57 protein-coding genes and 2 tRNA genes (2 of these 59 cut by a window edge) are annotated in these 56743 nt (G+C 73.3%); 52 read left to right on the forward strand and 7 right to left on the reverse strand.

The window, feature by feature from the left end:
* Positions 1-889 carry the 3' portion of a choice-of-anchor I family protein gene (locus CFT82_RS08585; protein WP_234994364.1) on the forward strand. It extends 911 nt beyond the left edge of the window, so 889 of the gene's 1800 nt are visible here — the last part of the coding sequence; its start codon lies off the left edge, out of view; it ends in the stop codon at positions 887-889.
* Positions 890-965: 76 nt separating this feature from the next.
* On the opposite strand, the gene CFT82_RS08590 is transcribed toward CFT82_RS08585, so the two are convergent.
* Positions 966-1625, reverse strand: a complete 660-nt coding sequence (locus CFT82_RS08590; protein WP_088818650.1) for an isochorismatase family protein — start codon at positions 1623-1625, stop codon at positions 966-968.
* Positions 1615-2961 (reverse strand): nicotinate phosphoribosyltransferase, encoded by a 1347-nt coding sequence (locus CFT82_RS08595; protein WP_088818857.1) that lies wholly within the window; start codon positions 2959-2961, stop codon positions 1615-1617. The genes CFT82_RS08590 and CFT82_RS08595 overlap by 11 nt, the downstream gene beginning before the upstream one ends.
* 53 nt (positions 2962-3014) lie before the next feature.
* Here CFT82_RS08595 and clpS point away from each other — a divergent pair, with 53 nt between their 5' ends.
* The 8 genes from clpS (at position 3015) to CFT82_RS08635 (ending at position 8847) form a co-directional block, all read left to right on the forward strand.
* Entirely contained in the window at positions 3015-3332 is a 318-nt protein-coding gene (gene clpS, locus CFT82_RS08600; RefSeq protein WP_088818651.1) for an ATP-dependent Clp protease adapter ClpS, read from the forward strand.
* Positions 3332-4042, forward strand: a complete 711-nt coding sequence (locus CFT82_RS08605; protein WP_088818652.1) for a DUF2017 family protein — start codon at positions 3332-3334, stop codon at positions 4040-4042. Before clpS ends, CFT82_RS08605 begins: the two co-directional genes overlap by 1 nt.
* Positions 4043-4085: 43 nt before the next feature.
* Positions 4086-5675, forward strand: coding sequence for a glutamate--tRNA ligase (gene gltX, locus CFT82_RS08610; RefSeq protein WP_088818653.1), 1590 nt, complete (start codon positions 4086-4088; stop codon positions 5673-5675).
* Positions 5676-5800: 125 nt separating this feature from the next.
* Positions 5801-5875: transfer RNA gene (locus CFT82_RS08615), tRNA-Gln, on the forward strand.
* 115 nt (positions 5876-5990) lie between these two features.
* Positions 5991-6063, forward strand: a tRNA-Glu gene (locus tag CFT82_RS08620).
* A 172-nt stretch (positions 6064-6235) separates the two neighbouring features.
* On the forward strand, positions 6236-6556 hold the full coding sequence (locus CFT82_RS08625; protein WP_088818654.1) for an HU family DNA-binding protein: 321 nt from the start codon (positions 6236-6238) through the stop codon (positions 6554-6556).
* A 106-nt stretch (positions 6557-6662) separates the two neighbouring features.
* Entirely contained in the window at positions 6663-7664 is a 1002-nt protein-coding gene (locus CFT82_RS08630) for an NAD(P)H-dependent glycerol-3-phosphate dehydrogenase (RefSeq protein WP_088818655.1), read from the forward strand.
* Between the two features lie 52 nt (positions 7665-7716).
* On the forward strand, positions 7717-8847 hold the full coding sequence (locus CFT82_RS08635; RefSeq protein WP_088818656.1) for a D-alanine--D-alanine ligase family protein: 1131 nt from the start codon (positions 7717-7719) through the stop codon (positions 8845-8847).
* A gap of 3 nt (positions 8848-8850) precedes the next feature.
* Here CFT82_RS08635 and CFT82_RS08640 read toward each other — a convergent pair whose 3' ends face one another.
* Positions 8851-9333 carry a DUF3515 family protein gene (locus CFT82_RS08640; protein ID WP_234994365.1) on the reverse strand — a complete coding sequence of 161 codons (483 nt, stop codon included), beginning with the start codon at positions 9331-9333 and terminating at the stop codon, positions 8851-8853.
* A gap of 22 nt (positions 9334-9355) precedes the next feature.
* On the opposite strand from CFT82_RS08640, the gene thiL reads away from it, so the two are divergent.
* On the forward strand, positions 9356-10336 hold the full coding sequence (thiL, locus tag CFT82_RS08645) for a thiamine-phosphate kinase (protein ID WP_088818658.1): 981 nt from the start codon (positions 9356-9358) through the stop codon (positions 10334-10336).
* A gap of 135 nt (positions 10337-10471) precedes the next feature.
* On the opposite strand, the gene rpmB is transcribed toward thiL, so the two are convergent.
* Positions 10472-10666: a 50S ribosomal protein L28 gene (gene rpmB, locus CFT82_RS08650; protein WP_088818659.1), complete on the reverse strand. Its 195-nt coding sequence runs from the start codon at positions 10664-10666 to the stop codon at positions 10472-10474.
* Between the two features lie 211 nt (positions 10667-10877).
* On the opposite strand from rpmB, the gene CFT82_RS08655 reads away from it, so the two are divergent.
* The 12 genes from CFT82_RS08655 (at position 10878) to ftsY (ending at position 25717) form a co-directional block, all read left to right on the forward strand.
* Complete coding sequence (locus tag CFT82_RS08655; protein WP_088818660.1) at positions 10878-12587, forward strand: DAK2 domain-containing protein; 1710 nt, start codon at positions 10878-10880, stop codon at positions 12585-12587.
* On the forward strand, positions 12584-14833 hold the full coding sequence (locus tag CFT82_RS08660; RefSeq protein ID WP_200815104.1) for an ATP-dependent DNA helicase RecG: 2250 nt from the start codon (positions 12584-12586) through the stop codon (positions 14831-14833). The genes CFT82_RS08655 and CFT82_RS08660 overlap by 4 nt, the downstream gene beginning before the upstream one ends.
* Positions 14830-15414, forward strand: coding sequence for a 16S rRNA (guanine(966)-N(2))-methyltransferase RsmD (rsmD, locus tag CFT82_RS08665; protein WP_200815118.1), 585 nt, complete (start codon positions 14830-14832; stop codon positions 15412-15414). Before CFT82_RS08660 ends, rsmD begins: the two co-directional genes overlap by 4 nt.
* An 8-nt stretch (positions 15415-15422) precedes the next feature.
* Complete coding sequence (gene coaD, locus CFT82_RS08670) at positions 15423-15923, forward strand: pantetheine-phosphate adenylyltransferase (protein WP_088818662.1); 501 nt, start codon at positions 15423-15425, stop codon at positions 15921-15923.
* Between the two features lie 48 nt (positions 15924-15971).
* Entirely contained in the window at positions 15972-16523 is a 552-nt protein-coding gene (locus CFT82_RS08675; protein WP_088818859.1) for a YceD family protein, read from the forward strand.
* Positions 16520-17242, forward strand: a complete 723-nt coding sequence (gene rnc / locus CFT82_RS08680; protein ID WP_268807423.1) for a ribonuclease III — start codon at positions 16520-16522, stop codon at positions 17240-17242. Before CFT82_RS08675 ends, rnc begins: the two co-directional genes overlap by 4 nt.
* Position 17243: 1 nt before the next feature.
* Positions 17244-18137, forward strand: coding sequence for a bifunctional DNA-formamidopyrimidine glycosylase/DNA-(apurinic or apyrimidinic site) lyase (mutM, locus tag CFT82_RS08685; RefSeq protein WP_088818663.1), 894 nt, complete (start codon positions 17244-17246; stop codon positions 18135-18137).
* A gap of 201 nt (positions 18138-18338) precedes the next feature.
* Positions 18339-18650, forward strand: coding sequence for an acylphosphatase (locus CFT82_RS08690; protein WP_234994366.1), 312 nt, complete (start codon positions 18339-18341; stop codon positions 18648-18650).
* A 76-nt stretch (positions 18651-18726) separates the two neighbouring features.
* Positions 18727-22350, forward strand: coding sequence for a chromosome segregation protein SMC (gene smc, locus CFT82_RS08695; RefSeq protein WP_088818664.1), 3624 nt, complete (start codon positions 18727-18729; stop codon positions 22348-22350).
* Between the two features lie 135 nt (positions 22351-22485).
* Entirely contained in the window at positions 22486-22809 is a 324-nt protein-coding gene (locus tag CFT82_RS08700) for a hypothetical protein (RefSeq protein WP_143469582.1), read from the forward strand.
* Between the two features lie 181 nt (positions 22810-22990).
* Positions 22991-24265 (forward strand): MFS transporter, encoded by a 1275-nt coding sequence (locus CFT82_RS08705; RefSeq protein ID WP_088818666.1) that lies wholly within the window; start codon positions 22991-22993, stop codon positions 24263-24265.
* 33 nt (positions 24266-24298) lie between these two features.
* Entirely contained in the window at positions 24299-25717 is a 1419-nt protein-coding gene (ftsY, locus tag CFT82_RS08710; protein WP_088818667.1) for a signal recognition particle-docking protein FtsY, read from the forward strand.
* 244 nt (positions 25718-25961) lie between these two features.
* Here the strand turns inward: ftsY and CFT82_RS08715 are convergent, their stop codons facing one another.
* The gene (locus tag CFT82_RS08715) at positions 25962-26687 is read right to left on the reverse strand and encodes a purine-nucleoside phosphorylase (protein ID WP_088818668.1); all 726 of its coding nucleotides are present in this window, start codon (positions 26685-26687) and stop codon (positions 25962-25964) included.
* 33 nt (positions 26688-26720) lie between these two features.
* On the opposite strand from CFT82_RS08715, the gene ffh reads away from it, so the two are divergent.
* From ffh to CFT82_RS08815, 20 genes are all read left to right on the forward strand, one after another.
* Positions 26721-28541 (forward strand): signal recognition particle protein, encoded by a 1821-nt coding sequence (ffh, locus tag CFT82_RS08720; RefSeq protein WP_088818669.1) that lies wholly within the window; start codon positions 26721-26723, stop codon positions 28539-28541.
* A 108-nt stretch (positions 28542-28649) separates the two neighbouring features.
* On the forward strand, positions 28650-29906 hold the full coding sequence (locus CFT82_RS08725; protein WP_088818670.1) for an aspartate aminotransferase family protein: 1257 nt from the start codon (positions 28650-28652) through the stop codon (positions 29904-29906).
* Entirely contained in the window at positions 29903-31081 is a 1179-nt protein-coding gene (gene doeA, locus CFT82_RS08730) for an ectoine hydrolase (RefSeq protein ID WP_234994367.1), read from the forward strand. The genes CFT82_RS08725 and doeA overlap by 4 nt, the downstream gene beginning before the upstream one ends.
* On the forward strand, positions 31078-32454 hold the full coding sequence (locus CFT82_RS08735; RefSeq protein WP_088818672.1) for an NAD-dependent succinate-semialdehyde dehydrogenase: 1377 nt from the start codon (positions 31078-31080) through the stop codon (positions 32452-32454). Before doeA ends, CFT82_RS08735 begins: the two co-directional genes overlap by 4 nt.
* Positions 32455-32483: 29 nt before the next feature.
* Positions 32484-33581: an amidohydrolase family protein gene (locus CFT82_RS08740; RefSeq protein WP_088818673.1), complete on the forward strand. Its 1098-nt coding sequence runs from the start codon at positions 32484-32486 to the stop codon at positions 33579-33581.
* Positions 33574-34224 (forward strand): GNAT family N-acetyltransferase, encoded by a 651-nt coding sequence (locus CFT82_RS08745; protein WP_200815105.1) that lies wholly within the window; start codon positions 33574-33576, stop codon positions 34222-34224. Before CFT82_RS08740 ends, CFT82_RS08745 begins: the two co-directional genes overlap by 8 nt.
* A gap of 203 nt (positions 34225-34427) precedes the next feature.
* Positions 34428-34931, forward strand: a complete 504-nt coding sequence (gene rpsP / locus CFT82_RS08750) for a 30S ribosomal protein S16 (protein WP_088818674.1) — start codon at positions 34428-34430, stop codon at positions 34929-34931.
* Positions 34932-34936: 5 nt separating this feature from the next.
* The gene (locus CFT82_RS08755) at positions 34937-35176 is read left to right on the forward strand and encodes an RNA-binding protein (RefSeq protein WP_088818675.1); all 240 of its coding nucleotides are present in this window, start codon (positions 34937-34939) and stop codon (positions 35174-35176) included.
* Between the two features lie 85 nt (positions 35177-35261).
* Positions 35262-35813 (forward strand): ribosome maturation factor RimM, encoded by a 552-nt coding sequence (gene rimM / locus CFT82_RS08760; protein WP_234994368.1) that lies wholly within the window; start codon positions 35262-35264, stop codon positions 35811-35813.
* Positions 35813-36562, forward strand: coding sequence for a tRNA (guanosine(37)-N1)-methyltransferase TrmD (trmD, locus tag CFT82_RS08765; protein ID WP_088818676.1), 750 nt, complete (start codon positions 35813-35815; stop codon positions 36560-36562). Before rimM ends, trmD begins: the two co-directional genes overlap by 1 nt.
* Positions 36563-36594: 32 nt before the next feature.
* Positions 36595-38076: an alanine/glycine:cation symporter family protein gene (locus tag CFT82_RS08770; RefSeq protein WP_088818677.1), complete on the forward strand. Its 1482-nt coding sequence runs from the start codon at positions 36595-36597 to the stop codon at positions 38074-38076.
* Between the two features lie 163 nt (positions 38077-38239).
* A complete protein-coding gene (rplS, locus tag CFT82_RS08775; RefSeq protein WP_088818678.1) occupies positions 38240-38602 on the forward strand; it encodes a 50S ribosomal protein L19 in 363 nt (120 codons plus the stop codon).
* A gap of 41 nt (positions 38603-38643) precedes the next feature.
* A complete protein-coding gene (lepB, locus tag CFT82_RS08780) occupies positions 38644-39282 on the forward strand; it encodes a signal peptidase I (RefSeq protein WP_088818679.1) in 639 nt (212 codons plus the stop codon).
* 17 nt (positions 39283-39299) lie between these two features.
* Positions 39300-40061, forward strand: a complete 762-nt coding sequence (gene lepB, locus CFT82_RS08785; RefSeq protein ID WP_234994369.1) for a signal peptidase I — start codon at positions 39300-39302, stop codon at positions 40059-40061.
* Entirely contained in the window at positions 40058-40744 is a 687-nt protein-coding gene (locus tag CFT82_RS08790; RefSeq protein WP_088818681.1) for a ribonuclease HII, read from the forward strand. The genes lepB (CFT82_RS08785) and CFT82_RS08790 overlap by 4 nt, the downstream gene beginning before the upstream one ends.
* Entirely contained in the window at positions 40741-41046 is a 306-nt protein-coding gene (locus tag CFT82_RS08795) for a DUF2469 domain-containing protein (protein ID WP_088818682.1), read from the forward strand. The genes CFT82_RS08790 and CFT82_RS08795 overlap by 4 nt, the downstream gene beginning before the upstream one ends.
* A gap of 112 nt (positions 41047-41158) precedes the next feature.
* Complete coding sequence (locus CFT82_RS08800; RefSeq protein WP_088818683.1) at positions 41159-41521, forward strand: YraN family protein; 363 nt, start codon at positions 41159-41161, stop codon at positions 41519-41521.
* Positions 41518-43044: a YifB family Mg chelatase-like AAA ATPase gene (locus tag CFT82_RS08805; protein ID WP_088818684.1), complete on the forward strand. Its 1527-nt coding sequence runs from the start codon at positions 41518-41520 to the stop codon at positions 43042-43044. The genes CFT82_RS08800 and CFT82_RS08805 overlap by 4 nt, the downstream gene beginning before the upstream one ends.
* Positions 43041-44132: a DNA-processing protein DprA gene (gene dprA / locus CFT82_RS08810; RefSeq protein WP_088818685.1), complete on the forward strand. Its 1092-nt coding sequence runs from the start codon at positions 43041-43043 to the stop codon at positions 44130-44132. The genes CFT82_RS08805 and dprA overlap by 4 nt, the downstream gene beginning before the upstream one ends.
* Before the next feature lie 38 nt (positions 44133-44170).
* Positions 44171-45109, forward strand: a complete 939-nt coding sequence (locus CFT82_RS08815; protein WP_088818686.1) for a tyrosine recombinase XerC — start codon at positions 44171-44173, stop codon at positions 45107-45109.
* Between the two features lie 30 nt (positions 45110-45139).
* Here the strand turns inward: CFT82_RS08815 and CFT82_RS08820 are convergent, their stop codons facing one another.
* The gene (locus CFT82_RS08820; RefSeq protein WP_088818687.1) at positions 45140-45835 is read right to left on the reverse strand and encodes a M23 family metallopeptidase; all 696 of its coding nucleotides are present in this window, start codon (positions 45833-45835) and stop codon (positions 45140-45142) included.
* A 335-nt stretch (positions 45836-46170) separates the two neighbouring features.
* Here CFT82_RS08820 and rpsB point away from each other — a divergent pair, with 335 nt between their 5' ends.
* From rpsB to rlmN, 6 genes are all read left to right on the forward strand, one after another.
* The gene (rpsB, locus tag CFT82_RS08825) at positions 46171-47100 is read left to right on the forward strand and encodes a 30S ribosomal protein S2 (RefSeq protein ID WP_088818688.1); all 930 of its coding nucleotides are present in this window, start codon (positions 46171-46173) and stop codon (positions 47098-47100) included.
* A gap of 46 nt (positions 47101-47146) precedes the next feature.
* The gene (gene tsf / locus CFT82_RS08830) at positions 47147-47995 is read left to right on the forward strand and encodes a translation elongation factor Ts (protein ID WP_088818689.1); all 849 of its coding nucleotides are present in this window, start codon (positions 47147-47149) and stop codon (positions 47993-47995) included.
* 166 nt (positions 47996-48161) lie between these two features.
* On the forward strand, positions 48162-48914 hold the full coding sequence (gene pyrH, locus CFT82_RS08835; RefSeq protein WP_088818690.1) for a UMP kinase: 753 nt from the start codon (positions 48162-48164) through the stop codon (positions 48912-48914).
* 52 nt (positions 48915-48966) lie between these two features.
* A complete protein-coding gene (gene frr / locus CFT82_RS08840; RefSeq protein WP_088818691.1) occupies positions 48967-49527 on the forward strand; it encodes a ribosome recycling factor in 561 nt (186 codons plus the stop codon).
* 26 nt (positions 49528-49553) lie between these two features.
* On the forward strand, positions 49554-50426 hold the full coding sequence (locus CFT82_RS08845; protein WP_200815106.1) for a phosphatidate cytidylyltransferase: 873 nt from the start codon (positions 49554-49556) through the stop codon (positions 50424-50426).
* Positions 50427-50469: 43 nt separating this feature from the next.
* Positions 50470-51729, forward strand: a complete 1260-nt coding sequence (rlmN, locus tag CFT82_RS08850) for a 23S rRNA (adenine(2503)-C(2))-methyltransferase RlmN (protein ID WP_088818693.1) — start codon at positions 50470-50472, stop codon at positions 51727-51729.
* Between the two features lies 1 nt (position 51730).
* On the opposite strand, the gene CFT82_RS08855 is transcribed toward rlmN, so the two are convergent.
* Positions 51731-52906, reverse strand: a complete 1176-nt coding sequence (locus CFT82_RS08855) for an LOG family protein (protein WP_234994370.1) — start codon at positions 52904-52906, stop codon at positions 51731-51733.
* Between the two features lie 100 nt (positions 52907-53006).
* Here CFT82_RS08855 and CFT82_RS08860 point away from each other — a divergent pair, with 100 nt between their 5' ends.
* From CFT82_RS08860 to CFT82_RS08875, 4 genes are all read left to right on the forward strand, one after another.
* Positions 53007-54506 carry an NAD-dependent succinate-semialdehyde dehydrogenase gene (locus CFT82_RS08860; protein ID WP_088818694.1) on the forward strand — a complete coding sequence of 500 codons (1500 nt, stop codon included), beginning with the start codon at positions 53007-53009 and terminating at the stop codon, positions 54504-54506.
* A 133-nt stretch (positions 54507-54639) separates the two neighbouring features.
* On the forward strand, positions 54640-55491 hold the full coding sequence (locus CFT82_RS08865) for a GH25 family lysozyme (RefSeq protein WP_200815107.1): 852 nt from the start codon (positions 54640-54642) through the stop codon (positions 55489-55491).
* Positions 55492-55496: 5 nt separating this feature from the next.
* Positions 55497-56684, forward strand: coding sequence for a 1-deoxy-D-xylulose-5-phosphate reductoisomerase (dxr, locus tag CFT82_RS08870; RefSeq protein WP_088818695.1), 1188 nt, complete (start codon positions 55497-55499; stop codon positions 56682-56684).
* Positions 56684-56743 carry the 5' end (the start) of a M50 family metallopeptidase gene (locus CFT82_RS08875; protein WP_088818696.1) on the forward strand. 1263 nt of this gene lie beyond the right edge of the window, so the window shows 60 of its 1323 coding nt (coding positions 1-60); its start codon is at positions 56684-56686; its stop codon lies beyond the right edge, outside the window. The genes dxr and CFT82_RS08875 overlap by 1 nt, the downstream gene beginning before the upstream one ends.

Genomic DNA, 56743 nt, shown 5'->3' on the forward strand with positions numbered 1-56743 from the left:
CGGCAACTGGCCGGTCCTGGGCCTGCTGCAGCCCGACGCCATCGAGGCCTTCGAGGCCGGTGGGCAGACCTACTACGCCATCGCCAACGAGGGGGACGCCCGCGAGTGGGGCGAGTACTCCGAGGAGACGAAGGTCGAGGACGTGGAGCTCGACCCGGAGCACTTCGAGGGTGACCTCGAGACCCTCCAGTCCGAGGAGCAGATCGGTGAGCTGAAGATCACCACCGAGATGGGCTCCGTCCCGACCGAGAACGGCTACACCGAGCTCCACGCCTTCGGTGGTCGCTCCTTCTCGATCCTCGACGCCGACGGCCAGCAGGTCTTCGAGTCCGGCGGCCAGCTGGCGCGCATCGTCGAGCAGCTCATCGCCTCCGGCGAGCTGCCGGAGCACGCGTGGAACGCGAACAACGACGAGACCCCGTCGATGGACAAGCGCAGCGACGACAAGGGCATCGAGCCCGAGGCGGTCACCATCGGCGAGATCGACGGTCGGACCTACATGTTCCTGGGCCTGGAGCGGATCTCCGGGATCATGGTCTTCGACGTGACCGAGCCCGCCTCGCCCCAGTTCGTCACCTGGGCGGACAACCGTGGCTGGGAGGTCGAGTTGGACGGTGAGGCCGCCGAGGGGATGGGTGACATGGGCCCCGAGGGCCTGGAGTTCGTCCCCGCCGAGGACAGCCCGACCGGTGCCCCGCTGCTCGTGGTGGGCAACGAGGTCTCGGGCACGACCACCGTGTGGAGCATCACCGGTGAGGGCGAGGAGAACCCGATCATCGACACCGGCCGTCGGGCCGAGTCCCCGGCACCGGTGCTGGGCCTGGGCCTGCTGACCGCGGGGGGTGCGCTCCTGGCTGCGCGCCGCGTGCGGGGTGCCCACCGGGCCTGATGGCCTGACCGAGAGGAGGGGCCCCACGGTGTGGGGCCCCTCCTCTCCGTCCGGGGCGGTCGGGCCGGCGGGCGGATCAGCCGGCCGGGATGACCGGGCTGCCGGAGAGGGTCGCCCCGGCGGCCCGCATCTGCTCGACGGCGGTGGCCGCGGACTCCGCACCCACGGCGCTGGTGAGGCCCAGGAGGACCTCGGTGTCGAAGCCGGCGGCCACGGCGTCCAGCGCGGTGGCCCGGACGCAGTGGTCGGTGGCGATCCCGCAGATGCGGACCCGGCTGACACCGTGCTCCCGCAGCCAGTCGGCCAACCCGGCGCCGCCGGTGCCGACGGTGCGCTGGCCCTCCTGCGCCAGGTGTCCCTCGAAGCCGCTGTAGGCCGCCTCGAAGCGGCCCTTGTGGAAGATCGCGTCCAGGCGGGGGAGGTGGGGCTCCAGCGCCGGGTGGAAGGCTGCCCCGGGTGTGTCGGCCGCGCAGTGCACCGGCCAGCTGTCGTGGAAGTCCGGGTCCGGGGACCAGTGGTCCCCGGGGTCCTCGTGCCAGTCCCGCGTGGCCACGACGAGGTCGTGCTCCTCCGCGTGGCGGTCCAGGTGCTCGGCGATCGCCGAGGCCACGCGGTCGCCGCCGGCGGTGGCCAGCGAGCCGCCGGGGCAGAAGTCGTTCTGCACGTCCACGACGAGCAGGGCCGTCCGGGAGCCCACCGTGCCGGTCCCGGGGAGCCGGGCGTGCTCAGCGGTCATCGGTGTCCTCCGTTCCGAGGGCCTGGCGGGGAGCCGGGAGCTCGTCGATGAAGCGGGTGGGGATGCACGGCTCGCCCTCGGAGAGCCGGCCAGCCGACCGGGGGAGCTCCGCACGGGCCCGGCGGTGGTGCTCGCGGGCTGCCTCGACCGCCTCGGGGCCGGTCGGGACGACGACCTCACCGCCGCGCACGAGCGGGACGAGGAGCGGGCGGTCGTCCCCGTCGGACTCCGGGGCCTCCCCGATGCCGACGAGCTCGGCGCTGGCCACCCCGTTGTCGAGGCGCCGTACCGCCTCCTTGCGTCCCCCCACGGAGACCTTGTTCCGGCTGGCCTTGGCGACGTCGACCATGACGCCCTCGTCGTCCTCGCGGGAGACGAGCTTGTAGACCATGCCGGCGGTGGGGTGGCCGGAACCGGTGACCACCCGGGTGCCGACTCCGTAGGAGTCGACCGGACCGGCGGCCAACGAGGCGATGGCGTACTCGTCGAGATCGCTGGTCACCACGATGCGCGTCCCGGTGGCCCCGAGCTCGTCGAGCTGGGCCCGCACCGCGTGGGCCTGTCCGAGCAGGTCGCCGGAGTCGATGCGGACGGCCCCCAGCCCGGTGCCGGCCACCTCGACGGCGTTGCGGACCCCCTGCTCCACGTCGTAGGTGTCCACGAGCAGCGCCGTCCCGGCCCCGAGGGAGTCCACCTGGGCGCGGAAGGCCGCCCGCTCGTCGTCGTGGAGGAGGGTGAAGGAGTGGGCGGCGGTCCCGGCCGTGGGCACCCCCCAGCGGCGCCCGGCCTCGAGATTGGAGGTAGAGGCGAAGCCGGCGACGTAGGCGGCCCGGGCGGCGGCGACCGCCGAGCCCTCGGCGGTGCGGCGGGATCCCATCTCGATGCACGGACGGTCCCCGGCGACCTGCACCATGCGGGCCGCGGCGGAGGCGACGGCGGAGTCGTGGTTGAGCATGGACAGGGCGAGCGTCTCGAGGAGGACCCCCTCGGCGAAGGTGGACTCCACGACCATGATCGGGGAGCCGGGCAGGTAGATCTCGCCCTCGGCGTACCCGTGCACGTCTCCGGAGAAGCGGTAGTCGGCCAGCCACTCGAGGGTCGGCTCGTCGACGACCTCCCGGGCGGCCAGGTCGGCGAGCTCGGCCTCCCCGAAGCGGAAGTCGGCGAGGGCCTCCAGGAAGCGGCCGGTGCCGGCCACGACGCCGTAGCGTCGTCCGCCGGGGAGCCTGCGGGCGAAGAGCTCGAAGACGCTGCGCCGGTGGGCGGCCCCGCTGCGCAGCGCGGCCTGCACCATCGTCAGCTCGTAGTGGTCGGTGAGGAGTGCGGTGCTGTTCACACCGGCCACCCTAGGCCTCGTCGGAGCCGTGCACGCTGTCGTACGGTGGAGGAGTGGCAGATCCGTTCGACCCCGCCCGCCCCTCGGACCCGCAGGGCCCCGAGGGCTCCCTCGCCGTCGCCGACCGCTTGGCCCACGACCGCCCCTGGTACACGCTCGTGTGGGACGACCCGGTGAATCTCATGAGCTACGTGACCTTCGTGCTCATGGACCACTTCGGCTACCCGCGCCGGACCGCGGAGGCGATGATGATGGACATCCACACCAGGGGCCGGGCCGTGGTCTCGACCGGCACCCGTGAGGCCATGGAGGTGGACACCCAGGCGATGCAGGAGTACGGCCTGTGGGCGACCTTCGGGCAGGACACCTGATGGCACGGGCCTTCCGCTGGGAGGGGGACGCCGCCGTGGCCCACCTGGACGACCTCGAGATCGAGGCCCTGCGGGAGGGGGCCTCCGCGGTGATCACCGTGCTCGGGGGGATCCCCGGGGTGGATCTCGCGGCGAGTGTCCCGTCGGTCGGGGCGGTCCCGGACGGGCCGCCCCCGCAGGAGTGGTCGGAGCAGGAGGACATCGACGCCCGCTTCGCCGAGCTCACTGCCGGCCTGGGCCCCACGGAGCCGCTGCACGACGAGGGCGAGCGCTCCCCCTGGGGTGGGAGCCGGGACTCCGCCCTGGCCCGCCTGCTGCCGCCGGCCCACCGGGAGGACGTAGAGCTCGCCGAGTCCTTCGCGGCCGTCGCCCACGACTCGGTCCGGCGGGCCAAGATCGCGAATCTCAACACCCTCGTGGCCGCCTGCGAGCAGGCGGAGGAGACGGGCGTCATGGTGCTCGACGCCGCACCCGCACGACGGGTCATGGCTGCGCTGACGGACATCCGGCTGGTGCTGGCCGACCGGCTCGGCATCGTCGAGGAGGGGGACTCCGAGCGGGTGGAGACCGAGACTCGCTGGTTCATCGACCGGGTGGAGCGCGGCGACCGGCTCGACGACGACGAGCAGGTGCGGCTCAACCTGGGCATCCACCACGGGTTCATGGGCTGGCTGCAGGAGACGCTCGTGGAGGCCGTGCTCCTGCGCTGATCCCTGCGGGGCGCGGGGCGGCCTGTCCTAGGCTGGGGGCACCATGACTGACTCCTCGCAGACGCCCACTGCCCCGCCCGCCCACGCCTCGGAGACCCGGGAGGTCACCGGTCCCGACGTGCGGGTGCGTTTCTGTCCCTCGCCGACCGGTACCCCGCACGTCGGCCTGGCGCGCACCGCCCTGTTCAACTGGGCCTACGCCCGGCACCACGGCGGCTCCTTCGTCTTCCGGCTGGAGGACACCGACGCCAGCCGGGACTCCGAGGAGTCCGCGGCCGGCATCTACGACATGCTGGAGTGGCTCGGCCTGACCCCGGACGAGGGCGTCCACGAGGGTGGTCCCCACGCGCCCTACCGGCAGAGCGAGCGTCACGACCTGCACGCCGAGGTCGCCCGCAAGCTGGTGGAGGCCGGGTACGCCTACGAGTCCTTCTCCACGCCCGAGGAGGTCGAGGAGCGCCACCGCGCCGCCGGACGTGACCCGAAGCTGGGCTACGACAACTTCGACCGGGAGCTCACCGACGAGCAGAAGGAGGCCTTCCGCGCCGAGGGGCGTCAGCCCGTGCTGCGTCTGCGGATGCCGGACGAGGACATCACCTTCACCGACATGGTGCGTGGCGAGGTGACCTTCCCCGCCGGCCAGATCCCGGACTACGTGATCGTCCGCGGCAACGGGATCCCCCTGTACACGTTGGTGAACCCGGTGGACGACGCGGCGATGGGGATCACGCACGTGATCCGTGGGGAGGACCTGCTGAGCTCCACCCCTCGCCAGGTCGCGCTGTACCGGGCCCTCATCGCGATCGGGGAGGCCGAGCAGGTGCCGACCTTCGGTCACCTGCCGCTGGTGCTCGGCAACGGGACGAAGAAGCTCTCGAAGCGCGATCCCGAGGCGGACCTCTTCCTCCACCGGAAGCGCGGCTTCGTGCGTGAGGGCATGATCAACTACCTGGCGCTCCTCGGCTGGTCGATCGGTCCGGACGAGGACATCTTCACGCCCGAGGAGCTCGTGGAGGCCTTCGACGTCCACGACGTGAACCCCAATCCCGCCCGGTGGGACCAGAAGAAGGCCGAGTCCATCAACGGCGACCACCTGCGCCGCCTCGATCTGGGGGACTTCACCGCCTGCCTGCTGCCCCTGCTGCAGGACGCCGAGGTGCTGCCGGAGCGCCCCTCCATGGGGGAGCTGGCCCGGCTCAAGGCCGTGGCCGAGCTCGTGCAGACCCGGGTCCCGGTCCTCGCCGAGGCGGTCGAGCTGGTGCGTCCCTTCTTCGTCGAGGACAGTGCCCTGGTGCGGGACGAGAATGCTGTCGCGGGCCTCAAGGAGGACGCCCCGCAGGTGCTCGCGACTGCGACGGAGGCGCTGGAGGCCATCCCGGACACCCCGCCGGTGGTGCTCGGCGACCCGAACGACGAGGCCGGCCCGCGCTGGGCGGCTGCCGACATCGAGGCGGCCCTCCGGGAGTCCCTCGTGGAGGGCATGGGGATCAAGCCGAAGTTCGCCTTCGCGCCGCTCCGGGTGGCCCTCAGCGGGGCCAAGGTCTCGCCGCCGCTCTTCGAGTCCATGGAGATTCTCGGGAAGAGCTCGACGCTGGCTCGGCTGCGCTCCCTGGGAGGGCAGATCACCGGCTGAGACCGTTGGGTTTGGCGTCCACCTGGAATCCGTGTAAGGTGTCGCCTCGGTTCGCTCGACAGGGCGGGCTCCGCGAAATCGGCGTGATCGTCACCGACGATGACCCAGCATCGCGGGAAAACCCTTGGGGTATGGTGTAATTGGCAGCACGACTGATTCTGGTTCAGTTAGTCTAGGTTCGAGTCCTGGTACCCCAGCCATGCGAGACCGACCCACCGTGTGGGTCCCGTGATCTCACTCCGGTGAGTCGCTGGTCGAGCAGAGGAGAGGTCCTCCACGGCATGTGGTAGAGTTCTCCAGTCGCGAAAGCGATACGGCCCCGTTGTGTAGCGGCCTAGCACGCCGCCCTCTCAAGGCGGTAGCGCGGGTTCAAATCCCGTCGGGGCTACATCGAGAAGACCCCGGTCCATCTGGACCGGGGTCTTCTGCTGTGTCCGGGATCGTAGGGGCCCGCGTATTTTCAGCAGTGTGGATTTGCTTGGTTTTCTGCGGGTTTCGCCCTATTTTGTGCGCAGCGGAACACTTCTCGAGGTTCCCGTCCCAACTCCCGGAGGGGAATCATGAACAAGGCAGATCTCGCATCGCTCCTGGAGCCGGTCGTCGGAGACGGTGCGGCGGCCTCGGCGGCGATCGACGTCCTCGTCGACGCGATGATCCGTGAGGTGGCAGCCGGCGGTTCGGTCACCCTCACCGGCTTCGGGACCTTCGAGCGGGTGGAGCGGGCTCCCCGCACTGGTCGCAACCCCCGTACCGGCGAGGTCGTGCGCATCGAGGGCACGGCCGGTCCGCGCTTCCGTCCCAGCCCGGCCTTCCGCGGCTACGTGGCCGACCCGACGACCCTGCCGGCGGACGGCCTCGTCGGGGGACGCGCGCGGGCCTGAGCGGACTGCGGCACTGAGGTCGGGCGGAGGCCCGGGGCCCCGTAGGCTGGCCCCGGCCCTCCGCCCGATCTCCGTCCGTCCAGTCCCCGAGCCCTCAGGAGTACCGATGACCCGCGCCGCCGTGCTGGGAGCCGGAAGCTGGGGGACCGCCTTCGCGCAGGTCCTCGCCGACGCCGGCACAGAGGTGACCGTGTGGGGACGTCGCCCGGAGGTCGTGCGCAGCATCGAGGAGGACCACGCCAACCCGGGCTACCTCCCGGACCACCAGCTGCCCGAGTCCGTCCGGGCCACCACGGACGTGGCGGCGGCCTGCGAGGGGGCGGACCTGGTGGTCCTGGGCATCCACTCGCAGACCCTGCGGGACTCGCTCACCGGCTGGGGGGCCGTCCTGGGGTCGGAGGCGACCGTCGTCTCGCTCATGAAGGGCATCGAGCTGGGGACCGGGCAGCGGATGAGCCAGGTGATCGCCGAGACCGCCGGGATCGACCCCGCCCGGGTCGCGGTCGTCTCGGGGCCCAACCTGGCCCGGGAGATCGCGGAGCGGCAGCCCTCTGCCAGTGTGGTGGCCTGCGCCGACTCCGCCCGCGCCGATGCCGTCGCCGAGGCCTGTGACGCCCGCTACTTCCGCCCCTACACCTCCGCGGACGTCGTCGGGGTGGAGATCGGCGGTGCCGTGAAGAACGTGGTGGCCCTGGCCGTGGGCATGGCCCGGGGGATGGGGCTGGGGGACAACACCTCGGCCATGCTCATCACCCGCGGCTTGGCGGAGATCACCCGCCTGGGCTCCGCGCTGGGGGCGGACCCCACGACCTTCCTGGGGCTGGCCGGGGCCGGTGACCTCGTGGCCACCTGCTCCAGCACCCTCTCCCGCAACCACTCGGTCGGGCTGCGCCTGGGGCGCGGCGAACCGGTGGAGGAGATCCTCGCCTCGCAGAACCAGGTGGCCGAGGGGGTCACCTCCTGCCGGTCGATCCTGGCGCTGGCCCAGCAGCACCAGATCCCGATGCCGATCGCCGCGGCCGTGGTGGGCGTCGTGCACGAGGGGGTCTCGGTGGAGGCGACCGCCGAGCGGCTCATGTCCCGGGTGCGCAAGGCCGAGCAGTACTGACTCCGGCGCGGTCGACGTCGGGCGCCGCGGATCGCCGGTACGATCCTGCGCGATGAACGACTCCACCGCAGCCCAGTCCCCGCGCCCGCGCGTCGCCCTCGTGTTCGGCGGTCGCTCCAGCGAGCACCCCGTCTCGTGCGCCACCGCGGCGAGCGTCATGGAGGCCATCGACACCGACCGCTGGGACGTCCTGCCCATCGGCATCACCCGGCAGGGGCAGTGGGTGGTCTCCACCGCCGAGCCCGAGAGCCTGGAGATCGGCGCGGGCCACATCCCCGAGGTGACCGGGGGGGCGGAGTCCGTCGTGGTTCCGCTCGGGCAGCGTCCCGGTGAGGTGCAGGTGCTCTCCGAGGGCCTGCCACCGGAGCCCCTCGGCCAGGTGGACGTCGTCTTCCCCCTCCTCCACGGACCCTTCGGCGAGGACGGCACCCTGCAGGGGATGCTCGAGCTCGCCGACGTGCGCTACGTGGGCTGCGGGGTGACCAGCTCGGCGCTCATGATGGACAAGCACCACATGAAGCGCGTCTTTGAGCAGGCCGGGCTGGAGGTGGGCCCCTACACGGTCATCACCGACCGTCGCTGGCGCCACCAGCAGCAGGAGGTCCTCGAGGAGGCCCGCGGCCTGCAGCTGCCCATCTTCGTCAAGCCCTGCCGGGCGGGGTCGTCGATGGGCATCACCCGGGTCGACTCCTACGAGGACCTGCCCGCCGCCATCGAGGCGGCGCGTGAGCACGACCTGAAGGTGGTGCTCGAGGAGGGCGTCGACGGCCGCGAGCTCGAGTGCGCCGTCCTCGACGGGCACCACGGCGAGATGCCTCGGGCCAGCACCGTGGGGGAGATCGTGGTCTCCGGCGGGCACGGCTTCTACGACTTCGAGGCCAAGTACCTCGACGAGCAGTCCACCCGCCTCTCGGCCCCCGCGGACGCCCCGGAGCACGTCATCGAGCGCATCCGGGAGCTGGCGGTGCAGGCCTTCCTGGCCGCCGACTGCGAAGGCCTGGCCCGGGTGGACTTCTTCGTGACCCCTGACGAGCGCATCCTCGTCAACGAGATCAACACGATGCCCGGGTTCACCCCCTACTCGATGTACCCGGCCCTCTGGGCGGCCTCGGGGATCGAGTACTCCGAGCTCATCGACGAGCTGCTCACCCTGGCGATGGAGCGCCCGCTCGGCCTGCGCTGAGCGTCAGCTGCAGGAGCGTCCCGTCGAGGGCAGCTCCCGGGCCACGTCCCCGAGCTGGGCGACCACGCTGGCGCCCTGACCGTACGTGGCCGGCACGAGCACCTCGAGGGCCGGGCTGCGGCCATAGGTGGTGAAGGCCGCGCCGTCGGAGAGCTCCTGGACCACCCAGTCCACGTCGTCCACGGCGAGGCAGGCGTCGGTGCTGGGCGGCGGCGGGTTCACCCCGCACCGGGCCACGATGGCGGGATTCCCCCAGGCCGCGGCGGAGCCCTCGGCCTCGGCCGGGATCGGCTGGCGGATCACTCCGGCGAGATCCTCGGGCAGACCCTCCACCACCCTCGCGCACGCCGGGTCGGCCGCCATCGGGGCCGGGGCCACGGCGATCTCCCCCCGGGAGCACGCGGTGAGCGCCGCGCCCACCAGGGCGCCCGCCGTCACGGCGCGCAGGAGGCGCCGAGCGGGCAGGGGGCAGCGGTGGGCGGACACCGCAGCAGGGTACCTTCGCGGCATGCGACGCGCCGTGGGAGACCTGTCCGAGGCCGAGCTCCTGGAGCGCATCCTGGAGCGGGTGCCCGCCGCCTCCGAGGGGGTCCTCGTGGGCGTGGGGGACGACGCGGCGGTGCTCGCGGGGGGACCCGACCTGGTGGTGACCACCGACACGATGGTGCTCGGGCAGGACTGGCTCGACGCCTGGTCCTCGCCCTGGGAGGTGGGTGCCAAGCTGGTCACCCAGAACCTGGGCGACGTCGCGGCGATGGGGGCGCGCTGCACCGCCATGGTGCTCACCCTCACCGTGGACCCCGAGCTCGACGTGGTCTGGGTCGAGGAGCTCGCCCGTGGGGTGGGGGACCGGGCCCGAGAGGGCGGCTTCAGCATCGCCGGGGGTGACCTGTCCTCCGCACCGGTCGGGGTGCGCATGGTGAGCGTGACCGCCCTCGGCGCGCTCACCGGGCCCCCCGTGCTGCGCAGCGGTGCTCGTCCCGGTGACGTCGTGGCGGTCTCCGGGCACCTGGGCCGAGCGGCCACCGGTCTCGAGCTGCTCCAGGAGGGCGTGCTGGAGGCGCCGGTGGGGGTGCGGGAGAGCGCGGAGTGCCTCGCGCACCAGCGGGCTCCGGAGATCGACGCCGAGGCCGGCCCCCTGGCGGCCGCGGCCGGCGCCACCGCGATGCTCGATCTCAGCGACGGGCTGGGGCGGGACGGGGGGCGGCTCGCCACGGCCAGCGACGTCGTGCTCGAGCTGCAGCGCGAAGAGCTGGCGGACGACCTGGCCTTCTGCGCCGCTGCCGTGGGGGTGGAGCGCGCCGACCGGGCCGTGCTCACCGGCGGGGAGGAGCACACCCTGCTGGCGACCTTCCCCGACGAGAGCCGTGTGCCGGGCGGGTGGCGGGTGATCGGCCGGTGCCGGGAGCGGGCCGCCGAGGAGCCCCCGGGCGTGCTCGTGGACGGCCAGCCAGTCTCCGGCGGGTGGGATCACTTCCGGGCCGGGTGAGCAGTCGCCCGGACGGCGCCGTCGGCCGGTGGCCGGGCAGGGCCGGGGACGCCACTGAGGGGCACCCCGTCACGGGATGCCCCTCGGTGGGATCCGCCGCTGGTCAGCCGACCGGCGACGCGACGAGCGGTGCGCTCAGCGAACGACCTTGCCGCCCTTGAGGCAGGAGGTGCACGCGTTGATGCGCTTCACGGTGGCGAGGTTCTCGCCGACGCGGGCGCGCACACGCTGGATGTTCGGGTTCCAACGACGCTTGGTGCGGCGGTTGGAGTGCGAGATGTTGTGACCGAAGCTCGGTCCCTTGCCGCAGACGTCGCAGTTGGCAGCCACGGTTCTCTCCTGGGTGTCGATGGTCGAGTGGCCCGCGGTGGACCGGAAGTCCGGCGGGAGTGCCGGCGACCCGTGCGCGGTGCATGCTCCACACTGCTGAGTGCACGATGAGTCGTCTGGCAACCGGAGAAGCATAGCCGATGCCCCCTGGCAGGGCCAATCCTCCGGGTGGGGCGGCGAGGACGGGACCGGCGGGGGATGATGGGACACCGTGGATGCCAACCCTCAGACCGACGACACCGCCCCGGCGGCCCGCACGCCCCGGGAGCGTCTGACCGCGCACGACGCCCGCCGGTGGGTGCTCAACGTGCGCTCGGGGCTGCGCCGGGCGGCCCCGGGGCTGGACGCGGTGAACGTCTTCCCGGTGGCCGACGGGGACACCGGCACCAACATGTTCCTCACCCTGGACCAGGGACTGCGCCGTGGGCCGCGCTGGGACCCCGCTGACCCGGCGGGCTCCATCGAGGGCCTCGCGCGGTCGATCCTCCTCTCCGCCCGCGGCAACAGCGGCGTGATCCTGGCCCAGCTGGTCGCCGGGGCGGCCAGCGAGGTGGTGCGCGGGGCGCACGGCACCGGGGACGGGCTGGACGGTGCCGGGGTGGCGCGGGCTCTCTCCCGGGCGGACGCCTCCGCCTGGGAGGCGGTCGCCGCCCCCGAGCGCGGGACCATCCTCTCGGTCTCCCGTGCGGCCTCCCGGGCCGCGAACCGAGCCGCGCGGAAGGGGGGCGACCTCGTCGCCGTGGCCCGGGCCGCGCTCCAGGCCGCCACGGCCGGCCTGGCCCGGACCCCGGAGGAGCTCGCGGCGCTGCGGACGGCGGGGGTGGTCGATGCCGGGGCCGCCGGGTACGTCATCGTGCTCCACCACCTGGTCCTGGCCTGCGGGGTCGAGCCGCCGCCGGTCCCGGAGCTGGCCCGCCCCCGCCCCGGGGCGTCCCTCCCGGTCGCCGGCCTCTCCGGCGCAGCGGAGGAGGACGCCGTCGGGCCGCCACCCGCGGACCGTTGCGGGGGGAGCCCCGCACCGGAGCCGGGGGAGTCCACGGTCGAGATCGTGCTCGGGCTGACCCTCAGCGAGGCCTCGGCCCGTCGCTCGGACCGCCACGTCCGGCGGCTGCGCCGGAAGCTCGCCGATCTCGGGGACTCGGTGGTCGTCGCGGGGGCCGGCCGTCACTGGCGCGTGCACGTGCACGTGGCCGACGAGCAGGTCGTCCCCCGGGTGCAGGCTCTCTGCGAGCGGGCGGGGGAGGTCGGCGAGGTGCGCACGGAGTCGCTCTTCCCGCACCACCGGGGCACCGCCCCGCTGGCCCTGCTCGTGGCGGCCAACGAGGAGCCGCTGGCGGACGTGCTGCGCGCCGGCGGGGCCCACGTCGTGGCCTCGGGGCCCGGCCGCCGAGCGGTCATCGGGGACCTGGTGGCGGCCGCCGAGGCCTGCCGGGCACAGCGGGTGGTCTTCCTGCCCGGTGACCCACAGCTGCTCCTGCCGGCCCAGGAGGCCGCCCGCCAGCTCGCCGCCCGCGGCGTCTGGCTGGAGCTCGTCGACGCCCCGACCCTGCAGGCGGTGGTGGCGGCCGTGGCCGTCTGGGACCCGGCCGAGGAGCCCGAGCGTGCGGTCAAGACCCTCACGGCCGCCGCGGCCGTCCCCCACACCGGAGCCGTCAGGGCCGTGGAGGGTGGGCGCTTCGTGGGCATGGTGGGCGATGACCGGGTGGGGGAGGGTGAGGACCTGCTCGGCGTCCTGTCCACGGTCATCGCCGCCCTTCCCTCCCGCGGGGTGGAGCTCGCCACCGTCATCACCGGAGAGGGCAGCCGGGAGGGCCTCGGTCGTGTGGTGGAGTCGACGCTGCGGCTGCGACGGCGGAACCTGGACGTGCAGGTCCTCGCCGGCGGGCCGGAGGTCTACCCGGTTCTGGTGGGGCTGGAGTGAGCGCCACCTGGGAGTCCTCGCTGCCGGCGGTCATCGGCGCGAAGGAGGCCAAGGCCCTCGAGCGGGCGCGGGGCCTGCGCACGGTGGGCGACCTGGTCCAGTTCGTGCCCACCCGCTATCTCGACCCGCAGCGCCCGGACGCGATGGCCGATCTCGTCGTGGGCCAGGGGGCGGCCGTCATCGGGCGGGTCGTCTCCGCCCAGAGCATCCCGATGCGCAACCAGCCCCGCCGCTCCCGGCTCGTCGTCTCGGTCGAGGACGACGCCGGGGGGCGGCTCGGGGTGGTCTTCTTCCGGACCTTCGGGCACCGGGAGCGGCTGCTCCCCGGGGCGCGGGTGCTCCTCATCGGCACCGTCGGGGAGTTCGGCGGGCGCCCGCAGATGACCCACCCGGACTACGTCGTCCTGGAGACCCCGCCGGGGCTCGACGGGACCGCTGCGCCGGGAGAGGGGGAGACGGCCGGCGCCGCCGCAGCGCCCACCGAGGGGCTCATCGGCCTCTACAAGGAGGTCAAGGGCATGACCTCCACCCAGGTGAACGCCGCCGCGCAGCTCGCCCTGCACGCCCTCGACTCCGCCCCGGACCCGCTCCCGCCGGCGGTGGCTGCCGAGCACTCCGGTCTCAGCGCACTGGAGGCCTGGTCGGCCCTCCACCGACCCCGCGACTGGGGGCATCTCGGAACCGCCCGGGAGCGTCTGCGCTTCGCCGAGGCCTTCGAGCTGCAGACCCTCCTGGCCCAGCTGCGCCGCCGGCGGGAGAACGACCCCGCCACGCCGCGCACCCGCCGGGAGGACGGGGTGGCCGCGGCCTTCGACGCCGCGCTGCCCTTCCCGCTCACCGGCTCGCAGGAGCAGGCGGGGGAGGAGATCGCCGCCGAGCTGGAGCGCACCCACCCGATGCACCGCCTGCTCCAGGGGGACGTCGGCTCCGGCAAGACCGTCGTGGCCCTGCGGGCGATGCTGCAGGCCGTCGACGGCGGCGGGCAGGCCGCCCTGCTGGCACCGACCGAGATCCTCGCCGCCCAGCACCACCAGTCCCTGGTGCGGATGCTGGGCCCGCTGGCCACCACCGGCCGTCTGGGGGGAGGAGTCGAGGTGCGTCTGCTGACCGGCTCGATGACCACCGCCCAGCGCCGGGCCGTGCTGCTGGACCTCGTGGCCGGGCAGGTCGACCTCGTCGTGGGGACGCACGCCCTGCTGGAGGACACCGTCCACTTCCATGACCTCGCGCTGGCGGTCATCGACGAGCAGCACCGCTTCGGGGTGGAGCAGCGGGACCGGCTGCGGGCGAAGTCCGACCCGCCCCCGCACCTGCTGGTCATGACCGCCACCCCCATCCCGCGCACGGTGGCGATGACCGTCTTCGGGGACATGGACGTCTCCACCCTCACCGAGCTGCCCGCGGGCCGACAGCCGGTCACGACGCACGTGGTGCCGGCCGGCAACGCCCGGTGGATGGGGCGCACCTGGGAGCGGGTCGCCGAGGAGGTCCGGGCCGGGCGGCAGGCCTTCGTCGTGGCCTCCCGGATCGATGCCGCCACCGAGGACCCCGAGCAGCCGGCCCCGATCGACACCCGTGGCGGGGAGCAGGGGACCCTGCTCGGGGGAGGCCCCGAGGGCGAGGGCGCCGCCCCGGCCCTGCCGCCGGCCCTGGGCGTGGTCGAGCTGCTCGAGGAGCTGCGGAGCCGGCCGGAGCTCGCCGGCCTGCGCATCGACATGGTCCACGGGCGGATGCCGGCCGAGGCGAAGGAGGCCGTCATGTCGGCCTTCGCCGCCGGCGAGGTGGACGTCCTGGTGGCCACCACCGTGGTGGAGGTGGGCGTGGACGTGCCCAACGCCTCGGTCATGGTGATCCACGACGCGGACCGCTTCGGTATCGCCCAGCTGCACCAGCTGCGCGGCCGCATCGGGCGCGGTGGGCACCCCGGGCTCTGCCTCCTGGTGACCCACGTGGAGGGCGGCACCACCCGGGAGCGGCTGGACGCGGTGGCCGCCACCACCGACGGCTTCGAGCTGGCGCGCACCGACCTGCAGCTGCGCCGGGAGGGGGACGTCCTGGGTGCGGCGCAGTCGGGTCGCTCCGGGCTGGAGCACGTCCGGGTGCTCGACCACGCCGAGATCATCACCCGGGCCAAGCAGGCCGCCACGGACTACGTGGAGCAGGACCCCGGGCTGACGGGCTGGCCGGAGCTCGCCCGCGCCGTGGAGGCCCGTCGTGACAGTGCCGAGTGGTTGGAGCGCAGCTGATGAGGATCATCGCCGGAGAGCTCGGTGGGCGTCGGATCGGCGCCCCGCCCGGGGCGGAGACGCGCCCCACCAGCGACCGGGTGCGGGAGGCGCTCTTCTCGATGCTGGAGCACGAGGACGTGCTGGTCGGCGCGCGGGTGCTCGACCTGTTCGCCGGGTCCGGGGCGCTGGGCCTGGAGGCCTTGAGCCGGGGCGCCGCCCGGGTCGACTGGTGCGACCCGGCGCCCCCCGCCGTGCGCACCCTGGAGGAGAACCTCGCCACCCTCGGGCTCCGCGGGGACGCCCGGTGCGGGGTGCACCGGCAGGCGGCCCGGTCCTTCCTGGAGCGCCAGCGGCCCACCGACCCGGCGGAGCGCGCCCTGCTCGCCCTGCTGGACCCGCCCTACCCGCTGACCGAGGACGAGCTGGCCGAGGTCCTCGCCGCCCTGGCCGAGGGATGGCTCGCCGCCGGGGCGATCGTCGTGGTGGAACGCTCCCGTCGTTCCCCGGAGCCGACCTGGCCGGAGGGGTTGCGCCGCTTCCGCACGAAGGACTACGGGGAGACCGTCCTGTGGCTGGCCGAGCCGGAGTTGCCAGAATGAGCCCCGTGATGCGCACCGCCCTGCTGCCCGGCAGCTTCGACCCGCCCACCGCGGGCCATCTCGACGTCGTCGAGCGGGCCCGGCACCTCTTCGACCGGGTGGTCGTCGTGGTGCTCCACAACCCCGAGAAGCCGAGCTCGGGCTTCCTGGGCGTCCCGGAACGGGTGGAGGCCCTGCGGGCCAGCGTCGCCTCCGGGGAGGCAGCCGGCCCGGGGAGCGTGGAGGTGCACGCGGCCTCCGGACTGCTTGTGGACGTGGCCCGGGAGCACGGGGCGGACGTGGTGCTCAAGGGCATCCGGGGCGAGGGGGACTGGTCCTACGAGCAGCCGATGGCCGTCATGAACCGCCAGCTCTCCGGCATCGAGACGGTGATGCTCCCGTGCGCACCCGAGCTGGCACACATCTCCTCCACCCTGGTGCGGCAGATCGCCCAGGGGGGCGGGGCGGTCACCGAGCTGGTGCCCGGCCCGGTCGAGGCGGCCGTGCGACGCGCACTCTCCGCGTCCTGACGCCGCCTGGCCCCGCTGCTGAGCGTTTCCTGTGCGACCATGGGCGGCATGATCGAGCTGGATCGTCGACACCCCTTGGCCGTGGACCTCAAGTCCTTCGGTCGCCGCCCGGGCACCATGGAGTCCGGTGAGCTCACGGTGCCCACCCCCAGCGGTGTGGGGACGGAGGTCATGCAGGTTCCCGAGGGCTCCGAGATGGACCTGGACCTGCGCCTGGAGTCCCTGGTGGACGGGGTGCTGGCCAGCGGCACGGTGCACGCCGTGGCCGAGGGCAGCTGCGTGCGCTGCCTGCGGGAGCTCACCGAGCCGGTGGAGGTCGACTTCCAGGTCCTCTACGTGTGGCCCGGCGGGAAGAACGACCCGGAGGCGGAGCCGGTGGACCCCGAGACGCAGGAGGACGTCCGCGAGCTCGACGGCGACCTCCTCGACCTGGTCCCGGCGATCCGGGACGCGGTCGTGCCCACCTTCCCGTTCCAGCCGGTCTGCACCCCGGACTGCCCCGGGCTGTGCGACCGCTGCGGCGAGCCGCTGGCCGACGACCCCGACCACGGGCACGAGGAGATCGACCCCCGCTGGTCGGCCCTCGCGGACCTGCGGTGACGGCGGTCCGCAGGCCGCTGGAGGAGCTGGCGGCTCGGTTGGAGGAGATCACCGGCTCCCCGGTGGACGCGGACGAGCTGCTCCGCGCGGTGACCCACCGCTCCTACAGCTACGAGAACGATGGCGCCCCCCACAACGAGCGCCTGGAGTTCCTCGGGGACGCGGTGCTCGGCGTGGTGGTGACCGACCACCTCTACCGGAGCCACCCCGACCTGCCCGAGGGTGACCTGGCCAAGCTGCGCAGCGCGGTGGTGAGCGCTCGCGCCCTGGGGGCGGAGGCCGGCCGGATCGAGCTGGGGGACTACTTCCTCCTGGGCCGCGGTGAGGAGTCGACCGGGGGACGGCGGAAGAACTCGATCCTCGCCGACGGCGTGGAGGCCGTCATCGGGGCGGTCTACCTCTCCGGGGGCATGGACGCCGCGGCGGTGCTCATCCACCACCTCCTCGACGAGCGGATGGAGCGCTCGCAGCGGCTGGGGGCCGCCCTGGACTGGAAGACGAGCCTGCAGGAGCTCGGCGCTGCCCGGGGGCTGGGTGCGCCGGAGTACCTCATCGAGGACTCCGGGCCGGACCACGCGAAGACCTTCGTGGCCACCGCGGTGCTGGGGGGCGAGCCGGTCGGCACCGGTGAGGGGCGGACGAAGAAGGCTGCCGAGATGCTGGCGGCCGAGGCGGCCTGGAACGCGCTGAGCGAGAGCGCGTCGACCGAGCAGGACTGAGGTGCCCGAGCTCCCCGAGGTGGAGGTCGTCCGCCGTGGGCTGGCCGACCACGTGGTGGGCCGCCGGATCGAGCTGGCCGATGTCCGTGGTGAGCGGGTTGCCCGACGACATCCGGGTGGTGCGGACGCGCTCGCCCGGGCGCTCACCGGCCGGGTGCTGACCGCCGCGCGACGCCGGGGGAAGTTCCTCTGGCTGCCGCTGGACGACGGCCACGCCCTGCTCACCCACCTGGGGATGAGCGGGCAGATGCTCGTCCTCCCGCCCGAGGAGCCCGCCCTGCGTCACGAGCACGCCCGGCTGGACTTCACCGACGGCGGCCCGAGCCTGCGCTTCGTCGACCAGCGGACCTTCGGGGGCTGGTCGGCCCCGACTCTGCTCCCGGACCCCTTCGGGGGTGACCACCCCGGCGGGGTGCCGGCCACGGCCACCCACATCGCCCCGGACCCCTTCGAGCCGGCCTTCGACCCGGCGGGAGTGGCCGACCGGCTGCGGAGTCGACGGGGGCCGGTGAAGCGGGCCCTGCTCGACCAGGGGGTCGTGAGTGGGGTGGGGAACATCTACGCCGACGAGGCCCTCTGGCGGATCGGCCTCCACGGGGAGCGTCCCGGGACGGCCCTCACCGGACCCACCGCCCGGCGGCTGCTCGAGCACCTGCAGGAGGTCATGGGCGAGGCTCTCGACCAGGGCGGCACGAGCTTCGACGCGCTCTACGTGAACGTCAACGGGGCCAGCGGCTACTTCGACCGACGCCTCGCGGTCTACGGCCAGCAGGGCCGGGAGTGCCCGCGCTGCGGGGCGACCGTCCTGCGCTCGCCCTTCGACGGCCGCAGCTCCCACTGGTGCCCGCGCTGCCAGACCCGGCCCCGCACCGCCCCGCGCGGCACCCCGCACTGAGCCGGACCGCCGCGCGAGCTGCCGCCGTCCGCATCGCAGCGGCGCCTCGCCCCCTCACGACCATCACCTCGTGCACAGGGGCATCCCCTGTTCCGGTGACCGTCGTGGGCACCGGGTGATGGTCGTCATCCGGTCGGGGCCGCTACCGTGTCGGCACTCCGCGTTGCCCCGCCCGTCTGTCCGACCTTCCGAGGAGCCCCCGTGATCGACGCCCACCACGCCGCCAGCACCCCCGTGCGGGCCACGCTCTTCGTCAAGGGCCACGTCCAGGGGGTCGGCTTCCGCTGGTGGACCCGCAGCCGGGCGCTGGAGCTGGGCCTGGTCGGCCACGCCCGGAACATGGACGACGGCCGGGTCGAGGTGCTGACGCAGGGGGAGCCGTCGGCGGTGGACCGGCTGGAGCACCTGCTGCGCGAGGTGCCGAGCACCACCGCCCGCCCGGGGCGGGTGGACCTGGTGGTGCGCCAGGAGGGCGCGCTCCGGGAGGGGCTCACGGGCTTCGTGGAGCGCTGAGCGACGCCGAGGTGAGGGCGCCGGTTCCGTAGGATGACGCGCACTCCCACCCGCCGCCCGACAGGAAGCCCCACCCGTGTACGTGACCTCGCTGACGATGAAGGGCTTCAAGTCCTTCGCCTCGGCGACGCGGCTCGAGCTCGAGCCCGGCATCACCGCCATCGTCGGGCCGAACGGCTCGGGCAAGTCGAACGTGGTCGACGCGCTGGCCTGGGTGATGGGGGAGCAGGGCGCGAAGTCGCTGCGCGGCGGGAAGATGGAGGACGTCATCTTCGCCGGCACCTCCGGACGTCCCCCGCTGGGGCGCGCCGAGGTGTCGATGACCATCGACAACACCGACGGCGCCCTGCCGATCGACTACTCCGAGGTGACGATCAGCCGGACGATGTTCCGCACCGGCGGCTCGGAGTACGCCATCAACGGCACCCCCTGCCGGCTGCTGGACGTCCAGGAGCTGCTCAGCGACTCCGGCATCGGGCGGGAGATGCACGTCATCGTCGGGCAGGGGCAGCTCGACGCGGTGCTCCGCGCCACCCCCGAGGAGCGACGCGGGTTCATCGAGGAGGCCGCGGGCGTCCTGAAGCACCGGCGCCGCAAGGAGAAGGCGCTGCGCAAGCTCGACGCGATGGAGGGTGACCTGGCCCGCGTGCGGGATCTCACTGCCGAGGTGCGGCGCCAGCTCGGTCCGCTCGGCCGGCAGGCGGCCACCGCGCGCCGGGCGGCGGTCATCCACATCACCGTGCGCGACGCCCGGGCCCGGCTGCTGGCCGCGGACCTGGTGGAGCAGCAGGCCTCGCTGGCTGCCGACCTGGCCGACGAGCGCGCGGCCGTCGCCCGGCGGGAGGAGGCCGAGGGGGCGCTGCACCGGGCCAGCCAGGGGGTCGACGAGCTGGAGGCCGCCGTGGCCGCCGCCGACGAGCGCCACGACGGCTTCCGACAGGCCTGGTTCGAGCTCGGTTCACTCGCCGACCGGGCCCGCGCCGCCGGACGTCTCGCCCAGGAGCGGGGGAGCCTGGCCGAGCGGGACGCCGCCGAGGCCGAGCAACGCAGTCGCACCGGCCGCGACCCCGAGCAGCTGGAGGCCCAGGCCGCCGAGCTGCGGGAGCAGGAGACCGAGCTGCGTGATCGCATCGAGGGGGCCGAGGCCGAGCTGGCCCGGGCGACCGCGGCGAAGGACGAGGCGGAGGCCGCCCACCGGGCCGAGGTGCAGCGCCTCGAGCGCCTCGCCCGGGCGGCTGCGGACCGGCGCGAGGGGCTGGCCACGCTCGGCGGTCAGGTCGAGGTGCGCCGTTCCCGCGTCGCCTCGGCGGAGGCGGAGATCGAGCGGCTGGTGGCGGACATCGGGACCCAGCGGTCCGCCGCGCAGGAGGCCACCCGCCGGCTGACCGAGCTGGAGGCCGGGATGGAGGCCGCCGAGTCCGGCGAGGAGGATCTCGACGCGGCCTGGGAGGCTGCGCAGACCGCCGTGGACGAGGCCACCGGGCGCCTCGAGAACGCCCGCAACCTGCTCAACACCGCCCGGCAGGCGGTGCAGCGGCACGAGGCGCGGGTGGAGGGGCTCGCCGTGGCCCTGCAGCGTCGTGACGGATCGGCGGAGCTGGTCGGTTCCGGTGCCCCCGAGGGGGTGCTCGGCGAGCTCACGGACCACCTGGGGGTGGACCCCGGGCAGGAGGCGGCGCTCGCCGTGGCCCTGGGATCGGTGGCCGGTGCGCTGGTCGTGGCCGATGCCGAGGCCGCCCGCCGCGCACTGGACCACCTGGCCGAGCGGGAGGCCGGCCAGGCCACCCTGCTGCTGCCCGGCGGGACCGGGGACGACGAGCTCGTGCCCCTGGCCGGGGCCGACATCCCGTCGCATCCGAGCCCCCTGCCCGAGGGGGCTGCCTGGGCGGTCGACCGGGTGCGGGTGTCGCGCTCCCTCGCCCCGGCCCTCGTCGAGGTCCTCACCGGCATCGTCCTGGCCGCGGACGCCGCGCTGGCCCGGGCCGTGCTCGAGGCCGTCCCCGCAGCCCGTGCCGTGGCCACGACGACCGGGGAGCTGTGGCAGCGGCACCGGGTCACCGGCGGGTCGGCCTCGGGACCGTCCACGGTGGAGCTGGCGGCCGAGCACGATCGCGCCCGCGGCGAGCTGGAGGCTGCTCGGGTCGAGCTGTCCACGGCGGAGGCGGAGCGTGACGCGGCCCAGGCCGCCGTTGTCACGGCCCGCCCGGCAGCGGAGCAGGCGCTGGCCGCGCTCCACGAGTCCGATGCCCGGATGGCGGCGGTGACCGACGAGCTCGCGCAGGCCGCCGGGGCCCAGCGTGCGGCGGAGCAGGCCATCGCGCGGGCGGAGGAGCAGCTGGCCGCCCGGCGAGAGCAGCTGGCCACCGACCGGGTGGACCTCGAGGCCCTCGAGGCCCGTCTGGCCACGGCCCGTGACGAGGCGGAGTCCGCCCCGGACCCCGCGGAGCAGACCGACGAGCGCGAGCGCCTGGCCACCGAGGCTGCGCGGGCCCGCACCGCCGAGACCGAGGCCCGCCTGCAGGCCCGGACCGCCGACGAGCGGTTGAAGGCCATCGCGGGACGGGCCGACGCGCTCGTGGCGCAGGCACGCAACGAGCTGCTCGCCCGGCAGGACGCCGCCCGACGCGCCCGCCAGCGACGGCAGGCGGCGGCATCGGCGCGGGAGGTCGTGGAGGAGTCCGCCGAGCTGGCTGCCCGCATCGAGGCCGCCCGGGAGGAGGCCGAGGCGGGACGGCAGGAGGCCGAGGTACGGCGGGCCGAGGCGCGCTCAGAGCTCGTCGCGCAGCGCACCCGGATCGCCGAGCTCACCGAGCGGGTCCGGGAGCTCACCGACGCGGTGCACCGGGACGAGGTGGCCCGGGCGGAGCTGCGGCTCCGGGTGGAGGCGCTGCAGCAGCGGGCCCACGACGAGCTCGGCATGGAGGCCGAGGACCTGGTCGCCGAGTACGGGCCGGAGCACGAGGTGCCGGTGCTCGACGACGACGGGGAGCAGACCCTCGACGAGGAGGGGAACCCGGCCACGGTCCCCTTCGTCCGCGACGAGCAGGCCAAGCGGCTGCGCCGCGCCGAGCGGGATCTCAAGGCCCTCGGCCAGGTCAACCCACTGGCGCTGGAGGAGTACGCCGCCATGGAGGAGCGCCACCAGTTCCTCGCCGGCCAGCTGGAGGACCTCGTGAGTTCCAAGCAGGCCCTCCTCGACCTCGTCGAGGAGGTCGACGAGCGGGTGCGCACCGCCTTCGTGGAGGCCTACGAGGACGTCGCCCGGGAGTTCGAGGGGGTCTTCGGGCGCCTCTTCCCCGGTGGTGAGGGGCGGCTGGAGCTCACCGACCCCCAGGACATGCTCACCACCGGCATCGAGGTGCACGCCCGTCCGCCGGGCAAGAAGGTCAAGCGGCTCTCGCTGCTCTCCGGTGGGGAGCGTTCGCTCACGGCGGTGGCCCTGCTGGTGAGCATCTTCAAGGCCCGGCCCTCGCCCTTCTACATCATGGACGAGGTGGAGGCCGCTCTGGACGACTCGAATCTGGGGCGGCTCATCCAGCTCTTCGAGGAGCTGCGGGACTCCAGCCAGCTCATCGTCATCACCCACCAGAAGCGCACCATGGAGGTGGCCGACGCCCTCTACGGTGTCTCGATGAAGGGCGACGGCATCAGCCAAGTGGTCAGCCAGCGGCTCAAGGACGTGGACCTGCCCCGTGCCTGAGGAGGCGATGTCAGGCTGGGAATCAGCGTGTCTCCGCTAGGTTCCTTGACGAGCTGCTTGACCGGCGGGGAAGGGCCGGAACGAATCAGGCTGGTCGGCCTTCGCGCCGATGGTGACCTGCCTCGGTTTGCCACAGTGCGAGGGGCGTGGCGGCCGCGCGTCATCCAGGTCGATGCGGGGGCGGCTGCTTCCTTCGAGGACGTGCAGTGGTGTCCGCAGGAGTTCCCGCGTCAGGAGGGTGTCGAGACCGCGATCTCGCTCGAGGAGGTGGCGACGGTGCTGGACGACCACGAACGCGTCTGGGACCTCCTGGCCACCATCTGTGACCCGGGCCCCACCGGCTCCCTTGCGCTCCACGTGCTGCGCACCCAGCCCCATCCGGAGATGGACGCCTGGCTGGCCACCCTCCCCCCGGGGCACGTGATGGTCCAGGACTGGCTCCGGCCGGTGGATCCCTGACGCTCGGCTGCTGGGTGGACTGGCGGCCCTCCCGACGCCGTGGACCGCCCCGCGCGTCCAGTGAGCCGGAAATCCGGTGGAGTTCGGCGGCGGGCTGATCCATGGTGGTCGGGTCCACGGACCAGCACGACGGTGCTCTCTGCTCCTGCATCGGGGTCGGGGGCGCAGTGAGGGCGGCGGCATGAGACTGCTCGAGAGGGTGACCGGCGTTCGACTGGTCGGCGCCGACCGGGGCGTGTGGCACCGGCTCATGGCCACCCGTTTCGTCGCCGAGACAGGTGATGCGGCGGGGTTCACCGCACTGGTGCTCCTGCTCTCGCGGGCGACCGACTCGGCCACCCAGCTCTCCACCCTGTTGGCGGCCCTGGTCGTCCTCGATGCGGTGGTCACGCCCCTCTGCGGCTCCGTCGGCGACCGCTTCGACCGGCAGCGCGTCATGCTGCTGGCCTGCGGGGGAGGAGCGGTCTGCTACGCCGGCATGTTCCTGGCCGCCGACCATGTGTGGGTGGTCTTCGCCCTGGCCTGCCTCTCCACCGTGTTCGAGTCGCTCTACTTCCCGGCGTCGAACGCGGCCCTGCCCCGGTTGCGGCCCGAGGTCAACCTGGGCAGTCTCTTCGCCGCCTTCGCGCAGGTGGGAACGGCCGGTGGGTTGCTCGGCCCGGCCCTGGTGGCCGGACTGTCCCTCGGCGCCGGGGTCGAGTGGGCGCTGCTGGTCAACGCCCTGTCCTTCGTGCTCGCCGGCGTGCTGGTGGCTTCCATCCGGCGTGCCTTCGGCCCGGGTGGGTCCGAGGAGCCCGCACCCGACGGGGACGGGGCGACCGCCGGGGCGCTCCCCGCATCCGATCGCCGCCACGTCCTGGTCCGCTTCCCGGTGCTCTGGTCGTTCATGGGGCTGTGGGCTGCCATCCAGCTGGGCACCGGCGCGATGTGGGTGCTGCTGCCGCTGCTGGCCGAGCACCTGGGGAACGCCGAGCTCACCTACAGCGGGCTCAACGCCTGGTCGGTGGTGGCCACCCTCGCTGGCATGCTGCTGGTGACCCGTCTGGCCACCCGCGTCGGGGCGGGCACCCTGCTCATCAGGGGACTGGTGGCCCAGGCGCTGGGCTTCGCGGTGCTGGCTGCCGCGGCGGTGCTGCTCGGCTGGCCGGCACTGGGGGTGGCGCTGGCGGCGCTGCTGGTCCACCGGGGCGGGCAGGCCCTCACCGGGGCCTCGTCCTACGAGCTGCTCGCCGAGTCGGTCCCGGACGACTCCCGGGCCCGCGCCAGCTCCTGGGTGGACTTCGCCACCATCGGGTCCTTCGGCCTCGGGGTGTGGATGGCCGGCCCCGTTGCCGACGCTGCGGGGCTCGCGGTGCTGGCCCTCGTCTCGGCGGTGCTGGTGGCCTGCTCGCTGGTGGCGGCGCGGCACCTGGTCCGGGTGGCGGGGCGGCACCAGTTCGCCAGCCGCGGGACGTGACCCCTCGGCACGACCCCATGACAGACTGCCAGCGTGCCTGAATTCCTCGACACCCTGACAGAGCAGCTCGTCGCCGGTGGCCTGACCCTCGGTCTCCTCGGCGGCGGGACGTGGGCGTGGCTGCGGGCCAAGGCCGGTGGCGGCGACACGACCACGATCGATCCCGAGCCCACCGAGCCGACCGAGAAGCCGCGCACCACGCGGCCGCCGATCGAGCACACGCCGGCGAAGAAGTCGACCTATAAGGAGCGCACCCAGGGTGCGGTCATCGACTTCGACCGCAAGACGGATGCGCCGTCGAAGCCGGCCGCCGACGAGGGGACGGGGCCTACCCACCTCAAGGAGAAGTCGGCCCTCCCGCCGATGCCGGTGGACGGTGATGTCCGCCCTGAGCGGGCCGAGCCGACGGCGTCCAGCCCCGCGACTCCCGAGGCCCCGGTCGACCGCGGCACCCAGGCCCCGCCCGAGGAGGGGGAGGTCGTCGATTCCGAGGTCGACCTCGAGCCGGGCCAGCGGGTCGAGATCCCCCCGAGCGCCGACGGCCGCCTGGTGCGGCTGCGCTCGCGGCTCTCGCGCTCCAACAACGCCGTCGGGCAGGCTCTCCTCAAGCTGCTCTCGGCCGGCGACCTCGACGAGGAGGCCTGGGAGGAGGTCGAGGACACCCTCATCGCCAGCGACCTCGGTGTGGAGGCCACGACCGAGCTCGTGGAGAACCTGCGCAAGCGGGTGCTCGTGGAGAACACCACCGACCCCGACGTGGTGCGCGGCTGGCTGCGCGAGGAGCTCGTGCGCCTCGTCGACCCGACGATGGAGCGCTCCGTGGCCGCCACCCGGCAGGATGGGCGCCCCTCGGTGGTGCTCGTGGTCGGGGTGAACGGCACCGGCAAGACGACCACCGTGGGCAAGATCGCCCGCGTGCTCGTGGCGCAGGACAAGGACGTCGTCCTCGGTGCGGCGGACACCTTCCGTGCGGCGGCGGCCGACCAGCTGCAGACCTGGGGCGAGCGCGTGGGCGTGCGCACGGTGCGCAGCGAGAAGGAGGGCGCCGACCCGGCGTCGGTGGCCTTCGACGCGGTGCGCGACGGCATGGAGTCCGAGGCCGACGTGGTCATCCTCGACACCGCCGGGCGCCTGCACAACAAGGCCGGCCTCATGGACGAGCTGGCGAAGGTCAAGCGCGTGGTGGAGAAGCGCAGCCCCATCGACGAGGTGCTGCTGGTGCTGGACGCCACCACCGGTCAGAACGGCATGAAGCAGGCCGAGGTGTTCAGCCAGGCCGTGGACGTCACCGGCATCGTGCTGACCAAGATGGACGGCACCGCGCGCGGCGGCATCGTCGTGGCGGTGCAGCGCGGGCTCGGCGTGCCGGTCAAGCTGGTCGGGCTCGGCGAGGGCCCGGACGACCTGGCGCCCTTCGTGGCCGAGGACTTCGTCGACGCCCTGCTGGACTGAACCGGCCGGCTTCGTGGGGCCCCAGCGTGACCCCACGAAGCGCGACACCCTCAGGAGCAACCCATTGCCCTTGAGGGTGTCGCGCTTGCGGCCGGGAGCAACCGGTCGACCCCGCGACAGTCCAGGGATCAACCGGTTGCTCCCGGTGGGTGTGGTGACACCGTGGGGGTCGACCGGTTGCCCCCCCGAGGACGGTTCCGCCGGGGCGGCCTCGGGGTGGCGCCCTTCGCCTCCGAGGAGGAGCTCAGCAGGTGGCGGCCGCCAGGGCCAGGGCGAGCGCCCCGGAGAAGCGGGTCTCGCGCTCCTCGGCGCTCATGTCCGCGGAGCCGTCGATGAGGTGGTCGCTCACCGTGAGCACCGCCAGCGCCTCGCGGCCGAACTCGTTGGCCACCCCGTAGAGCGCCGCGGCCTCCATCTCCACCCCGAGCGTCCCGTGGGCCCGCAGCCCGTCGATCATCCCCGGCACGGTCCAGTAGAAGTGGTCCTTGCTGACGATCGGCCCGGCGTGCACGGTGCCCTCGGCCACCTGCCCGCGCGCCTCCCAGGCGGCGGCGGCCAGCGGCAGGCTCGCCACGGCCGAAAAGTTGATGCCCGGCACGCGGTGCTGATTCATCGCCGAGTCGGTGTGCGCCCCGGTGCCGATGATCACGTCGCCCACGGCCACGCCCTCGGCGATCCCGCCGCAGGTGCCCACGCGGATGATCCGCTGCACGCCGTACTCGCGGAAGAGCTCGGTGGCGTAGATGGTCGCGCTCGGCTGGCCCATGCCCGAGCCCATCACCGAGAGCGGGTGCTGGGACCCGTCCACCTCGACGGTGCCGGTGAAGCCGAGCATGCCGCGCACGTCGGTCACGAGGCGCGCGTCGGGCATGAGCGCGTGGGCGATGCGCTCGGCGCGCCGGGGGTCGCCGGGCATGAGCACGGCGGGGGCGAAGTCGTCGGATCCGGCGGAGATGTGGGGAGTGGCCATGGGCCGATTGTGTCAGCCCGTAGAATCGGGCGGGTGTTCAACAGCCTCTCCGATCGCCTCACCCAGACCTTCGGCAACCTGAAGCGCAAGGGCAAGCTCACCGAGTCCGACGTCAACGCGACGGTCCGCGACATCCGGCTGGCCCTGCTCGACGCCGACGTGGCCCTGCCGGTGGTGAAGCAGTTCACCAAGGTCGTCCGCGAGCGGGCCACCGGCGCGGAGGTGTCGGAGGCCCTCAACCCGGCCCAGCAGGTCGTGAAGATCGTCAACGAGGAGCTCGTCGACATCCTCGGCGGCGAGACCCGGACGATCCGCTTCGCCAAGCGCCCGCCCACGGTCATCATGCTGGCCGGTCTGCAGGGTGCGGGTAAGACCACCCTGGCCGGCAAGCTCGGCAAGTGGCTCAAGGACCAGGGCCACACCCCGCTGCTCGTGGCCTGCGACCTCCAGCGCCCGAACGCCGTGAACCAGCTCCAGGTCGTCGGCGAGCGCGCCGGGGTGCCGGTCTACGCCCCGGAGAAGGGCAATGTCTTCGGCCACGACGCCGTCACCGAGACCGGTGAGGGCACCCGCTCCTTCGGCGACCCCGTCGAGGTGGCCCGCCGTGGTGTGGCCCAGGGGCAGGCCCGTCAGCACGACGTGGTGATCATCGACACCGCCGGTCGCCTCGCCGTCGACGAGGAGCTCATGCAGCAGGCCGCGGACATCCGCGCCGCGGTGAACCCCGAGGAGGTGCTGTTCGTCATCGACGCCATGATCGGACAGGCCGCCATCGACACCGCCATGGCCTTCGACCAGGGGGTGAACTTCACCGGCGTGGTGCTCTCCAAGCTCGACGGTGACGCCCGCGGTGGTGCGGCCCTCTCGGTGGCCTCGGTGACCGGCAAGCCGATCATGTTCGCCTCCACCGGCGAGGCGGTGAAGGACTTCGAGGTCTTCCACCCCGATCGCATGGCCAGCCGCATCCTCGACATGGGTGACGTGCTCACCCTCATCGAGCAGGCCGAGCGTGCCTTCGACCGCGCGCAGGCCGCTGACATGTCCAAGCGCTTCCTCTCGGAGGAGGAGTTCACCCTCAACGACTTCCTCGAGATGTTCGCGACGGTCAAGAAGATGGGCAACATCAAGCAGCTCATGGGCATGATGCCGGGGATGTCCCAGCACCGCGCCGCGCTGGACGCCCTGGACGAGCGCGAGTTCGACCGGGTCGAGGCGATCGTCCGCTCCATGACCCCCTTCGAGCGCACCCACCCCAAGCAGATCAACGGCTCCCGCCGCGCCCGCATCGCGAAGGGCTCGGGCGTCCAGGTCTCCGAGGTGAACCAGCTCCTGGAGCGCTTCGGCCAGGCCCAGAAGATGATGAAGCAGATGAAGAAGGGCGGCGGCATGCCCGGGATGCCGGGCATGGCGATGCCGGGGATGCCCGGCATGGGTGGCCCGGGGGGCGGCAAGGGCAAGAAGGGCAAGAACCAGCGGACCAAGGCCAAGTCGGGCAACCCGGCCAAGCGGGCGCAGCAGGAGGCCGAGGCAGCACGGAAGGCCGAGGAGGCGCAGAAGCGCCGCATGGACGAGATGTTCGGCGTCGGCGAGGAGGAGGCGCCGAAGAAGAAGTCGGCCTTCGGTGGGCTCGACGCGCTGGCCGGGGGCCACGGCGGCGGCTCCGGGTCCGGGTCCGGTGGTGGGCTGGCCGGCCTCGACGCCCTGGCCGGTGGTCACGGGGGCGGCCAGGCCCAGCGCCCGGCGGGCAGGAAGCCCACCGGGCAGGCCAAGCCGGCCGAGGAGGGCCTGGGCGACCTTCAGCTGCCCAAGGGCTTCGAGAAGTTCCTCGGCGGCGGAGGTCACGGAAAGGGTTGACGGGGGCCCCCTCAGGGGGTCAGGCTCGGAGGGACACGGTCCAGTGACCGGGGTCACTGTCCACGGGCTGGCCGTGCAGGTCAGTCCCGAGTGATTGTGAGGCCGGTCATGGACACCACCCCCTTCGAGCGTCACGAGTCGCAGGTCCGCGGGTACTGCCGCGCCTACCCGACCGTCTTCGCCTCTGCGTCCAACGCCCACCAGGTGGACGAGGACGGCAAGCGCTACATCGACTTCTTCGCGGGTGCCGGGGTCCTGAACTTCGGCCACAACGACCCGGCCATGAAGGAGGCGATCATCGCCTTCCTGCAGGCCGACGGGGTGGCTCACTCCCTGGACACCCACACCACCGCCAAGCGGGACTTCATCGAGCGCTTCCACGAGGTGGTGCTCGCCCCGCGGGGGATGGACCACCGGATGCAGTTCATGGGGCCGACCGGCTCCAACGCCGTGGAGGCGGCCCTCAAGCTCGCCCGCCGCACGACCGGACGGCGCGAGGTGGTGGCCTTCACCCACGGGTTCCACGGCATGACCCTGGGGTCCCTGGCCGCCACGGCCAACGACGCCTTCCGGCAGTGGGCGGGGGTGCCGCTGGAGAACGTCGTCCGGCTGCCCTTCGAGACCGCGCCCGGCGGGGCCGAGGCGCTGGAGGCCTACCGGGCCGCCCTGCAGGACCCCTCCAGCGGGCTGCGTCCGCCGGCGGCCTTTCTCGTGGAGACCGTCCAGGCCGAGGGCGGGGTGAACGTCGCCAGCGCCGAGTGGCTGGTCCGGGTCCAGGAGGTCGCCCACGAGGTCGGGGCGCTGCTGGTGGTCGACGACATCCAGGCCGGGATCGGCCGCACCGGCAGCTACTTCTCCTTCGACGGCATGGGGCTCGACCCGGACATCATCGTCCTGGCCAAGGGACTGGGCGGCTTCGGCACCCCGATCGCCATGACCCTCAACCGACCGGAGGTCGACGACCACTGGGCCCCCGGTGCCCACACCGGCACCTTCCGGGGGCAGGGCATCTCCTTCACCGCCGGTCGGGTCGCGCTGGACCACTTCACCGACGACCGGCTCATGTCCGCGGTGCGGGCCAAGGGCGAGGTGATGGCCAGCCGCCTCTCCGAGCTCGCCCGGACCCTGGGTGACGAGCGGTGGGAGGTCCGGGGGCGGGGCATGATGCAGGCGCTGGACACCGGGGACGGTGACCTGGCCAGGGAGGTGCAGCGGGAGGCCTTCGAGCGCGGGCTGCTCATCGGCCCCTGCGGCCCGGAGGGCCGGGTGCTCAAGCTCATCCCGCCCCTGACCATCGAGGACGAGGTCCTGGCCGAGGGGCTGGACCTGCTCGAGCAGGCCCTCGCCGCGGCAGGAGGTCGATGATGCGCCGCCGGGACGACATGACCTTCGCCCCCGAGGAGTACGAGCGCCGGCTCACCGGGCTGCGGGAGCGGATGGTGGAGCGGGAGCTGGACGTGGCCGTGGTCTCGGCCCCGGACAACCTCATGTACCTCACCGACTACCAGACCACCGGGTACTCGTTCTTCCAGGCGCTCGTCGTGCCGCTGGAGGGCGAGCCGGTGATGATCACCCGGGCCCTGGAGGAGTCCAACGTCGTCCACCGCACCTGGGTGGAGCGGACCCGTCCCTACCCGGACACCGGGGACGCCATCCAGACCCTCGTGGACGTGCTCGTCGAGCTCGGTCCGGCCGGGGCGCGGGTGGGCTTCGAGCGCAACAGCTACTACTTCCCGGCCTACCAGCAGGACCGTCTGCGCGACGCCTGGGAGCACGACCTGGTGGACTGCTACGGCATGGTCGAGGAGGGACGCGTCCGCAAGTCGCCGGCCGAGGTCGAGGTGATGCGGCGGGCCGCCCGGGCGGGACAGGCCGGGATGGCCGCCGGTCTCGAGGCCTGCGTCCCGGGGGCCACCGAGAACGAGGTGGCCGCCGCGATCAGCCACGCGATGTTCGCCGCCGGGGGCGAGTTCCCAGCGGTCATGCCGTACGTCGCCTCCGGACCGCGCTCGATGATCGGGCACGCCACCTGGGAGGGTCGCACCATCCAGCCGGGCGAGCACGTCTTCCTCGAGGTGGGTGGGTGTGTCCGTCGGTACCACGCGGTGATGATGCGGACCGCGGTCACGGAGGAGCTGCCCGACGACCTGCGTGCAGCGCAGGACACCATGCGGACGGCCCTCGCCGAGGTCCGTCGCACGATGCGCCCCGGGGTCCCGGTGGGTGACATCGACACCCTGGTGCGGGAGGTGGTCGAGGACAACACGGTCGGTGCCCGGCTGGTCACCCGGGCCGGGTACTCCATCGGCATCGCCTTCCCGCCCAGCTGGGACGAGGGGTACTTCCTCTCGATCATGGAGCGCGACCGGCGGCCGCTCGAGGAGGGCATGACCTTCCACGTCATCCCCTGGATGTGGGGGGTGGGCGGGACCCGGACGGTGGGGATCTCCGACACCCTGCACGTCACCGCCGACGGCTGCGAGTCGCTCTTCACCCTGCCCGAGGAGTTCACGGTCACCACCCGAGGAGGATCCGCATGAGCACGCTGCAGGCCATCGACCCGACCACCGGCCGGGTGACCTCCGAGGTCTCGACCGCCGGGCCGGCCGAGGTGGAGGCCACCCTCGCCCGCGCCAAGGACGCGTTCGCCGGCTGGCGGGACACCCCGATCGAGCAGCGGGCCGAGGTGCTGCGGGCGGTGGCCGAGCGCCTCCGGGACCGGCGCGGGGACCTGGCACCGCTCATGACCCGGGAGATGGGCAAGCCGATCACCGAGGCCCGGGGCGAGGTCGAGAAGGCCGCCTGGGCCGCGGAGCACTACGCCGAGCACGCCGCGGAGTACCTGGCCGACGAGCGCCTGGCCTCGGACGCCACGGAGTCGTGGGTGCAGTACCTCCCGCTCGGTCCCGTGCTGGGGATCCTGCCCTGGAACGCTCCCTTCTGGCTCGCCCTGCGCTTCGCGGCGCCGGCCCTCATGGCCGGGAACCCCTGCGTGATGAAGCACGACCCGCACGTGCCCGACTGCGCCACGGCCATCGAGGAGGTCTTCACCGCGGCCGGGCTCCCCGCGGGCGTGTTCCAGGCGCTCCACCTGCCGAACGAGGAGGTGGAGGCCGTCATCCGTGACCCGCGGATCAGGGCGGTCTCCTTCACCGGGTCGGATCGGGCCGGAGCGAAGGTGGCGGCGGTCGCGGCCTCGGAGATCAAGCCGTCGGTGCTGGAGCTCGGTGGGTCCGACCCCTTCGTCGTCCTGGCGGACGCGGACCTCGAGCGGGCTGCCGAGGTGGCCGCGCTCTCGCGGATCATCAACGCCGGCCAGTCCTGCATCGCGGCGAAGCGGATCATCGTCGAGCGCTCGGTGCACGACCGCTTCGTCGAGCTGCTCCGCCCCCGGCTCGAGGCGCTCGTGGTGGGGGATCCCGCCGACGAGGCGACACAGGTGGGGCCGCTCGCCCGGGAGGACCTCCGGGAGCACCTGCACGACCAGGTCCGGCGGACCGTCGCCGAGGGCGCGACCTGCGTGCTGGGCGGGGAGCTGCCGGCCGGCGAGGGCTGGTTCTACCCGGTCACCCTCCTGACCGGGGTGGAGCCCGGGATGGCGGCCTGCCGGGAGGAGACCTTCGGGCCGGTGGCCACGGTGGTGGCCGCCGAGGACGCGGCGGACGCCCTGCGGCTGGCCAACGACACCCCGTACGGGCTCGGGGCGTCCGTGTGGACCACGACCGACCGGGGCGTCGAGATGGCGCGGCAGGTGGAGGCCGGGCAGGTGAGCGTCAACGGCATCGTGAAGACCGACCCCCGCCTGCCCTCCGGCGGGATCAAGCGCTCCGGCTACGGCCGGGAGCTCGGCCCCCACGGCATCCGTGAGTTCGTCAACGCCCAGCAGGTCTGGGTCGGCCCGGCCACCGGGTGAGGCCCCCCGGAGAGGACTACGGTGAGTGCATGAGCACGCAGCAGCCCGTCCTGCACCTGACCGGTGAGATCATCGCCGGCCCCGAGGAGAGCCACGCCGAGGCCTGGGTGGTCGACGGTCGGCTGACCTTCGACCGGCCTCCCGCCTCCGTGCCCACCGAGGAGCTCCACGGTTTCGTCCTCCCGGGCCTGGTGGACGCCCACTGCCACGTCGGTCTGGATGCCGACGGGGGAGTGCCGCAGGAGGAGGCCGAGGAGCAGGCCGTCACCGAGCGCGAGGCCGGCACCCTCCTCCTGCGCGACGCCGGCTCGCCGGTGGACACCAGCTGGATCCATGACCGCGAGGACCTGCCGCGCCTGGTCCGGGCCGGGCGGCACATCGCCCGCCCGAAGCGCTACATCCGCAACTTCGCGCACGAGATCGAGCCCGACCAGCTCGTGGAGTACGTGCGCCAGGAAGCCCGTGCGGGCGACGGCTGGGTGAAGCTCGTCGGGGACTGGATCGACCGGGAGGCCGGGGACCTGCGGCCGCTGTGGCCGGTGGACATCGCCCGCGAGGCCATCGCCGCCGCGCACGCCGAGGGGGCCCGCGTCACCGCGCACTGCTTCGACGAGCAGTCCCTCTTCGACCTCGCCGAGGCGGGCATCGACTGCATCGAGCACGCGACCGGCCTGACCCCCGAGAGCGTCGAGATCTTCGCCGCGCGGGACATCGCGATCGCCCCGACCCTCATCAACATCGAGAACTTCCCGAAGTTCGCCGCCGCCGGGGAGGCCAAGTTCCCCGCCTACGCGGCCCACATGCGTGACATGTTCGAGCGGCGCTTCGAGACGATCGGCCTGGCCCGGGAGGCCGGGGTGCGGGTCTACGCCGGCACGGACGCCGGTGGGCAGCTCCCGCACGGGCTCATCGCGCAGGAGGTGGAGGCGCTGACGTCCGTGGGGATGAGCGCCACCGAGGCGATCGGAGCGGCCACCTGGGAGGCCCGGCAGTGGCTCGGCCACGAGGGCCTGGCCGAGGGAGCCAGCGCCGACGTCGTCGTCTACGACCGGGACCCGCGGCAGGACGTCCGGGCCTTGGCCGACCCGGCGCACGTCGTCCTGCGAGGTGTCCGCCACGGTGGCTGAGCTCCCCTCCACGACGCCCGCCCACCGGTTGGAGCGTCGGGCCGGGGGACTGCTGGCCCGCACGCTGGGGCCGGACGACGAGGCCGAGTACGCGCTGGCCGCCCGCCTCTCCGCCGAGCGGGTGGGGCGGTGGAACCCGTCCAACCCCGGGGACTTCCGGGGGCGCCTGGCGCAGCAGGGTGATGCCGGTCGGATGGTCCTCGTCCGTGCCGAGGACCCCGTGGGGCTGGGGGAGCGGTGCGGCTTGACCCCGGGGCGCCCCGGGTGCGACCTCGCCGGTCGCGCCCTGCACGGCGTCGTGGCCCGGGTCAACGTCCTGAACATCGTCCGCGGGCGCTTCCAGAGCGCCGCCCTCGGGTACGACGCGATGGATCCCTGGGCCGGTACCGGGCTGTTCACGGACGCGCTCCGGCTCGTCGTGGACCTCGCCCTGGCCCCGCAGCCCGAGGGATTCGGGCTGCACCGGGTGGAGGCGAACGTGCAGCCGGGGAACGCCGCGAGCCTCCGGGTGCTGGAGAAGCTCGGTTTCCGGCGGGAGGGACTCATCGAGCGGATGCTCTACGTGCCCGGGCTGGACGGCCGGGAGGCCTGGCGGGACCACGTGCACCACGCGGTGACCACCGAGGAGTGGCCGTCGGCCTGACTCCTCGGGCGTGTCGACCCGGGGAACCCCCGCGCCGAGACCCCGAATTCGCCGGGGACGGGCCCGTCTGGCATCATTGCTCGGTACTCGCTGTGCGTCGGACCCTCTCTCCGGCGTGTGGCTGGTCAAGGGAAGCGGCGATCTCCGTGCCCCCACCGGAAGGTCCCGGTACCCACCCGATTCGATACAGGAGTCCCACACACGTGGCTGTCAAGATCCGTCTGAAGCGCATGGGCAAGATCCGTGCACCGTTCTACCGCGTCGTCGTCATGGACTCGCGCCAGAAGCGCGATGGCCGTGCGATCGAGGAGATCGGTCTCTACCACCCGACCGAGGAGCCCTCGCGCATCGAGATCAACTCCGAGCGCGCGCAGTACTGGCTCTCCGTCGGCGCGCAGCCGACCGAGCAGGTCGCTGCGCTGCTGAAGGTCACCGGCGACTGGGCCAAGTTCAAGGGTGAGAGCGAGGGTTCCACCCTCAAGACCGCCGAGGTCAAGCCCTCCAAGCAGGAGCTCTTCGAGAAGGCCCTGGCCGAGTCCGAGAACGCCTCGGTGAACGACGCGCCGACCCCCAAGAAGAAGAAGGCCGAGCCGGCCGCCGAGGCCGCGGCCGAGGAGAAGCCCGCCGAGGAGGCCGCCGAGGCCCCCGCCGAGGAGAAGGCCGCCGAGGCCGAGGCCCCGGCCGGCGAGGCCACCCCGGAGGCCTGATCCCCGTGCTGGCCGAGGCGCTCGGGCACCTCGTGAAGGGCATCGTCGAGCACGACGAGTCCGTCGAGGTGCGCACGGTCCAGGACCGACGGGGCGAGACCCTGCAGGTCCACGTCCACCCGGACGACCTGGGGCGGGTCATCGGCCGCCGTGGTCGCACCGCACGGGCGCTGCGGACCGTCATGGGCGCCCTGGCCGACGGTGCCGGGGTCCGGGTCGACATCGTCGAGACCGACGCGACCTGAACACCCCCGCACGCACGGGCAACGGCCCGGTACCTTCGGGTACCGGGCCGTTCCCGTCCCCGCACCACACCCCTGGAGGAGACCCGTGGTCCAGCACCGTGAACGAGAGCGCGCCGAGGTGCCCGAGGGCATGGTCCGGCTCGCTCGCATCGGCAAGCCGCACGCCCTGCGCGGCGAGGTGACCGTGCAGCTGCACACCGACGACCCCGACGGCCGGCTCGGCATCGGCGCCGTGCTGCAGACCGCGCCGACCGAGGAGGGACCCCTCACCGTCTCCTCCCACCGTGTCCACCAGGGCATCACCCTGCTGGGCTTCGAGGAGGTGCCCGACCGCACCGCCGCCGAGCGGATGCGGGGGGTGGTCCTGGTGGGACCCTCCGAGTCCGAGCAGACGGACGACGAGGGGTACTACCCCGCCGAGCTGGAGGGCCTGGAGGTCGTCGACGCGGCCGGGGAACCGCTGGGTACCGTCGTGACGCTCCACCTGCGCCCGGCCCAGGACATCTTGGAGATCCGGCTCCCCGGTGGCCACCAGCCGCTCGTCCCGTTCGTGGAGGAGCTCGTCCCCACGATCGACCTGGAGGCCGGGCGGGTCACCGTCACCGCACCGGCCGGCCTGCTGGAGCCCCTCGACTGATGCCCGCCACCCTGAGCCCCCGCGCCACCCTGCGCATCGACGTCGTCACGATCTTCCCCGAGTACCTGCGGGCGCTCGACCTCTCGCTGCTCGGCAAGGCGCAGCGGGACGGCCTGCTCGAGGTGCACGTGCACGACCTGCGCGACTTCACCCACGACCGGCACCGCACCGTCGACGACACCCCCTACGGGGGTGGCGCCGGCATGGTGATGCGCCCGGAGCCGTGGGGGGAGGCCCTCGACCACGTCCTTGGGCTGGCGCCCGACCGGACCCCGACGCTCGTGGTGCCCGGACCCGGCGGAGACCGGTTCACCCAGCAGCGGGCCCACGAGCTCGCTGGCCGCGACTGGCTGGTCTTCGCCTGTGGCCGGTACGAGGGCATCGACGAGCGGGTCGTCGAGGAGTACTCCGAGCGGGTGGAGCTCCAGGTCCTCTCCCTGGGTGACTACGTCCTGAACGGTGGTGAGGTGGCCGTGCTGGCCATGACCGAGGCCGTCGGGCGACTCGTGCCCGGTGTGGTCGGGAACGCCGAGTCCCTCGTCGAGGAGTCCCACGAGGACGGCCTGCTGGAGTACCCGGTCTACACCAAGCCCGCCTCCTGGCGAGGGCGCGAGGTACCGCCCGTCCTGCTCTCCGGACATCACGGAAGGGTCACGGAGTGGCGGCACGCGCAGCGGATCGAGCGGACCCGGGCCCGTCGCCCTGACATGCTGCCTCACGGACAAGCCGATCGGGGCTCGCCCGGCTGACGCGCCCGCGAGCCCCTCGAGGAGGACTGACCGTGGACACCATCGAGACCTGGCTCGCCGACGCCGGAGCCTGGATCTGGGGGCCGATGACGCCCTTGGTCCTGCTGGCCGGCATCGCTTTCACCGTCATGACCGGAGCGGTGCAGATCCGCATGCTCCCGGCCATGTTCCAGACCCTGCTGGACCCACCGCTGAAGGACGAGAACGGGGAGGATCGCAGCGTCTCCACGCTGGCCGCCTTCTCGGTCTCGGCGGCCGGGCGCATCGGGACGGCGAACATCGCCGGCGTGTCCGCGGCCGTGGCCCTGGGCGGGGCCGGTTCGGTCTTCTGGATGTGGCTCATCGCCCTCGTGGGCGGGGCCACCGCCTTCGTGGAGTCCACGATCTCGCAGCTCTACAAGGTCCGGGAGGGGGACGCCTACCGCGGTGGTGGAGCGGTGGTCTACGAGAAGGCCCTGGGCACCCGGGTCGGTGGCGTGCTGGTGGCCGTCATGGTCCTCGTGTGCGCGGGCATCTCCTTCAACATGCTCCAGGCGAACACCATCCGCGTCGCGGTCGACGAGGCGATCCCCACCGAGGCGGCCTGGGTCAACTGGGCGGTGGCCGCCGTGGTGGCCCTGCTCACGGCCGTCGTCGTCATCGGCGGGGTCCGCCGGATCGGCCGCGTGGCCGAGATGCTCGTGCCCTTCATGGCCGGGGCCTACCTGCTCCTGGGGCTGAGCATCCTCCTCATCAACATCGATCAGGTGCCCGAGGTCTTCGGCAACATCTTCGGTCAGGCCTTCGGCCTGCAGGCCATCGCGGCGGGGAGCTTCATGGGCATGGTCATGGAGGGCGTGAAGCGCGCCATGTTCTCCAACGAGGCCGGGATGGGCCTCACCGGCCACGCGGCCGCCTCCGCCTCGGTCTCCCACCCCGTCAAGCAGGGCTTCGCCCAGACCCTCGGCGTGTACCTGGACACCCTCGTGGTGTGCACCATCACCGCGTTCATCGTGCTCTCGGCCGATCCCGACCTGGGCGGCGAGGAGGCCGGTGCAGAGCTGGCCTCGGCCTCCATCGTGGACGCGGTCGGCAGCTGGGGCGCGATCGCCCTCGGCGTCATCCTGTTCACCCTGGCCTTCACCTCCGTGCTGGCCGACTACTACTACGGTGAGTCCAACGTGCAGTACCTCACCAGCAACCGGGGTGTGCTGTGGGCGTTCAAGGTGGTCTTCGTGGCGCTGACCTTCCTCGGCTGCCTCGTGGAGCCGACCCTGCTGTGGGCGTTGGCGGACTTCCTGTTCCCGCTGCTCGCGGTCCTCACCATCGTCTCCCTGCTCCTCCTGGCGCCGAAGGCGGCCTGGCTGCTCAAGGACTACCGGGCCCAGCTGGCCGAGGGGCGGAACCCGGCCCTCACCTCGGACCGCCTGCCGGCGGAGTGGCGGGGCATCACCTGCTGGGAGCCGGAGGACTCGATGGACCACGCCGACGCGGTGGCCTACCGGCGGGAGCACCTGGACACCGGCGCACGCTGACCTGTGGCAGAATGACCCGCTGCTGATCGTCTCGCACAGCCCCTGCCGCAGGGGGGAGAAGCCGCGAGGTCGTGCGATCAGCGTTCCCACACCGTCCACGGCGCCGCCGTGGTGAGAACACAGTGCCGGTGACCTGCGCGCACCGCACGGAAAGCGACCCAGCATGCAGAAGCTCGACGCCGTCGACGCAGCCAGCCTCCGCGACGACATCCCGGAGTTCCGCGCCGGTGACACCGTGAACGTCCACGTGAAGGTCATCGAGGGCAACCGCACCCGTGTCCAGGTCTTCAAGGGCATCGTCATCCGCCGCCACGGCCGTGGCATCGGCGAGACCTACACCGTCCGCAAGGTCAGCTTCGGCATCGGTGTGGAGCGCACCTTCCCGGTGCACTCCCCGGTGGTGGAGAAGATCGAGGTCCTGACCCGTGGTGACGTCCGTCGCGCCAAGCTCTACTACCTGCGCGACCTGCGCGGCAAGGCCGCTCGCATCCGCGAGAAGCGCGACAACACCGCGACCCAGGCCTGACCAGGGTCCACCGGGCCCCGTCCTCGACGGGGTCCCCCGCGATGACGACTCACGTGCCGCCCCCGTCCACCGGACAGGGGCGGCACGTCGTCCTCCGGCCGTCCTCGGCGTCGAGGACGGGCCGGGGGGCGCGGCGTGGCCGGCGGACCCCCGCCAGCTTCCGCCGGCTGGGTCTGTGGGCCGCCCTGGCGACCGTCGTGGCCCTGGTCTTCGTGGCGGCGTTCGTCCGGACCTACCGGGTGACCGGCCCGTCGATGGAGCCGACCCACCCCGAGGGCCAGGTGGTGGTGGCCACCCGGCTCGGGGGGCTCTCCGGACCGGTGGAGTCGGCGGTCGAGGTCGGTGACGTCGTCGTGCTCGACGCGACGGCAGCCTGGGGGGACCGTGCCGAGGACGGCGGGGAGCTGCGCGTCGTCAAGCGGGTGGTGGCCGGCCCGGGCGACACCATCACCTGCTGCACCGCCGGTGCGATGGTGCGCAACGGGGAGCCGGTGCCCGCCCGGCGCCCCGGGGGAGAGGGCCTCGACAGCCCCTTCGAGGTGGTGCTGGGCCCCGACGAGTGGTGGGTGGTCGGGGACGACCCCTCCGCCTCGAACGACTCCCGCACCCATCTCGCGGCACCCGGGGGCGGGGCGGTGCGCAGCGAGGAGCTCGTCGCCCACGTACGGTGGGGCCTGTGAACCCAGAGGAGCAGTCGATGACGCCTGAGAACGCGGACCGGACGCCGGACGCCGGCGGAGCCCGCCGGCTGGACGACCCGGTCGGGACCGACCCGGCGGAGTCGGGGACCACGGACCCCTCGACCGAGGAGCGTGCCGACCGCGGTTCCTGGTGGGACGCCCTCAAGGAGACGGTCGTCGTGGCGGTGCTGGCACTGCTCTTCGCCTTCCTCATCAAGACCTTCCTCGTGCAGGCCTTCTTCATCCCCTCGGGGTCGATGGAGAACACCCTGGAGGAGGGCGACCGGATCCTGGTCAACAAGCTCTCGCCGACCCCCTTCGAGGTGGAGCGCGGCGACGTCGTGGTCTTCCAGGACCCGGGCGGCTGGCTGCCGGCCAGCACCACGGAGAAGAGCCCCCTGTACAAGGCAGGTCAGTTCGTGGGCGTCCTCCCCGGGGACGGGGACGAGTACCTCATCAAGCGCGTCATCGCGGAGGGTGGCGACGAGGTGGCCTGCTGCGACGCGCAGGGCCGGGTGACCGTGAACGGCGCCCCGCTGGAGGAGTCCTACGTCTACGAGGGCGACGTGCCCTCGCTGGTGGAGTTCGACGAGACCGTCCCGGCCGACCACGTCTGGGTGATGGGCGACCACCGCTCGAACTCGGGCGACTCGCGCTTCAACGGGCCGGTGCCCATGGACCGCGTCACCGGGACCGCCTTCGTGGTCATCTGGCCCTTCAACCACCTGGGCACCCTCCCGGACGGCGGCGTCTTCGACGACGTGAAGTCCGCTGGATGACGCCCACCGGTGGATCGCGGACCAGCCCCACGCTCCGCACGGAGCGGGAGCTGCTGCGCGCTGGGCACCGGACGGTGGCCGGCATGGACGAGGTGGGTCGCGGTGCCCTGGCGGGACCGGTGACGGTGGGGGTGGTGGTCGTCGACGGCGACACCCGCTCCGCGCCGGCCGGGGTGCGTGACTCCAAGGAGCTCTCGGCGGCCCGGCGCGAGGAGCTGGTCCCGGCCCTGCAGGGCTGGGGGGTGGCCCGCGGGGTGGGCCACGCCTCACCGGCCGAGATCGACGCCCACGGGATCATGGGTGGCCTGCGGCTCGCCGGTCGCCGGGCGCTGGACGCCTGCGGGGTCGAGGTGGACGTCGTCCTGCTCGACGGCAAGCACGACTGGCTCACCGACCCGATGACGGCGGGCCTGCTCGCCGGGGACGGGCCCCCCGTCCCGCCGGTGGTCACCCGCATCGGGGGCGACCGGACCTGTTCCTCGGTGGCCGCCGCGAGCGTCCTGGCCAAGGTGGAGCGGGACGCACGCATGGTCGCCCTGGCCCGGGACCCGGAGTTCGCTCCCTACGGCTGGGAGGGCAACAAGGGGTACGCGGCGGCCGGTCACCGGGAGGCCCTGCGCCGCTGGGGAGTCAGCAGGGAGCACCGCCGCAGCTGGCGGCTCGGCATCGAGGAGGCCGTGTGAGCACCGACGACCTGGAGCGCTACGAGTCCGAGGCGGAGCTGGCCCTCTACCGCGAGTACCGGGACGTGGTGGGTCTCTTCACCTACGTGGTGGAGACCGACCGACGCTTCTACCTGGCCAACGAGGTGGACGTCCGCCTGCGGGGCGAGGACGGGGACACCTGGTTCGACATCCACCTCACCGACGCGTGGGTGTGGGACGTCTTCCGGCCGGCCCGCTTCGTCTCCCAGGTGCGGGTGATGACCTTCAAGGACGTCAACGTCGAGGAGATCGCGAAGACGGAGCTGCAGCCGCCGGAGTGAGCGACCGGCGGCGTGGGGAACCGGGGAGAACCCACCACCAGCGGCCCCCTCCGTCCACAGGCTCGGTGCCGGGTCCGGTTCGGTGACCCCCTGACCGGGCCACCGTGGGGGCATGATGAGACGACGCACGGAGCTGGGGCAGCGGGGCGAGGACCTCGCCGCGGAGTGGTGGACGGCCCGGGGATGGCAGGTCCTGGACCGCAACTGGCGGCACGAGCTGGGGGAGATCGACCTGGTCATCGCTCGCGACGGGGTGCTGGTGGTCTGCGAGGTCAAGACGCGGACCACGGCCGCCTTCGGGGAGCCGGTGGAGATGGTCCGGCCCGCCCAGCGCAGCCGACTGCGCCGGTTGACCGCGGCCTGGCTGCTAGCGCACCCGGGGCGGTGGCAGGAGATCCGCATCGACGTCCTCGGTGTGCTGGCGCCGCCCTCGGGCCCGGTGACGGTCCACCACGTGATCGGAGCCGTGGCATGAGCCTGGCGCGGACCTGGGCGGTGGCCGTGCTGGGCGTCACCGGACGGATGGTCCGGATCGAGGCGGATCTGGGGCAGGGGTTGCCCACCTTCACCCTCGGGGGCCTGCCGGACGCCGCCTGCGCCCAGGCACCGGACCGGGTCCGGGCGGCGGCGGTGAACTCCGGGATCCCCCTGCCCAGTCGACGCCTCGTGGTCAACCTCTCCCCGGCGGACCTGCGCAAGCGGGGGACTGGCTTCGATCTCGGCATCGCGCTCGCGGCGCTCGCCGCGGCTGGAGCGCTTCCGGCCGAGGCGGTCGACGGCGTGGCCCATCTGGGGGAGCTGGGGCTCGACGGGCAGGTCCGGCCCGTCCCCGGGGTCCTGCCCGCGGTGCTCGCAGCACGGGCGGCGGGCGTGGAGCGTGTCGTGGTGCCGCGGGAGAGTCTCGTGCTGGCGGGGCAGGTGAACGGGGTCGAGATCATCGGGGTGGGTTCGCTCGCCGAGCTCGTGGAGGACTACCGCGAGCACGGTCGTCCGCTGGGCCGAGCCGCTCCGGCGCCCGCACCCGAGCCCCCGGTGGAGGTGCCCTGCCTGTCGGAGGTGGTGGGCCAGGAGGCGGCGAAGAACGCCCTGGAGGTGGCCGCCGCGGGTGGGCACCACCTGCTGCTGCACGGTGCTCCGGGGACGGGCAAGACCATGCTGGCCAGCCGGCTGCCCGGCCTGCTGCCGGAGCTCACCGACGAGCAGGCTCTGGAGCTGGCGGCCGTGGAGTCCGTCCTGGACCCGGAGGCTTCCCGCCTCACCCGAACACCACCCTTCATCGCGCCGCACCACAGCTCGAGCACGAGCGCCCTGGTGGGTGGGGGATCCCGCACCGCGAGGCCGGGGGCGGTGAGCCGGGCGCTGCACGGGGTGCTCTTCCTCGACGAGGCGGCCGAGCTCCGGCGGGACGCCCTCGAGGCGCTGCGCCAGCCCCTGGAGGAGGGGCGGGTGGTGCTCCTGCGCGCCGAGGGGGCCGTCGAGCTGCCGGCCCGCTTCCAGCTGGTGGTGGCCGTGAACCCCTGTCCGTGCGGCCGGGGTGGCCGGCGGGTGGTGCGGGGGCGGGCCTGCGAGTGCTCCCCGGTGGTGAGGCGGAACTACGCCAAGCGGTTGTCGGGTCCGATCCGGGACCGGATCGACCTGCAGGTGGAGATGGAGCCGGTCTCCGAGCTGTGGGGCACCGAGCGGGTCCGCGAGACTTCGGCCCGGGTGGCCGAGCGGGTAGCGGTGGCCCGGGAGAGGCAGCGGCACCGGTGGCGCGAGCACCCGTGGGTGCTCAACGCCCACGTGCCGGGGAGCGTGCTCCGGAGGGGTGAGCACGCGGTGCCGGCCTCGGCCCTGTCCCCGCTGGAGGACGCGCACCGGGCCGGAGTCCTGAGCGCCCGGGGGGTGGATCGCGTCCTGCGGGTGGCCCTGACCCTGGCTGACCTGGAGGGTGCCGCCGCGGTCGACGGAGGTCACCTCGGACGGGCCCTCAGCCTGCGTGGGGAGGAGGCGGCATGACCACCGGATGGGATGCCGAGCGCCGGGCCCGGGTGGCCTGGAGCCGGATCGCCGAGCCCCTGGACGAGAAGGCCGCCGAGCTGCGGGAGCGCCACGGGGCGGTGGAGGCACTGGACCGGTTGCGGCAGGACCCCGGACTGGCCGCGGGGCGGTTCGCGCCCCGGCTGGCCGAGCTCGACCTCGACCGGGAGGAGGAGCTGGCGGACCGCTTGGGCATCACCGTCCTGGTGCCCGGTGACGACCAGTGGCCGGACGGGGCCGACCGGCTCCTGCAGCCTCCGTCCTGCCTGTGGGTGCGGGGGAGCGGCCGGCTGGCGGATCTCCTCGTGGACTCGGTGGCGGTGGTGGGCGCCCGGGCGGCCACCGCGTACGGCACGCAGACCGCCGGGTCCTGGTCGCACGCCCTGGCCGGCTGGGGGCACACGGTGGTCTCCGGGGGAGCCTTCGGCATCGACGCCGCGGCTCATCGGGGAGCGCTCGCGGCATCCGGTCGGACCGTCGCCTTCCTGGCCGGAGGGGTCGATAGCGCCTACCCCCGGGCCCATTCCGGGCTGCTGGACGCGGTGCGGGAGAGCGGCGCGCTGGTCAGCGAGTCGGCGCCGGGCTGCTCTCCGCAGCGGCACCGCTTCCTGACGCGCAACCGGCTCATCGCAGCCTTCTCCACCGGCACCCTGGTCGTGGAGGCCGGGGCGCGGTCGGGCTCCTTGTCCACGGCGCGGTGGGCCGACCGGTGCTCCCGCCCGGTGGCGGCGGTGCCGGGCCCGGTCAGCTCGGAGATGTCGGTGGGCACCCACCAGCTGGTCCGGGACGGGGTGGCCGTGCTCGTGACCTCCCCGGAGGAGCTCCTGGAGGCGGTCGGGCCGATGGGCGGTCAGCTGGCCCTGCCGGTGCAGGGCCACACACTCCCCGCCGACGCCGTCCATCCCGAGCGCCGCTGGTGCTGGGAGGTGCTCTCGGCGAGGCCGGCCACCCCGATGGCGGTCGCGAGGGCCGGTGGACGAGCCCTGGCCGAGACCGAGGAGGCGCTCGGGATGCTCCTGATGGCCGGGCAGGCCCACCGGGTGGACGGCGGCTGGGTCCGCGCCTGAGCGCCGCAGGAGGCACCTGTCTGTGGTGGACTGCGGGCATGCCGCTGACCACCGCCGTCGAGCAGTTCGCCGACCACCTGCAGGTCGAGCGGGGCCGCTCGGAGCACACCGTGCGGGCCTACACCGCCGACCTGCGGGCGCTGGTGGGGACGCTCGAGGACCTGGGCGTCGCCGAGTGGAGCGAGGTGACCCTGCGGCACCTGCGCACGCATGCTGCCCGGAGGTCCGAGGCAGGGCTCGCCCGGGCCACGCTGGCCCGCGGGACCTCCTCCCTCCGTCGCTTCTTCGCGTGGATGGTCTCCACCGGCCAGCTCGACGAGGACCCCTCGGGGCGATTGGAGGCTCCGCGCCCGGACCGTCGCCTCCCGGGTGTGTTGCGGGCCGACCAGGCAGCGGAGATGCTCGCGGGGGAACGGCCGGGCCCCCCCGCCGGGGACGGCCCGGGGGGTGAGGACGAGGACGTCCGGGCCCGGGCGGCGGCACTGCGCGACCAGGCGATCCTGGAGCTCCTCTACGCCACCGGCATCCGGGTCGGTGAGCTGGTGGGCCTGGATCCTGAGGCGGTCGATCTCGGTGACCAGCTGGTGCGGGTGCTCGGCAAGGGCGACCGGGAGCGGGTCGTGCCCTTCGGCCAACCGGCCCGGGTCGCGCTCGGCCGGTGGGTGGACGAGGGTCTCCCCGTCCTGTCCGGGCCCGGCGTGACGGCGCTCTTCGTCGGGGTCCGGGGACGGAGGATCGACCCCCGCGAGGTGCGGCGCGTCGTCCACGCCGCGACCCGTGCCGTGGAGGGTGCCCCCGATCTGGGCCCCCACGGACTGCGTCACTCGGCGGCGACCCACATGGTCGACGCCGGCGCGGATCTTCGTTCGGTGCAGGAGCTGTTGGGCCACTCCAGCCTCGCCACCACGCAGATCTACACCCACGTCTCGGTGGAGCGGATCCGGGCCGCCTTCGAGCAGGCCCATCCCCGCGCCTGAGGAGCGCGGCGGCGTGACGGGACCACCCCGTCAGCGGGTTCGTGGGCCCCGGAGCGGACCAGCGTCCGGCTTGAGCTCCGGGGAGAAACCCGGCAGCAGCGTGGGGTCGACATAACGCTTCCGGGGCTTCAGCCCCTCCTTGGTGTAGGCGCCCCAGTGCAGGCAGATGCCGAGGCAGTGCCCCGGGGCGATGGTGCCGATGGGTTGACCGGCCACCACGGGGGTGCCCAGAGGCGTCCGCGTGGCCAGCGGGAGATAGGTCGTCCGCAGCCCGTTCGCGTGCGTGATCGTCAGCGATCCCACCGAGTTGATGGTGCCGCTCCAGGTGACCACCCCGGGGCCGGCGGCCAGGACCTGCTGCGGGGTGACGCCGGCGAGGTCCACCCCGCGGTGCCCCCGGCCGTAGGGGGTCGCCGGCGGGTCGAACTCCCGCTGGATCCGTGTCGGGACCAAGGGCCAGGTGAAGCGCAGCGGGTGGTAGCCGCTCGCCCCGGTGAGGAGCTCCGGCGGGGTGTCGGGGGAGGGGAGAGCCGCCTCCGGGGCGAACGACGCACCGACGGCCGGGAGGGGCGGTGCGCTCGAGGGCGACGTCGTGTCCGAGGTCGGGAGGGCCGCGGCCTGCTGCGGGGCCGCCACGGAGGTCGCGAGCAGGGCGGCGGCGAGAGCTGGCACCACCGCACGTGGTCGGGTGGTTCGTCGGGGGGTGAGGACGGTGAAGCGGGACATGCGCCCAGCGTGGCGGGACGCCACCCCCGGCGGGGGCCCCTGGGGGGAAGCCTGTGGAGCAGCAGATCGCCGACGAGGGCGACCACGTCGGCCCGGGCCGTGGGATAGGATCGTCACCACGCGTGGCGTGTGCCCGGACGATGGATCTCCTCAGGAGGCCGGAGGGCGGGTGCCGACACGTGAATTCGCGCACGAGCACGCCGGGCCCGGTCCGGCAGAACGGTGTGGCGCCCGCGGTCCTCCGCGGAGCAGGGCTCAGGCCCGTGCTCCAGGGGGTGGGGGCCACCGCCCGTGCCAGGAGACAACTGCACCCCACGAGAAAGCGAGACCTCGGCATGGCCGTCGTCACCATGCGCCAGCTCCTCGAGAGCGGCGTCCACTTCGGACACCAGACCCGTCGCTGGAACCCCAAGATGAAGCGCTTCATCATGACGGAGCGCAATGGCATCTACATCATCGACCTGCAGCAGTCGCTGTCCTACCTCAACGAGGCCCACGAGTTCGTCAAGCAGACCGTGGCCCACGGCGGCACGATCCTGTTCGTCGGCACGAAGAAGCAGGCCCAGGAGACCGTCGCCGAGCAGGCGACCCGTGTGGGCATGCCCTACGTGAACCACCGCTGGCTGGGCGGCATGCTCACCAACTTCCAGACCGTGCACAAGCGCCTCGAGCGCCTCAAGGAGCTGGAGGCCATCGACTTCGACGACGTGGCCGGCTCCGGTCGCACGAAGAAGGAGCTGCTGGTCCTCAAGCGCGAGCTGGACAAGCTCGACCGCACCCTGGGCGGCATCCGCGACATGTCCAAGACCCCCTCGGCGGTCTGGATCGTGGACACCAACAAGGAGCACCTCGCGGTCACCGAGGCCCGCAAGCTGCGCATCCCGATCATCGCGATCCTGGACACCAACTGCGACCCGGACGAGGTCGACTACCCGGTGCCGGGCAACGACGACGCGATCCGGTCCGTCGCCCTGCTGACCCGTGTCATCGCCGATGCCGCGGCCGAGGGCCTCATGACCCGCAACGGTGGCGGTGCCGCCGCTGACGAGCCGATGGCTGAGTGGGAGCGAGAGCTCCTGGCCGGTGAGGCCGCCACCGACGCCGCCGCAGCCCCCGCGGCCGAGGCCCCCGCGGCCGAGGCCCCTGCTGCCGAGGCTCCCGCGACCGAGGCCCCGGTGACCGAGGCGCACGCCGCCGAGGCGACGACCGAGGCACCCGCCACCGAGGCTGCCGAGGCCCCGGCCGGCGAGCAGCCGCAGGCCTGACCTGACCTCCGACCGCTCGACACACTCCCGAAGGAGAACGCAGCACATGGCGAACTACACCGCAGCCGACATCAAGGCCCTGCGCGAGCAGACCGGCGCCGGCATGCTCGACGTGAAGAAGGCCCTCGACGAGACCAACGGCGACATCGAGGCCGCCAAGGAGGCCCTGCGCATCAAGGGCCTGAAGGGTGTCACCAAGCGTGAGGGCCGCTCGGCCTCCAACGGCCTGGTGGCCGCCCACACCGCAGAGGGTGCGGGCACCCTGCTCGAGATCAACTGCGAGACCGACTTCGTGGCCAAGGGCGAGAAGTTCATCGCCCTGGCCGACAAGGTCCTGGCCCACGCCGTGGCGCAGGAGATCGGTGACGTGGAGGCCCTGCTGGGCTCCACCCTGGACGGCCAGACCGTCCAGGAGCTCCTCGACGAGTCCAACGCGACCATCGGCGAGAAGATCGAGATCCGCAACCTCGCCCGTCTCACCGCCCCCGAGGGTGGTCAGGTCGTGGCCTACCTGCACAAGACCTCGCCGGACCTGCCGGCGCAGATCGGCGTGCTCGTGGCCACCACCGGCACCGACGAGCAGTTTGGTCGCGACATCGCCATGCACGCCGCCGCGTTCTCCCCGACCGCCCTGACCCGCGACGAGATCGACCCGGAGACGGTCGAGAACGAGCGTCGCGTCGCCGAGGCGACCGCCAAGGAGGAGGGCAAGCCGGAGCAGGCCCTGCCGAAGATCATCGAGGGTCGCGTCAACGCCTACTTCAAGGACAACGTCCTCCTGGACCAGCCCTTCGCCAAGGACCCGAAGAAGTCCGTCGCGAAGGTCGCCGAGGAGGCCGGTGCCGAGGTCGTGGGCTACGCCCGCTTCAAGGTCGGCTCCGACGTCCAGGCCTGATCCCCCGGCGTCGTTCGACGCCGAAACCCGCCGGAGGGCGTGTGCACACCCGCAGGGGTGGCACACGCCCTCCGGCGCGTCCGGATGTGCGAGGATCGGGGCGGCCTGCCGCCGGCCCTCCCGCCTCGCCCCCCCGGCGAGCCCACCAGCGCACGCAAGGAGCACCATGACCACCACCGTCCAGCCCGCCGAGGGACCCACCGCGCCCGACCGCCCGCGCCGCGTCCTGCTCAAGATGTCCGGCGAGGTCTTCGGCGGGGGCTCCGTCGGGGTCGACCCGGGCGTCGTCAAGGGGATCGCCGCGCAGATCGCCGCGGCCGTCCGGGAGGGCGTGCAGGTGGCCATCGTCGTCGGGGGCGGGAACTTCTTCCGCGGGGCCGAGCTGCAGACCCAGGGCATGGAGCGCACCCGCGCCGACTACATGGGCATGCTGGGCACGGTCATGAACTGCCTGGCCCTCCAGAACTTCCTCGAGGCCGAGGGGGTGGACACCCGCGTCCAGACCGCCATCGAGATGACCCAGGTGGCCGAGCCGTACATCCCCCGCAAGGCGATCCGCCACCTGGAGAAGGGGCGCGTGGTGATCTTCGGCGCCGGTGCTGGCATGCCCTTCTTCACAACCGACACCGTCGCCGCCCAGCGGGCGCTGGAGATGAAGTGCGACGAGGTCCTCATGAGCAAGTCCGGCGTGGACGGCGTCTACTCGGCCGACCCGCACAAGGACCCCACCGCCGAGCGCTACGAGCACCTGACCTTCGGGGAGGCGCTGGCCAAGCAGCTCCGCATCGCCGACGCCGCGGCGTTCTCCCTGTGCATGGAGAACGGGCTGTCGATGATGGTCTTCGGCATGCAGGCCGAGGGCGCCATCACGCAGGCCCTCCGCGGTGAGAGAATCGGCACCATCGTCACCGCTGAGTGACCCACCCCCGAACACCCCGGGACCCCCGGACACCCCAGATCAGGAGACTGACATGACCGTCAAGGACGCCCTCACCGAGGCGCAGCAGAAGATGGACAAGGCCCTCGAGGTCGCGCACGAGGACATGGCCGACATCCGCACCGGTCGCGCGCACGCCGGCATGTTCAGCAAGATCATGGTCGACTACTACGGTGCCCCGACCCCGCTGCAGCAGCTGGCCTCCTTCCAGGTGCCGGAGGCCCGCACGATCATGGTGCAGCCCTTCGACAAGTCGGCGATGAACGCCATCGAGAAGGCCCTGCGCGAGTCCGACCTCGGTGTGAACCCCTCGAACGACGGCAACCAGATCCGCTGCGTCCTGCCGGCCCTCACCGAGGAGCGCCGCAAGGAGTACATCAAGCTTGCCAAGACCAAGGGCGAGGAGGCGCGCGTAGCGGTCCGCAACATCCGCCGCGCGGCGAAGGAGCACATCGACGGCCTGGTCAAGGACGGCGAGATCGGGGAGGACGAGGGGACCCGCGGGGAGAAGGAGCTCGAGGCCCTCACCAAGAAGCACACCGACCAGATCGAGGAGATCCTCAAGGCCAAGGAGGCGGAGCTGCTGGAGGTCTGACCTCCCGGCTCCCTCCCCGCAGCCCGGTGTCTGCCACCCCACGCGCCGGGCGCAACCTGCCGGCCGCCATCGCGGTCGGGGTCGCGCTCGGCGCCCTCATCCTGCTCTCGCTGCTCATCCGGCGGGAGGGGTTCGTGCTGCTCGTCGGCCTGGCGGGGGCGGTGGCTGCCTGGGAGCTCATGCGAGCGCTGCACCAGCGGCCCGGCGGCATCCGGGTCCCCGTCGTGCCCACCGTGGTGAGCCCGATGGTGATCGCCTGGGGCACCTGGTTCGGCGGGGGAACGGGGCTGACGGTCTCCGCGGTGGCGATGCTGGTCCTGCAGGTGGTCTGGCGCGCCTACCGCCCCCAGGCCGGTGACCCGGAGGATCCCCAGCACCCGGCGGCCTCCGGTCTGCCCCGGGCGCTGGCGGACGTCACGGGGGCGGCCCTGGTCACCGGGTACGTGGGGGTGCTGGCGGCGTGCACGGTGCTGCTCGTGGCCCCGGACGACGGGGTGTGGCGCGTGGTCACGCTCATCGCCCTGGCGGCCGGGTCGGACGTGGGGGGATACACCGCCGGGGAGCTCTTCGGGAAGCACCCGATGGCCCCGAACCTGTCGCCGAAGAAGTCCTGGGAGGGGTTCTGCGGCTCGGTGCTCTTCAGCCTGGTGCTGGGGGTGGTCCTCGTGCAGGCCTGGTTCGACGGCCCCTGGTGGGCCGGGCCGCTCGTCGGCGTCGCGGTCGCCGCCGCCGGCACGGTGGGGGACTTCGCCGAGTCGGCGCTCAAGCGGGACGTCGGCATCAAGGACATGAGCCAGCTGCTGCCCGGGCACGGGGGACTCATGGACCGGCTGGACTCGATCCTCGTGGCCGCACCGGTTGCCTGGGCCCTGCTGGCCGCCACGACCACGGCGGGCTGAGCGCCGGCCCCACCGGGAGGGCCCGGGTGGGAGGATGGTCCCGATGACCGATCTGCCGCAGCCCACGACTCCCAGCCCCCGCCCGGGCGAGCTCACCTTCACCGCACCCCGGCGGGGCAAGCCGCCGCGCCACCTGGCGGATCTCGACCTGGCCGGCCGCAAGGAGGCCGTCGTCGAGGCCGGGTGGCCCGCCTTCCGCGCCAGCCAGCTCAGCAAGCACTGGTTCGAGCGGTACACCGACGACCCCGCGGCGATGACGGACCTCCCGGCCGCCGAGCGCGAGGAGAAGGTGGCGGGCCTGCTGCCGCAGCTCCTGACCCCCCTGTCGGTGCAGCGGGCCGACGACGGGGCCACGGTGAAGACGCTCTGGCGCCTCCACGACGGTGCCCTCGTGGAGTCGGTGCTCATGCGCTACCCGCGCCGCGTCACGCTCTGCCTCTCCAGCCAGGCCGGGTGCGGGATGAACTGTCCCTTCTGCGCCACGGGCCAGGCGGGGCTGACCCGCAACCTCTCCACCGCGGAGATCGTGGCCCAGGTGGTGGCGGCCAACCGGATGCTCAACGACCCGCAGGCGCCCGGTCTGGCCCCGCCACCGGCCCTGGCCGAGGGGGCCGTGGAGCTGGGGGAGAACGACCCCGGTGAGGCCGACGCCGCCCCGGCCGCCACCGCCCCGGAGGCGGCCGAGGGCCCGAAGCGCGTGCACAACGTGGTCTTCATGGGGATGGGGGAGGCCCTGGCCAACTACCGGCGGGCGGTGGACGCCCTGCGCCGCATGGTCGACCCGGCTCCCGAGGGGCTGGGCATGAGCGCCCGCGGCATGACGATGAGCACCGTGGGGTTGGTCCCCGCCATCGACAAGTTCGCCGCGGAGGGGATCCCGGCCACGCTGGCGCTCAGCCTCCACGCCCCGGACGACGAGCTGCGCGACGAGCTGGTCCCGATCAACACCCGGTGGAAGGTCGACGAGGCCCTGGACGCCGCATACCGCTACTACGAGGCCACAGGGCGCCGCGTCTCCATCGAGTACGCGCTGATCCGCGACATGAACGACCACGCCTGGCGGGCGGACCTGCTCGGGGAGAAGCTCAACGCGCGGGGGCGGGGCTGGGTGCACGTCAACCCGATCCCGCTCAACCCCACGCCGGGCTCGAAGTGGACCGCCTCGCGTCGCGGCGTGGAGCAGCAGTTCGTCGAGCGGCTGCGCGCGCACGGCATCCCCACCACCGTCCGTGACACCCGCGGCTCGGACATCGACGGGGCGTGCGGTCAGCTCGCCGCCGCGCCGGAGGGCACGCTGGGCTGAGTCAGTCCCGGGCCAGCAGGGTGACGGCCTCGTCCACGTCGTCGACGAGGTGGAGCACCCGCCCCATCTCCCGCTCCGCGCCGAGGGCCTCCAGCAGGGGCCACACCGGCAGGGTCCGGGTCCAGTGCTCCCGCCCCACCAGTACCAGCGCGCCCAGCTCGGAGCCCGGGGTGGCGTAGTAGAGGCGGGTGGCCACCTGGAAGACCTCCTGGACGGTGCCCGCGGCGCCGGGCAGGACGACCAGGCCCGCCGTGGACTGGGCCAGGAGCAGGTCCTCCCGCAGTGCGTTGGAGAAGAGCTTGGCGATCTGCTGGCCGAAGGGGTTCGGCGGCTCGTGCCCGTAGAACCAGGTGGGGATGCCCACGCTGTGCAGGGAGGCCGGCACCGGCAGCTCCTCCCGGGCCGTCAGCCCGGCCCGGGCCCAGGGGCCCACCTCTTCGAAGTCCGGCGCCGCGGACAGTCGGGTCAGGGCACGCCGCAGGCTCTCCCCGTCGGGGGAGAGGGCACCGAGGTTCGCGGCCTCCATCGCCCCGGGACCACCGCCGGTGAGCACCACCTGCCCGGCGTCCGCCAGGCGCAGCCCGAGCCGGGCCGCCGCGGCGTACTCGGCGGTGCCACGGCGCAGCGCGTGCCCGCCCATGACCCCGACCACCTCCCGACCGGTGAGCAGCTCCACCAGGGCGTCGACCATCGACTCGTCGTGGATCGCCCGCAGCATCGAGACGTAGGAGTCGCCGTGCAGGCGCTCGTCGCGGAACCAGGCGTAGGCGCGGGCGTCCGGGGTGGCCTCGTAACCGTGCTCCGCGAGGCCGGCGTAGAGCTCCTGGGCGGTGTAGAGGGTTCCGCGGTGGGGGCGGACCGGGGCGTCGGGGGCGGCCGGGAAGACCACCCCGCCGGCGTGGACGATGCGGGCGTGCAGGTCCACCGGCAGCGTCCCGCCGAGCACCACCAGCCCGTGGAGGGCTTCGACCGGCAGGGCTCGCAGCCGGTCCGCCAGGTCCGTCAGATCCAGACCGTCCAGGGCCACGCGGTGCAGGTCATCCTCGCCCCGCTCCACCCGGGAGAGCAGGGCCTCGAAGGTGCCCACGTCGGTGAGGTCCCGCCCCGGGCGGTGGGCCAGACCACGATGGCCGGGCAGGGGGATCGCAGGGTTGGCGGTGAGCGCTGGGATGTCCACGGCGGCCACGCTAACCGGGTGTGTGCTGGAGCCCGTGGAATGGCACGGTGAGGACCATGACCGCCCGCACCGCCGAGGAGGACGTGCGAGGCTCGGGGGCATGACACACTCCGACCTCCTGCAGCGACTCGCCACGATTGTCCCGGCCGGGCTGACCGGCCTGCTCACCGCCGACGGCTGGGTGCCGGCCACCGGTGAGGGCACCTTCCCGGTGACCGACCCCGCCACGGGGGAGACCCTGCGGGAGGTCGCCGACGCGACCGAGGCCGACGCGGTGGCCGCGCTGGACGCCGCGGTGGAGGCCGGCCCGGCCTGGGCTGCCACGAGTCCGCGGGAGCGGGCCGAGGTCCTGCGCCGAGCCTTCGAGCTCGTCACCGAGCGGACCGAGGAGATCGCCACGGTGATCACCCTGGAGATGGGCAAGTCCCTGGCCGAGGCGCGGGGCGAGGTCGCCTACGGGGCCGAGTTCCTCCGCTGGTTCTCCGAGGAGGCCGTCCGGCTGGAGGGGTGCACCGCACCGGCGCCCGGGGGAGGAGCGACGATCCTCACCCGGCGCCGCCCGGTGGGCCCGGTGCTGGCGATCACCCCGTGGAACTTCCCGCTGGCCATGGGCACCCGCAAGATCGGCCCGGCGCTCGCCGCCGGCTGCTCGGTGGTGCTCAAGCCGGCCGGGGCCACCCCGCTGACCGCCATCCTGCTTATGGAGATCCTCCGCGAGGCCGGGCTCCCCGACGGGGTGGTCACCTGCTTCACCACGAGCCGCACCTCCGAGGTGGTGGCGCCCGTCCTGGCCGACCCCCGGCTGCGGAAGCTGACCTTCACCGGCTCCACCGAGGTGGGACGCACCCTGCTGGGACAGACCGCCGACAACCTCCTGCGCAGCTCGATGGAGCTCGGCGGCAACGCGCCCTTCGTGGTGCTCGACGATGCCGACCTGGACGCCGCCGTGGAGGGGGCGATGGCCGCGAAGTTCCGCAACATCGGCCAGGCCTGCACGGCGGCCAACCGCTTCATCGTGCACCGCGAGGTGGCCCAGGAGTTCACCGAGCGCCTCGCCGAGGCCGCCGCGGCCCGCACCGTGGGACCCGGTGGGGACGAGGGGGCCGACCTGGGGCCCCTGCTGGACGCCGACGCGCTGACCAAGGTCGAGCGCCTCGTGGACGACGCCGTGGCGGCCGGGGCCGGGGTCGTCACCGGTGGGCCGGAGGAGGCGGCGGCCCTGGCCGAGCGCCTGCCGGAGGGTGGCCACTGGTACCCGCCGACCGTGCTGGCCGGGGTTCCGCGGGGTGCTGCCTGCCTGGCCGAGGAGATCTTCGGGCCGGTGGCGCCGATCATCGTGGTGGAGGACGACGACGAGGCCCTCGAGCTGGCGAACGACACCGAGTTCGGGCTGGTCGGCTACGTCTACGGCAGCGACCTCCAGCGCCTTCTCGCCTTCGCCGGCGGGATGGAGACGGGGATGGTCGGGGTCAACCGGGGCGTGGTCTCCGAGGCGGCGGCGCCCTTCGGTGGCGTGAAGCACTCCGGGCTGGGCCGGGAGGGCGGCCACGAGGGGGTCGAGGAGTACCTCGAGACGCAGTACCTCGGTCTCACGGACTGAGGGCCCGGTCAGGATCCGGCAAAGAGTCTGTGCCGGAGGAGGAGTGGGGTGGTGGGGGTCACATCCTGCCGGTTAGCGTCGAACCGGCCCTCGGGTCACACCCCTCCACCCTCCTCCCCTCCAGGAGCATCTCGTGCTGACGAAGTCCACCGTGCTGCGCCTCCTCGTGCCGACCGCCCTCCTTTCGCTGGCCCTCGCCGGGCCGGCCGCTGCGAAGGGAGGTGACCAGCCCTCCCTGCCGCGTGACGGGGACGGTGCGACCATGGGCTGGTCCACGCCGAAGCCTCTCTTCTCGGTCCGCGGCAGTGCCACGCCCAGTCCGGCGGCCCGGGCCGCCCACGGGCCCTTCGGCGTCGACACCAGCGGGCACACCTCCATCCGGGACTGGCAGTGGTTCACCGACCACCACGCCCAGTTCGCGTGGATCAAGGCGACCGAGGGCAACTACCTGCGTGCGAGCTCGTTCAGCGAGCAGTGGACGGGTGCCACGCAGCAGGAGATGCTGCGCGGCAGCTACCACTTCGCCAACCCGTCGGTCTCCTCCGGCGCCGAGCAGGCGGAGTTCTTCGTGGCCAACAAGGGTGGCTGGTCGGCCGACGGCCGGACGCTCCCCGGCGCCCTGGACCTCGAGTACAACCCCTACGGTCCCGCCTGCTATGGCAAGAGCCCGTCGCAGATGAACCAGTGGGCGCGCTCCTTCGTCGACCGCTACGAGGAGCTGACGGGTGTGAAGCCGGTCATCTACACGAATGCTGACTGGTGGAACACCTGCGTGGGCGAGGCGGACTTCTCCGACGTGCCGCTGTGGCTCGCCCGATACGCCAGCGACCCGGGCCCCGCGCCCCGCTCGTGGTCCGCCCACGGTGCCTCCCACACGATCTGGCAGGTGCGCCCGGTCGACGCCCACGGCTACGACGTGAACCGGGTCCACGGTGACCGCAGCGACCTGGAGGAGCTGGCGAGCACGGGCCGCGTCGTACGCTGACCCGCATGACTCCCCGCCGCGTCACCCTCCTCGGATCCACCGGGTCCATCGGCACCCAGGCCCTCCAGGTGGTCGCCCAGAACCCCGGCCGCTTCGAGGTCCACGGGCTGGCTGCCGGGGGCTCGGACCTTGATCTCCTGGCCCGCCAGGTCTTCGAGAACCGGCCCGAGGTCGTGGCGATCGCCCACGGCAGCGCCGAGGAGCTGCTGGAGCGGTTGGGGGCCCTCCGGGGCGGGTTGCGCTACGTCCCACGGATCCTCACCGGACCGGAGGCCGCCGCCGAGCTCGCCGCGGAGCCGGTCGACGTCGTGCTCAACGGCATCACCGGTTCGATCGGCCTGGGTCCCACGCTGGCGGCTCTGGAGGCGGGGAGCACGCTGGCCCTGGCGAACAAGGAGTCCCTCATCGTCGGGGGACCGCTGGTGAAGGCGGCGGTGCAGCGACCCGACCAGATCGTGCCGGTGGACTCCGAGCACTCGGCCATCGCGCAGTGCCTGGCCAGCGGGCGCCGGGAGGAGCTGCGCCGGCTGGTCATCACCGCCTCCGGCGGGCCCTTCCGTGGCCGCAGCCGGGAGGAGCTGGCCGACGTCACCCCCGAGCAGGCGCTGGCCCACCCGAACTTCGCGATGGGGCGGGTGGTGACGACGAACTCGGCCACCCTCGTGAACAAGGGGCTGGAGGTCATCGAGGCCCACCTGCTCTTCGACGTCCCCTTCGACGACATCCGGGTGGTGGTGCACCCGCAGCAGCAGATCCACTCGATGGTGGAGTTCCGCGACGGGTCGACCATCGCCCAGGTCGGCCCGCCCCGGATGCTCGTGCCGATCGCCCTCGGGCTGGCCTGGCCGGAGCGGCTGGAGCACGTGGACGAGGCCACCGACTGGCGCCAGCCGCAGTCCTGGGAGTTCCACCCGCTGGACGACGACGCCTTCCCCGCGGTGCGCCTGGCCTTCCACGTCGGCCGGCTGGGCGGGATCGCCCCGGCGGTCTACAACGCCGCCAACGAGGAGTGCGTGGAGGCCTTCCACGCCGGTCGCCTGGTCTTCACCGAGATCGTCGACGTCGTGGCCGAGGTGGTCGAGGAGATGACTGCCGGGCGCGAGCTGGGTGAGCTGACCCTGGACTCGCTGCTGGTCGCCGAGGCGGAGGCCCGCAGCGCGGCGCACGCCCGCATCGCCGCCCGGGCCGCCTGATGCTGCTCTACCTCCTCGGCGTCCTGGTGGTGCTCCTGGGCGTCGGGATCTCCATCGCC

It is taken from the genome of Kytococcus aerolatus (assembly GCF_900187395.1).
Taxonomy (GTDB): Bacteria; Actinomycetota; Actinomycetes; order Actinomycetales; family Dermatophilaceae; genus Kytococcus; species Kytococcus aerolatus.

Coding starts and splice junctions, on each gene's coding strand:
- dxr (WP_088818695.1), top strand. CDS start 55,497: ATGACTCCCCGCCGCGTCACCCTCCTCGGATCCACCGGGTCCATCGGC.
- rpsB (WP_088818688.1), top strand. CDS start 46,171: ATGGCCGTCGTCACCATGCGCCAGCTCCTCGAGAGCGGCGTCCACTTC.
- tsf (WP_088818689.1), top strand. CDS start 47,147: ATGGCGAACTACACCGCAGCCGACATCAAGGCCCTGCGCGAGCAGACC.
- pyrH (WP_088818690.1), top strand. CDS start 48,162: ATGACCACCACCGTCCAGCCCGCCGAGGGACCCACCGCGCCCGACCGC.
- CFT82_RS08715 (WP_088818668.1), bottom strand. CDS start 26,687: ATGGCCACTCCCCACATCTCCGCCGGATCCGACGACTTCGCCCCCGCC.
- CFT82_RS08605 (WP_088818652.1), top strand. CDS start 3,332: ATGGCACGGGCCTTCCGCTGGGAGGGGGACGCCGCCGTGGCCCACCTG.
- coaD (WP_088818662.1), top strand. CDS start 15,423: ATGCGCACCGCCCTGCTGCCCGGCAGCTTCGACCCGCCCACCGCGGGC.
- dprA (WP_088818685.1), top strand. CDS start 43,041: ATGACCACCGGATGGGATGCCGAGCGCCGGGCCCGGGTGGCCTGGAGC.
- gltX (WP_088818653.1), top strand. CDS start 4,086: ATGACTGACTCCTCGCAGACGCCCACTGCCCCGCCCGCCCACGCCTCG.
- frr (WP_088818691.1), top strand. CDS start 48,967: ATGACCGTCAAGGACGCCCTCACCGAGGCGCAGCAGAAGATGGACAAG.
- CFT82_RS08735 (WP_088818672.1), top strand. CDS start 31,078: ATGAGCACGCTGCAGGCCATCGACCCGACCACCGGCCGGGTGACCTCC.
- CFT82_RS08635 (WP_088818656.1), top strand. CDS start 7,717: ATGAACGACTCCACCGCAGCCCAGTCCCCGCGCCCGCGCGTCGCCCTC.
- lepB (WP_088818679.1), top strand. CDS start 38,644: ATGACGACTCACGTGCCGCCCCCGTCCACCGGACAGGGGCGGCACGTC.
- CFT82_RS08590 (WP_088818650.1), bottom strand. CDS start 1,625: ATGACCGCTGAGCACGCCCGGCTCCCCGGGACCGGCACGGTGGGCTCC.
- CFT82_RS08625 (WP_088818654.1), top strand. CDS start 6,236: ATGAACAAGGCAGATCTCGCATCGCTCCTGGAGCCGGTCGTCGGAGAC.
- CFT82_RS08815 (WP_088818686.1), top strand. CDS start 44,171: ATGCCGCTGACCACCGCCGTCGAGCAGTTCGCCGACCACCTGCAGGTC.
- rlmN (WP_088818693.1), top strand. CDS start 50,470: ATGACCGATCTGCCGCAGCCCACGACTCCCAGCCCCCGCCCGGGCGAG.
- CFT82_RS08800 (WP_088818683.1), top strand. CDS start 41,159: ATGATGAGACGACGCACGGAGCTGGGGCAGCGGGGCGAGGACCTCGCC.
- CFT82_RS08860 (WP_088818694.1), top strand. CDS start 53,007: ATGACACACTCCGACCTCCTGCAGCGACTCGCCACGATTGTCCCGGCC.
- CFT82_RS08705 (WP_088818666.1), top strand. CDS start 22,991: ATGAGACTGCTCGAGAGGGTGACCGGCGTTCGACTGGTCGGCGCCGAC.
- CFT82_RS08675 (WP_088818859.1), top strand. CDS start 15,972: ATGATCGAGCTGGATCGTCGACACCCCTTGGCCGTGGACCTCAAGTCC.
- CFT82_RS08725 (WP_088818670.1), top strand. CDS start 28,650: ATGGACACCACCCCCTTCGAGCGTCACGAGTCGCAGGTCCGCGGGTAC.
- rplS (WP_088818678.1), top strand. CDS start 38,240: ATGCAGAAGCTCGACGCCGTCGACGCAGCCAGCCTCCGCGACGACATC.
- CFT82_RS08790 (WP_088818681.1), top strand. CDS start 40,058: ATGACGCCCACCGGTGGATCGCGGACCAGCCCCACGCTCCGCACGGAG.
- CFT82_RS08820 (WP_088818687.1), bottom strand. CDS start 45,835: ATGTCCCGCTTCACCGTCCTCACCCCCCGACGAACCACCCGACCACGT.
- CFT82_RS08630 (WP_088818655.1), top strand. CDS start 6,663: ATGACCCGCGCCGCCGTGCTGGGAGCCGGAAGCTGGGGGACCGCCTTC.
- CFT82_RS08740 (WP_088818673.1), top strand. CDS start 32,484: ATGAGCACGCAGCAGCCCGTCCTGCACCTGACCGGTGAGATCATCGCC.
- CFT82_RS08805 (WP_088818684.1), top strand. CDS start 41,518: ATGAGCCTGGCGCGGACCTGGGCGGTGGCCGTGCTGGGCGTCACCGGA.
- doeA (WP_234994367.1), top strand. CDS start 29,903: ATGATGCGCCGCCGGGACGACATGACCTTCGCCCCCGAGGAGTACGAG.
- thiL (WP_088818658.1), top strand. CDS start 9,356: ATGCGACGCGCCGTGGGAGACCTGTCCGAGGCCGAGCTCCTGGAGCGC.
- trmD (WP_088818676.1), top strand. CDS start 35,813: ATGCCCGCCACCCTGAGCCCCCGCGCCACCCTGCGCATCGACGTCGTC.
- lepB (WP_234994369.1), top strand. CDS start 39,300: ATGACGCCTGAGAACGCGGACCGGACGCCGGACGCCGGCGGAGCCCGC.